Raw genomic sequence first — 56,386 nt, 5'->3', positions numbered from 1 at the left:
CGCCCGGCGCGTGGATGTTGCGATCGGGGCGACCGAGGCCGCCGAGCAGCACTTCTGGCCTGCCGGTCGCGCGCTGGACCCAGCCGAAATCAGAGCAGCTCGCCGCGCCCCAGCGGCGGAAATCCTCCGGCGCATAGCCGAAGCCTGCGCCGACCGCGGCCTGCCAGCGCGGCCAGTGCGGGCCGGCCGGATCGCTGGTCGGAGCAAGATGGCCGGTCAGCACCGTCTCGACCGTCAGGCCGGGCACGGAGGCGACGGCCCGGCGGATCGCGTCCTCGATCTCCGCGAGCGCGTCCTCGAAGGCTTCTTCCGGCATGTAGCGGCGGTTCAGCGTGAGTTCGAGCAGGGCCGGCACCTGCCCGCCAGCCGTGCCGCCGCTGAGAGCTGCGATATTGAGCTGCGCCGCCAATGCCGGTTTTCCCGGCGGTGGCGGCAGGGCGGACAGGCGGGTCGCCACCTGCGCCTTGAGCACCGCCAGCGCGTTGAGCAGCGGCAGCGAGCCCTCGATCGCGTTGAGGCCGAGCCCCTGGCGGTTGCCTTCGCCGGCATGGACGGCCTGTCCGCGTACCCGCACCAGCAGGTTGAAGAGGCCGAAGCAGCCGGCCCAGATGCGCGCCTCGGCGCTGCCGTTGAAGTTGACGATATGGCCGTCGGGCCGGCCCTGCTCGGCGCCGACAGGGCCGTAAAGCCGGCCCTGCTCGCCGAGATAGCGGATGCCGGGATAGAGGCCGCCCTCCTCGTCGGTGCAGAACAGCAGCATGGGATCATAGGCGAGTTCGATGCCGCAGGCTTTGGCCGCCCGCAGCGCCAGCAGCACGGCGGCGATGCAGCCCTTCATGTCGGCGGCGCCGAGGCCGATGAGGCGTTCGCCATCGCGGGCGATGGACAGCGGATCGGTCGTCCAGCCCGGAGCGGCCGGGACCGTGTCGACATGGAAATAGAGCCCGCAAACCGGTTTGCCGCTCTTGGCGGTCGCAATCAGATTCGTCCTCGCGCCTGCGGCCGGGCCGTTCGGGACAAGCCAGAGTTCGTCCGGCACGTCGATGCGCTCGACCTCGAAGCCGAGCGGACGCGTCATCGCCTCCATCAGCCTCGCGAAGTCGCCATAGCCCTGCCCCGGCGGGAACGAGGTATCGACCGCAATCATCGCGCCGAGATCCGCGACGGCCGCCTCGACCGCCTCTGTGATCCAGGCGCCTGCGCGCTCCAGGCCCGCCGTCTCGCGCGCCATTTGCCCGGCGCCGCTCATCGGACCGCCCTGCCCTGGCGCAGCGGCTGGGCGGCGCGGACGCGATCTGCCATGGAGATGGCGGCGGTGGCGGAGTGCATGGCCATTGGCGCTCAAGCATCTTTCATATAAACTATATAGAAATAGGACTCAGCCTCATGCCTCCTGTCAATGCCAAAAAAGCGACCGCCCCTGCCGCGGGATTGATCAGCGGCGGCAGCCTGGCGTCCACGCTGCCGAACCTCGTCTCCCTCGATTCCGCGCCGCTCTATGAACGGGTGAAGCGACATATGTCGGAGGCGATCCTCGTCGGGGAATGGCAACCCGGCATGGTGTTGCCCAACGAAACGGCATTGGCCCAGGGGTTCGGGATCGCTGTCGGCACGGTGCGCCGGGCGATGAGCGACCTGGTCGCCGAGGGTTTGCTGTCACGCCGACGCAAGACCGGCACGGTCGTCACCGGACGCGCGCCGCATCACTCGCTGCGCTTCTTCTTCCAGTATTTCCGTCTCCACCGGGCCGACGGCAGCCTGGTGCGGTCGACCAGCCAATTCCTGACGGTCGAGACGCGGCCGGCCACACCCGAGCAGGACCAGCGCCTGCAGATCAAAGCTGGCGGTGTCGTCGCGATCCATCGCATCCGGCACGCGGACGGCCGCCCGGTGATGCATGACAAGTTGCTGCTGGCGGAAGAACGGGTCCCCGATCTTCCGCGCGAGCCGGCAGAGCTGCCGCCGCTGCTCTATCTCCATCTGCTCGAGCGCTACGGCATCCGCATCTCGGCGGTTCGCGAGCAGATCACGGCCGAGCTCGCCAATGACGAGGACATCGCCCTCCTCGATCTCGCCGGGCCCGAAGCGGTGCTGGCCATCGACGAGGTCGCCTATGACCAGGCCGGAGTGCCGACCATTCTGGGCTCGCACCGCGCCAGCACGCGCGCGCATGCTTACATCAACGAGGTGCGGTAGGGACCATTCCCCGCTCGCGGCCGTTAAGCGGACGGCCCTCGCGCCCGCCCCGCATGAAGCGAGAGCGAGGCGCCGCGTTGGTCAGCGCGAGCGCGGGTCGAGCGCGTCGCGCAGGCCGTCGCCGAGCAGGTTGAACGAGAGCACCGTCGCGAAGATGGCGATGCCGGGCCAGAGCGCCATCCAGGGCGCATTGCTCAGGAAGCGCTGAGCCGAATTCAGCATCGAGCCCCAGGATGGCGCCGGCGGCTGAAGGCCGAGGCCGAGAAAGGACATGCTCGCTTCCGCGATGATCGCCGCGGCGATCGTCAGCGTCGCCTGGACCATAAGCTGCGGCAGGATGTTCGGCAGGATGTGACGCACCGCGATGCGCCATTGCGGATTGCCCACCGCGCTTGCCGCCTCGACATATTCTTCCGCCTTGATCGACAGCACCTGGCCGCGCGTCAGGCGGATGAAGAGCGGCATGGCGGTGATGCCGATCGCCAGCATCGCATTCGTCAGGCTGGGCCCGAGGAAGGCCGCGAGCGCGATCGCGAGGATGAGGAACGGGCAGGCCAGCATCGCATCGGTGAAGCGGCTGATGAAGCCGTCGACGAGGCCGCCGAGAAAGCCCGCGGCGAGCCCGAGCGGCACGCCGATTGCCATGGCGATGCCGACCGAGGTCAGCCCGGCCAGCAGCGAGGCCCTTGCCCCCCAGATGATGCGCGAAAGCATGTCGCGGCCGGCTTCGTCAGTCCCGAACCAATGCGCGGCGGAGGGTGCCTTGCGCACCGCAGTCCAGCTCTGCGCCGTCGGGTCGTAGGGCGCCAGCAGCGGCGCGAAGACGGCGACGAACACCATGAGCAGCACGACGGCGAGACCGACCAGCGCGCTCTTGCGCTTCGACAGGCGCCGCCACAGCCGGCCGCGAAAAAAGTTCGCGACGGGATTGGTCGAGGGCTTGGATTCCGAGATCGTCGGCACAGGTCAGCTTCTCAGTCTTGGGTTGACGAGGATGTATCCGATGTCGGCCAGCAGGTTGAGGACGATGTAGAAGAGCGAGGTCACGAGCACGACGCCCTGCACCACGGGATAATCGCGGGTGAAGACGGCATCGACGATCAGCTTTCCGAAGCCCGGGATCGTGAAGATCTGCTCCGTCAGGACCGCGCCGGACAAAAGCGCGCCGAATTCGAGCGCGCCAAGCGTGATGATCGGCGTCAGCGCATTGCGCATCGCATGCTTGAACACGACGACCCATTCGCTGAGGCCCTTGGCGCGCGCGGTGCGAACGTAATCGCTTTCGAGCGCCTGGAGCATCGCGCCGCGGGTGTGGCGCATGATGACGCCGGCGATCGCGGTGCCGAGCACGCAGGCGGGCATGGTCGTCGTCGCGAGGTTCATCCTCAGGTCCTCCCAGGGGCTGACGAAGCCCGACGCCGGCAACCAGCCGAGATAGACGGAGAAGAACAGGATGAGCATGATGCCGAGCCAGAAATTCGGCACCGAGATGCCGGCGAGCGACGCGACATTGGTGGCATAGTCGACGGCGCTGTTCGGGCGCAGGGCCGAGATGACGCCCGCCGTGATGCCGGCCACGAGCGCGATCACGATGCCCATGACCGCCAGTTGCAGCGTCACCGGCAGCTTGAGCAGGATCAGCTCGAGGACGGGGCGGTTATGGCGCATGGATTCGCCGAGATCGCCGGTCACCACGCCCTTCAGCCAGTAGAGATACTGGACGACCAGGGGCTGATCGAGGTGATACTGGGCGCGGATGGCGGCGAGCGTCGCTTCGTCCGGATTCTCGCCGGCGAGCACCAGCGCCGGATCGCCCGGCAGGAGATGCTGCAGCGAAAAGATGATCATCGACAGGAGGATGACCGTCGGGAGGAGTTGCAGCAGGCGGCGCGCGAGAAGTGAAGACATGGGTATCAGCCTCCCGTCACGGTCTGGGCCGGCCGCGCGGCCATGGCCTCGAAGGCCGCGAACAGCTTTTCGAGCTTCGGATTGCGCGGTTCACGCGCAATCTCGGCTGCATCCTGGGCCGGCAGTTCGCGCCAGAAGGCACAGGCATTGGCATGGCCGCTCGCCTCGACCTCGAGCGTCATGCTCACGCTCTTGCAGTCCGGCCGCGCATGGGGACAGCGGGTATGCAGCCGGCATCCCTCAGGCGGCGAAAGCGGGCTCGGAAGGTCGCCGTGCAGCCTGGCCGCGCGCGAGCGCTGGCGGCTCGGCGGCGCCGCGACCGGAATGGCCGAGAGCAGCGCCCGCGTATAGGGGTGGCGCGGCGCGGCGAAGATCTCTTCGGACGTGCCCATCTCGACGACCTTGCCGAGATACATCACGGCGACGCGATCGGCGATGTGCTTCACGACGCCGAGATCGTGCGAGATGAAGACGAAGGCAATGCCGAGCCGCTTCTGCAGGTTCTTCAACAGGTTGAGGATCTGCGCCTGGATCGAGACATCGAGGGCCGACACCGCCTCGTCGCAGATGATCGCCTTCGGTTCGGACGCGAGCGCTCTGGCGATGACCACGCGCTGGCGCTGGCCGCCGGAGAATTCATGGGGATAGCGGCTCGCCTGTTCCGGGCGCAGGCCGACCATCTCCAGCAGCTCCGCCACGCGCCTGGCGCGCTGACCGGCCGGCACGATGTCGTGCAGCATCAGCGGCTCGGCAATCGTCTGGGCGATCGTCATGCGCGGATTGAGCGAGGCATACGGGTCCTGGAAGATCAGCTGCACATGCCGGCGCTGCGCGAGCATCGCCCCATGGCTGGCATGGGTGACGTTCTGCCCGTCGATGAAGACCTCGCCGGTGCTGGGCTCGATCAGACGCATCAGGAGGCGGCCGAGCGTCGACTTGCCACAACCGGATTCGCCGACGATGGCCAGCGTCTCGCCCGGCATCAGCGACAGGGTCACGTCATCGACGGCACCGACAGACGCGAGCGGGCGGCCGAGCAGCGAGCGCTTGACGACGAAGGTCCGGCCGAGGCCGCGGGCTTCGAGGATCGGCTTGCCGACCGAGGAGCGGGAGGGGCTCTGGATCATGGGACGAGGTCCTCCATGGGCGCACGCCAGCAGCGGCTGAAGTGACCGGCCTGGACTTCCATGAGGTCCGGCATGTCGGCGCAGCGCTCGATGCGGAAGGGACAACGCGCCTGGAAGCGGCAGCCCGAGGGCGGATTGGCCATGTCCGGCACGGTGCCGGAGATGGCGACCAGCTGCTCGCGCTTTTCGTCGAGACGCGGCAGGGAGCCGAGCAGGCCGACCGTGTAGGGGTGCTGCGGGAAGGTGAAGAGGTCCTCGACCGAGCACTGCTCGACCACCTGGCCGGCATACATGACGATCACGTCGTCGCAGGATTCCGCGACCACGCCGAGATCATGGGTGATGAGGATGATGGCGGTCCCGGTCTTCTGCTGCAGCTCACGCATCAGCTCGAGCACCTGCGCCTGGATCGTGACATCGAGCGCGGTCGTCGGCTCGTCGGCGATCAGCAGTTCCGGATCGCAGGCGAGCGCCATGGCGATCATCACGCGCTGGCGCATGCCGCCCGACAGATTGTGCGGATATTGATGGTAGCGGGTCTCGGGCGAGGGAATGCGCACCAGCTTCAGCATGGCGATGGCGCGTTCGGTCGCCTCCTTCTTCGAGATCGGCCGGTGGCGCAGGATGACTTCGTTGATCTGGTCGCCCACCGTGTAGGACGGGTTGAGCGAGGTCATCGGCTCCTGGAAGATCATCGCCAGCCGGTTGCCGCGCAGGCTGCGCATGCCTGATTTGCTCTCGTCGAGCAGCTCGCGGCCATCGAAATTGACGCTGCCTGAAATGCGCGCGCTGTGCTCGGGTAGAAGCCGCATCACGGCGAGCGAGGTGACGCTCTTGCCGCTGCCGGATTCGCCGACGATCGCCAACGTGCGCCCCTTCCGAACCGAGAAGCTGACGCCGTCGACCGCGGTCACGGTGCGCGTGTCGCCCTCGAAGGCGACACGCAGGTTGTTGACGTCGAGGACGGGCGCGGATGCGTCATCAGCCCGAACTGTTCGCAGAGGGATGTTCATCGCGTCCTTGCTACCGGCTCAGTTCTTGGGTTCCGGCTCAGTTCTTGGGTGCCAGCTCAGTTTTTGCGGCTGACGTCAGCCAGGCGGATGATGCCATCCGGAGCAGGCTTGAAGCCGGTGATCTTGGAGCTGTGCGCGAAGATCCACTGCGAGTGGTAGAGATAAACGATCGGCAGGTCCTTGAGCAGGATCGCGATCGCCTTGGCGTATTCGGCCTGGCGCGCAGCGGGGTCCCCGAGCGACCGGGCTTTGGCGAGGATCGCGTCGAGCGTCTCGTTGCAATATTTGGCGTCGTTCGTCGCGGCGCCGCAGGAGAGCATCGGCGTGACGTTCAGGTCGGGATCGACGCGGCCGCTCCAGCCGACGAGATGGGACTGGAACTTGCCTTGGCGGGCGATGTCGAGCAGCGTCATCAGTTCGGTCGGCTTGATCGAAACCTTGATGCCGATGTCCTGAACCATCGCCTGGATGAGCTGCGCGACCTGCTGGCGTTCGGCATCGGTCGGAACGAGCAATTCCAGGTTGACCGACTTCACGCCGGCCTCCGCCATCTTCTTCTTGGCCGCGTCAAGGTCACGGGCCGGAACCGGGAATTTCTTGTCGTAGAACGGGCTCGACGGCGGGAACGGCTGATTGCCGATGCTGGCCTGGCCGTCGAAGACGACATTGCTGATGGCCTGGCGATCGATCGCGAGGCTGAAGGCTTCGCGGATCGCGGCCTTCTTGCCGGCGTCGAGGCTGGCGCCATCGCCACCGATGCTGAAGGTGATGCCGTAATAGCCGAGGCCGACGACAGGGTCGACGGCCAGGGCCTTGTCGGCCTTGACGGCATCCACGTCGGTCGCAGCCAGGCGCTCGATCAGGTCAAGCTGGCCGGAGCGCAGGTTCAGCAGGCGGACGTTCGAATCCGGCATGCCGCGATAGATCAATCGATCGAACTTATACTTCGCCGCATCGTAATAGTGCGGGAACTTTTCGAGGACGATGCGGTCCTGGACCACGCGCTCCATGAATTTGTAGGGGCCGGAGCAGACCGGCGCATCGGTGAACTTGTCGCCGAGCTTCGCGCCGGCCGCCGGGCTGACGATCATGCCGGCACGGTCGCTGAGCGCGGCGAGCAGCGGGACCGAAGGCTCCTTGAGGCTGATCTTGACGGTGGTCGGATCGACGGCTTCGACGGTCTTGATCGCGCTGATCTCAGCCTTGCGCCGCGAGATGCCCGAGGTCAGCGCGCGCTCCAGGTTGTACTTGATCGCCGCGGCGTCGACCTTGGTCCCATCGTGGAAGACGGCGTCGCTGCGCAGCGTCAGGGTCAGCGCGGTGCTGTCGGGGCTCCACTCCCAGCGTGTCGCCAGCATCGGAATGATTTTGCCGTTCTGGTCGATATCGACGATCTTGTCGCAGAGCGATTGCAGGACGTGGCGGCCGACGAAGCTCCAGTTGGAAACCGGGTCCAGCGTATCGGGATCGTCCTGCAGGCCGATCTTGAGAACGGACTGGGCGGCGGCGGGGGCCACTGTCACGGCCATGCCGCCGAGCGCCAGGCTGGCTGCGAGTGCCAGGTAAGTCGGTCTCATCATTAGTCCCCTCTCCTGTTCAGGAATGCTTGCCTGTTCTGGAATGCTTGTCTCGTTGGAGTCAGCGGGCGACCGCATAACCCTGGACGCCGCGCGGATTGGCGCCGGCCTTCACCAACTGCATGTCGCCATCCATCTCGCGGGCAACCGCCGACAGGCGCCCTTCGGACCAGGCGTCGCCGACGGTGATCTTGTGGCCCCTCGCCGCCAGGTCGTCACGGACCGCTTCGGGGAAGCGGGATTCGAGCGTGATCGCGCCAAAGCTGATCTCGCGCGGCCAGAAGGAGCTCGCCAGGTGGTCGGTATGGAAGGACGGCGCGTCGATCGCCTCCTGCAGGTTCATGCCCTTGTGGAGATGACGCAGCAGCATGATCAGCTGCCATTGATCCTGCTGATCGCCGCCCGGCGTGCCGAAGGCCATATAGGGCTGGCCATCCCGGTAGACGGTCGACGGGGTCAGGGTCGTGCGCGGCCGCTTCGACGGCACCAGGCTGGAGTTCAGGCCCTCTTCAAGCCAGAACATCTGCGCGCGGGTCGTCAGGCTGAAGCCTAGGCCGGGAATGACGGGGCTTGACTGGAACCAGCCGCCGGACGGCGTTGCCGACACCATATTGCCCCAGCGGTCGACGGCGCTGACCTGCACCGTGTCGCCGCGCTGCGCGCCTTCGCGGGTCAATGCGGGTTCGCCCTGCCGGTCATTCGGCAGCTTGGTCTCGCGGGCGACCGTCGGTTCGCCGCCGCCAAGGCCGGGCTGCGCAATGGTGCCGACTGTGCGCAGCGGCGGCAGGTTGGGATTGCGGCCTTCCGGAGAGCCGGGGAGGACGTCCATGGAGGCTGTACCGGTAATCAGCGCCCGCCGGATATCGGCATAGCCGGAGGAGAGCAGCGCCTTCATCGGCACATCGGAACTGTCGCCATACCAGGAATCGCGGTCGGCCATCGCGAGCTTGGCTGTCTCGACGACGAGATGCACGAAATCGGCGCTCGTCGGATCGAGATCGGCGATATCCGTGCCCTTGAGGATCTGCAGCATCTGCAGCAGGACGGGCCCTTGCGACCACGGCCCGCACTTGAAGACCTCGCAATCGCCATAGGTTACGGAGACCGGCTTTTCGATCTGCGGCTGATAGTCGGCCATGTCCTGGGCGGTGATCAGGCCCTTGTGACGACGGCCCGAGACGTCCCAGACCTCTTGCGTGGCGCAGAATTCCTCGATCCGCTCGGCGACCGGGCCGCGATACCAGAAGTCGAGCGCCGCATTGATGCGCGCCTCGCGACTCCCACCCGATTTCGCGTGGTCGAGGATCTGCTGGTAAAGCGCAGCGATCTGCGGATTGCGGAACAGCTTGCCGGACTCAGGCGCGACGCCGCCCGGCAGGTAGAGTTCGGCGGAGCTCGGCCAGTGGGTCTCGAAGAGCTCGCGCATCGACGCGATCGTCCGGGCGATGCGAGGCACCAGGGGGTGGCCGGTCCGGGCGTAATAGATCGCCGGCGCCAGCACGTCTTCGAGCTCGGCCGTGCCGTAGTCACGCAGCAGCGTCAGCCAGGCGCCGAACGCGCCGGGAATGCAGGCGGCGAGCAGGCCGGTGCCTGGAATGATATCGAGGCCGAGCTCCTTGAAATGCTTGATGGTCGCCCTCGCAGGGGACGGCCCCTGCCCGCAGATGACGGTCGGCGCAGCGGCGCCGGCCGGAGTCACGATGATCGGCACCTCGCCGGCGGGGCCGTTGAGATGCGGCTCGACGATCTGCAGGACAAAACCGGTAGCGACCGCGGCATCAAAGGCCGTGAACCCCTTTTCCAGGATGGACATGCCGACGGTCGAAGCAAGCCAATGCGTCGAGGAAACGGCTCCGAATGTGCCCCTGAGTTCCGGTCGCGTCGTAAATGTCATGTCAAATTCCTCATTTCCAGCTGATTGCGACCGCTGACGGAGCGTGTCGAAAAGGCCGGAGATCCACGCGGGGGATGATAGACAAGCCTCAGGATTTTGTGCCGCAGCTCATGCGGGAGCGGCTCGTTTTGTATATTTTTTGTCCACAATGCAACAGGATTGTGTAATCCTTGGGATCAGTCGAGGGGGTGGATTTGGGAATGGCGGACTTGGAAATCGGGGAACGCGTGATGCCGGACGTGCCGGCCGCCACCAAGAAAAACCGCAGTGATTTCATCGCCGAACAGCTGGAAGAGGCCGTCATCAACGGCGAAATTCCGGCCGGCTCGCGGCTCGATGAAGCGTCGATCGCCCTGCAGTTCGGCGTGTCGCGCACGCCGGTCCGGGAAGCCTTGCATATCCTGTGCGGGCGAGGACTGGCCGAGCGCGAGCCCTATAAGGGCGTGGTCGTGATGCAGATCTCCACAGAGCGCATCGACGAAATGTTCGAGGCCATGGCCGAGCTCGAGGCAACCTGCGGCCGGCTCTCCTCCCATCGGATGACGATGCGGGAGCGGGCCGAACTCGAAGGCCTGCACCGCCAGATGAACGCGCTGGCCGACGAGGGCGACCTCGATGGCTACAACGAGCTCAATACGCGGTTTCACAGCCTTCTCTTCCAGGGCAGCCATAACAGCGACCTGATCACGGTTGCCCAGACGCTACGGCTGAAACTCGCGCCGTTCCGCAAATTCCAGCTCAAGGACAAGGGACGCGTCAAGCGATCCTGCCGCGAGCATCAGCAGATCGTCGACGCGATCCTGGATCAGGATGCCAAGACTGCGGAAAACGCGCTGCGTCGCCACCTCGTTTCGGCGGCACAGGAAGTCCTGATCAGACGGCAGCGGCAGGAAGACGAGGCCGTCGCCAAGAATGCGCTCTGAAAGGCAAAATCGACATGTCAGATACGATCGAAAGCGATGCCATCCGCGCGGTGATCGCCACGATGCAGGTGGCCTGGAACTGCGGCGATTTCCACGGCTACATGGCGGGGTTCGCCAATCCCGATGTGGTCTTCGTCTCCCGCGGCCGCATCCAGAAGGACTGGCAGGCCACACTCGACCACTACATCGACGAATATGGCGGCGCCCCCGGTTCGCAGGGCGAACTCGCCTTTTCGAACATCCGGATCGAGATGCTGGCACCCGATGCCGCGCAGCTGATCAGCGACTACAAGCTGGTGCGTGCGGCCGGCAACCAGACGGGGGTCAACACCCGCCTGATGCGCAAGCGCGACAGCAGATGGGTCATCGCCCTCAATCACGTTTCGCAGATCGAGAACAGCAAAGCCGGCGAGAAGACCCCGACGCGAGACTGAACCGATGAGCCGGAGTTTTTCTCACAGGACTGCCCCGCCCTGTCGCAATTGATCCGCCGCGCAGCTCGAAACCGGACGTCGCAAAGCTCGGCCAAGGGCCAACTCCGGTCACCAGTCCCGATCTTCAAACGTCCGAGATCGGTCGGGAGCGTACGCTTGGCCAGCCCAATGGCAACGCCTGCTCCCCTGCAATGCGCCAATGCGAGCGTATGCCGCGCTCCGGTAGCAGGAGCATCTCCGCGCTAACGGGTTCCGAGCATCATCTGCCCGAGGGCCTGCCCGACCTGCTGCTGATCGGCGGCAGAGAGCATCGCGACCAGGCGGCGTTCGGTCTCGGCGTGATCGCGCATCGCCGGTTCGACGATGGCGCGGCCCCGTTCGGTCAGTTCGACGATGACGCCGCGCCCGTCGGTTTCGTCAGCCATGCGTCGAATATGCCCGGCCTTCTCCAGTTTGCGCAGCAGGTTGGACAAGCCGCCCGAGGTCAGGATCAGCGAGTCGAGCAGAGCCTTGGGGGACATGCGGTAGGGCGCGCCCTCGACGCGCAAGGTCGCCAGCACGGCGAAGGCCGGGTATTTCAGCCGATGCTTGGCCAGGGTCCGGTTGATCGCGGTGAGGAAGACCTCATGCAGATGCAACAGGCGGCCCACCACCGCCTTGCCGGAGCAATCGACATCCGGGAACTCGCGTCGCCAGCGCTGCATGCCAGCCCCGACGCGGTCATTGTCCCAGAGCGCCGCCGGCTCATCCGGCTCGATGCGTCGCTGGGCGTCGTTGCGCATGCCATTCCTCCTGAACCGGCCTTTCCGACCATGATGTGCGCCGCCGTGCAAGCGCGGCGCTCCGCAGATGGCACGAGAATATCTTTCATTTATCTTTCTTGAAAGACAAATCGGAGCGTGTCATGCTCCTCTTCGGAAGGACAGGAAGACCTGCCCTCCGCGCCGAGAAGCCGCGGGACAGCGGTGGGCGCTGCGCAACAGACGGGGAAACACGACCATGCGCCACACGCTCCGCTTCGCGACGGCCACCGCCATCCTCAGCGCCGGCCTCGCCATGACCGCCCATGCCGAGGAATTGGTCGTCGGCGCCTTCGGAGGCTCCTTCGCCGAGAACGTCAAAGCCTGCCATATCGCCGCTTTCGAGAAGGCGACGGGGGCAACCGTCGCGCTCAAGCTCGGCAATTCCTCGCAATTCGCTGCGTCCATCCGCGCAACCGCCGGCAAGCCCGATATGGATATCGTCTATATCGACAACTCGCTGGCCGCGCAGACGCACGGCGAGAAGCTCAACGAGACGATCGACCGGAAGAGGCTGACCAATGCGGGCGACGTGATCGCCTCCGCCTGGGGCAAGGATGACAGCTATGTCGTCGCCATGGTGAGCGCGACGGCGCTCGTCTACAATCCGAAGCTCGTGAAGGCTCCGCCGACCTCCTGGCTCGACCTTGCCGACCCGGCCTATGCCGGCAAATACGCGATCGGCGATATCAGCGGCACGTCCGGCCTGCATTTCCTGCTCGCACTCAACAAGATCAAGGGCGGCACGCTGGAGAATGTCGACCCCGGGATCGAGGCGATGAAGCCGATCGCGAAGGGCTCAGCCGTGCTTTACACCCAGGCCGACCAGCTCCTCTCCCTGTTCGAGCGGCAGGAGATTGCGCTCGCTCCCTGGTATCCTGACCGGGCCGGGGTCGCCATCGACAAGGGGCTTTCGCTCGCCGTCGCCTATCCCAAGGAGGGTGCGGTCGGCATCCTGCCGGCGGTGATCATCCCGAAAGGCACGGCCAAGTCGGCACTGGCGCATAAATTCCTCGACCAGATCCTCTCGGCCGATGGCCAGGGCTGCTTTTCCGAGCGCGCCTATATCGGCGCGGTCAACACCAAGGTGAAGCTCTCGGACAAGGTCCAGAAGATCGTTCCCAACGGCGAGACGCTCGAGAAGGCCTGGTTCATCGATCCCGAGGTCATCGCCAAGAATACGGCCAACTGGACGCGTCGCTGGCAGCGCGAAGTGGCGCGCTGAAGTCAGGACGGCGTCTAGGGCCCGCCGCTCAAGGCTGCGGAACAGCAGTCGCTTTGCCAACAGGGAAGGAACGGCCATGTGCCACGCGCTTCGCTTCGCGACCACCAGCGTCATCCTGTGCATCGGCTTTGTCGCCGCGGCCCAAGCTGAAGAGCTTGTCGTCGCCTCTTACGGTGGTTCCTTCGGGGAGGCGGTGAAAGCCTGTCACGTCGCCCCGTTCGAGAAGGCCACAGGGGCGACTGTCTCAATCAAGCTGAACAACTCGTCGCAGACCGCTGCCGCGCTCCGCGCGACCGCGGGCAATTCTGACCTCGATGTGGTCTTCATGGATGATGCGTTCTCCGCCCAGACCAACAATGAAGGATTGAACGAGAAGCTCGACCGCTCAAAGCTCACGCATGGGGCCGACATCATCCCGGCAGCATGGGGCAAGGACGACAGCTATGTCGTCACGATGGTGAGCGCGACCGCGCTCGTCTACGACCCGAAGGTGGTGAAGACGCCACCGACCTCGTGGCTCGACCTGTTCGATCCGCAATATGCCGGAAAATACGTGATCGGGGATATCAGCGGCACGTCCGGCTGGCAGTTCCTGCTTGCGCTCAACAAGATCAAAGGCGGCTCGCTAGACAACGTCGATCCCGGAATTGCGGCGATCAAACCGCTCGCGAAGGGCGCGATCGTGCTCTACACCCAGGCGGATCAGGTCATTTCGCTGTTCGAGCGCGGCGAAGTCGTCATTGCGGCCTGGTATCCCAACAATGCCGCCGCTGCGGCCGCCAGAGGACTTTCACTGGCCGTCGCCTATCCGAAGGAGGGCGCGGTCGGCATCCTGCCGACCATGGTCATTCCCAAGGGCGGCAAGAAGCTCACGCTCGCCCACAAGTTCGTCGACCAAGTGCTCTCTGCCGACGGCCAGAAATGTTTCTCGGAGCGCGCAATGATTGGTGCAGTCAACACCAAGGTGACGCTGTCTGAGAAGGTCGCGCAGATCGTGCCCTATGGTGAGACCCTGAAGAATGTCTGGTTCATCGATCCGGGCGTTGTCGCCAAGAACATTCCGACCTGGACCCGACGCTGGCAGCGCGAAGTTGCGCGCTGAGCCACAGTCGCCAATGGGCAGGACGCTATCATGAGCGCATTGATCTTCGAGGGGCTGGGCAAATCCTATGGCGATGTTCCTGTCGTCCAGGACGTCTCGCTGGCGATCAAGGAGGGCGAGTTCGTATCGCTACTCGGCCCCTCCGGCTGCGGCAAGACGACGATCCTGCGCATGGTCGCAGGGCTGGTGACGCCGAGCCGCGGCCGCATCCTGATCGGCAGCGACGACGTGACGGCGCTGCCGCCGAACAAGCGCGGGCTCGGGCTTGTCTTCCAGTCCTATGCGCTGTTTCCGCATCTCACCGTCTACGAGAACGTCGCCTTCGGCCTGCGCCGGCGCAAGGTCGCAGGCGCCGAACTCGAAAAGCGGGTCAAGGAAGCGCTCGCCATGGTGCGGCTCGCCGCCTTCGGCGAGCGCTATCCCCGCCAGCTTTCGGGCGGCCAGCAGCAGCGCGTCGCGATTGCCCGGGCGCTTGCTCCCCATCCGCGCGTGCTCCTCTTCGACGAGCCGCTGTCCAATCTCGATGCGCAGCTTCGCGACGAGATGCAGATCGAGCTGAAGCGCCTGCAGCGCGGGCTCGGCATCACCACGCTCTTCGTCACGCATGACCAGGGCGAAGCGCTGTCGATGTCGGATCGGGTCGGCGTCATGGCCAGGGGCGTGATGCAGCAATTCGCGACGCCCGAGGACATCTATCACCGCCCGGCGACGGGGTTCGTCGCAAGCTTCATCGGCAAGCCGAACCGGCTCGCCGGTTCTGTCGCATCGCGCAACGGGGCGGGAGGAACGCTGAGCCTCGGCGGCGGACTGGAACTGCCCGCCAGCCGGATCACCCAGCCTGAGGGCACGAAGGTCGATGTCGTGATCCGCCAGGAGTCGATCCGGCTGCATCGCGAACCAAAGGGAACAGGCGCGCTTGCCGGCACGATCGCGCTGCGCTCCTTCAGCGGCGCGCGGGTGCAATATGTCGTGAAGCTCGCGGAGCAGGTCGAACTCGTCGCGGAAGCACCGTCGAGCGGACCCGATTCCGAACTGGCGATCGGAAGTCCGGTTGCGCTCGCGATCGATCCCGCTTCGGTCTTTGCCATGGCCACTGACGAGGCCGCGGCGTGATCACGCCCCGGCACGGCCTGATGCTGATCGCGCCCCTGGCGCTGGTGCTGGCGGGATTCTTCCTGGTGCCGGTGCTGATGATGCTGCCGACCAGTTTTGGCGAGTATGTACCGGGCGCGGGACTGGCGAAGGGCGTCTGGACGCTGGAGAACTACACCCGCATCGTCACGGACGACTATTATCGCGAGGTCATCTGGCGGACACTGGGGCTCGGTCTCTTCGTCACGCTGGCCTGCCTGGTCATGGGCTATCCTCTGGCCTATCTGATCGCGCGCGGGCCGGAGCGCTGGCGCGTGCCGCTGATCCTGCTCGTCATCTTCCCGATGATGCTGAACCTCGTGGTGCGCTCCTTCGGCTGGATCGCGCTGCTCGCCAATCGCGGGCTGGTCAACAATCTGCTGATCGATCTCGGCGTGATCCAGACGCCGCTGAAGCTGATGTTCAACCTGACCGGGCTGATGATCGGCCTCACGCATATCTATCTGCCCTTCATGGTGCTGATGCTGGTCGCCGCGATCCGCAACGTCCCGCGCGACGTTGAATCGGCGGCGGCGACGCTGGGTTCGAGCCGGCTCCACGTCTTCACCTCGGTGACGCTGCCCCTGTCGGCGCCGGGCATCCTCGCCGGTTCGATCCTGGTCTTTGTCCTGACGATCAGTGCGCTGGTGACGCCGCGCATGCTGGGTGGGCCGACCTACAAGGTCATGGCGACGCTGATCTACGACGAATACATGCAGCTTCTCGACTGGCCGAGCGGTTCGGCGCTGTCCTTCGCGCTGACCTTCATGGCGATCGGCGTGATCTGGCTGTCGAGCCGGCTGACCAAACGTTGGGCGGGGATGGCATGACGAGCGCAAACGACAGCGACGACCGGCCGGGCCTGGCCGTCACCACGACGGCGCTTGCGGTCATCGTCTTCCTGCAGGTGCCGGTGATCGTCGTCATGCTGGCGGCGTTCTCGACGACGTCCTATCTCACCATCCCGCCGCAGGGCTGGACACTGGCCTGGTTCGGCAAGGTGCTGAGCGACCCGACCTATCTCTCCGCCATCAGGATGAGCCTGATCCTGGCTTGCGGCTCGACCGTGCTCTCGCTCGTGCTCGGCGTCGCCGCGGCCTATGCGCTGTTCCGCAAGAGCGTGCCGGGTTCGGAGGCGATCACCTCGTTCCTGATGGCACCGCTGATCCTGCCCGCGGTCGTGATCGGCGTTGCGCTGCTGCAGTATTTCAGCCTGACGGGCCTGCGCGGCAGCCTGTTCGGCTTGCTGATGGCCCATGTCGTGATCACCGTGCCCTATATCGTGCGCTCGGCGCTGGCCAGCCTGAGCGGCCTCGACCTCGCGGTCGAGGAGGCGGCCCGCGTGCTCGGGGCCACGGGCTTCGATGCCTTCCGGCTCGTCACCTTGCCGTTGATCCGGCCGGGCCTGGTTGCCGGCGCTCTCTTCGCCTTCATCACCTCGCTCGACAACGTCCCGGTGACGATCTTCCTGATCGGCGCCAACCAGACGACGCTACCCGTCCTGATCTTCTCCTCGGTCGAGATGGGGATCGACCCGAGCGTCGCCGCCGTCTCGACCCTGCTCATCATCGCGACCGGCATCGTCCTGCTCATCGCCGAGCGCCGTGCCGGCTTCCACCGCTTCGTCTGACGCGAGTTCAAAATCATGCCGCTGACCAGCAAGGGCTTCCCGCTATTCCTGACCTTCGATCTCGATGCCGAGACGATGTGGACGGGGCGCGACCCGGATTATGCCAACCGCCCCATCCTGATGTCCCAGGGCGCCTATGGCTGGAAGGTGGGCACCGGCCGCGTGCTCGACCTGCTCGACCGCTACGGCATCAAGGCGACCTTCTTCGTGCCGGGCCTGATCATCGACCAGCGGGAATGGCTGATGGAGGAGATCCTGAAGCGCGGCCACGAGCTCGCCCATCACAGCTACAGCCATACCTGGATCCTGAACCTCTCGCCGGAGCAGGAGCGCGAGGAGATGGAGCGCGGCTTTCAGTCGATCAAGCGCGTCAGCGGGCGTGCCCCGCGCGGCTGGCGCTCGCCGGCAGCCGAGATCAGCCCGATCACCATGCCGATGCTGGTCGAATATGGCTTCGACTACTCCTCCAACTTCTTCGACGACGACTCGCCCTATCTGCATGAGGTCGACGGCCAGGAAACCAGGATCGTCGAGCTGCCCTTCCGCTGGGTGCTCGATGATGCACCCTTCTTCCAGTACTCGATCGTGCTTCCCGGCCGCACCATGCAGGCCCCCTCCGCGCTGCTCGAAGCCTGGAAGGGCGAATTCGACGTGCTCTATGCGGAGGACCGGATGATGATGGTCGGCATGCATCCCGAGATGATCGGCCAGCCCTCACGGATCAAGGCGCTGCAGGGGTTGATCGAGCATGCGCTGAAGCATCCCAATGTCTGGATCGGCCGCTGCGACGAGATGGTCGAGGACATGCGCCCCGGGCTGGAGCGGGCGCGCGCCGGAGCGCGGCGGTGAGCGGCGCGCTTGCCGCCCGGCGCATCCTGATCACGGGGGCAGCCAAGGGCATCGGCCTCGCCAGCGTCGCCCGTTTCATCGCGGAGGGCGCCCGCGTCGTGGCGCTCGACCGCGACAAGGCGGCTCTGAGTGAGCTGGCCGGCCGCTTCGACAGGGCTTCTCTGCACGTGGTCACCGCCGACGTCGTCGATCCGACCGCGGTTGCCGCTGCGGTTGCCGCCGGCGTCGATGCGCTGGGGGGGCTCGACGGCGTCGTCAACGCGGCGGGCATCGACCTGATGGCCGAGATCGAAGCGATGACGCTGGCCGACTGGAACCGGATCATCGCCGTGAACCTGACCGGGCCGATGCTGGTGATGCAGGCCGCATTCCCGCATCTCAGGGCTGCCGATGGCGGCACCATCGTCAATGTCTCATCGGGCGCAGGGCTCTCACCCCTGAAGCATCGGACCGCCTATTGCGCCTCCAAGGCGGGCCTGCAGATGGCGTCCAAGGCGCTGGCGATCGAAGCCGCGGAATTCGGCATCCGCGTCAACACGATTTGCCCTGGGGCCGTCGAAACCGAGCTGTTTCGCAGCAGCATCGACGGCGCGGCCGATCCGCAGGCCGGCTATGAAGCGGTGCGCGCCCGCTACGCGCTGCGGCGCATCGCCTCGCCGGACGAGATCGCGGCGGCGATCCTGTGGCTGACCAGCTCGGAATCCTCCTATGTCACCGGCACGGCGATCGCCGTCGACGGTGGCCGGACCTTTCATTGAGGAGCCAGCCATGACGTCGGATGCAGGGCGTTTCAGCGGAAAGGTCGTGGCGATTACCGGTGCGGCGCATGGCATCGGAGCAGCCTCCGCCCTGCGCTTCCTCAGCGAAGGCGCCAAGGTCGCGGTGATTGATCGCGAGGGCGAGGGTTTTGCGGAAAACCTCGGTGGCACAACCGACGACCGCCTGCTGACGATGGCGGGCGACTGCACGGACGCAGCGGTTCTGGCTGAGTTTCACCAGCATGTCGTCGCCCGCTTCGGGGCGGTGGACATCCTCTTCAACAATGTCGGCCAGAGCGGGCGCGAGCGCGCGGCGCAGTTCCATGAATCCGAGGAGGAAGTCTGGCGTTTCGTCCTCGAGGTGTCGCTCTTCACCGCGATGCGGATGTCGCGGCTCGTTGTCCCCAGCATGCGCGAACGGGGCGGTCGCATCATCAACATGTCGAGCGATGCGGCCTTGGTCGGCGATGCCGGCCTTGCCGATTACGCGGCGGCCAAGATGGGGATCATCGGCTTCACGCGCTCGCTTGCCCGCGAGCTGGCGCCGCACCGGGTCACCGTCAACGCGGTTGCGCCCGGCGCGATCCGCACGCGCGCCCATGACCGCCTGACACCGGCGGTCATCGAGCGGATCAAGGCGACCACGCCTGCCGGCTTCATCGCCGAGCCGGAGGATGTCGCCGGCTGCGTCGCGTTTCTTGCCAGCGAAGATGCCCGCTACGTCACCGGCCAGACGCTGCTGATCGATGGCGGCCGCTGGATGATCTGACGGGGGGGAATGATCATGACCGCTATCGCCGATCTCTCCGCCGGCGCTCTCGCCGCAGCGATCAGAAGCAAGGCCGTCTCGCCGGTCGAGGCGGTGCAGGCCGCACTCTCCCGGCTGGAGGAACGCGCCGAGCTCAACGCCTTCATGGCGGTCTGTTCCGATCGCGCGCGGGCCGAGGCAAGGCTCGCGGAAGAGAAGATCATGCGTGGCGAGCCACTCGGCGCGCTCCACGGCATCCCCTTCTCGGTCAAGGACCTGACCAATACCGAAGGCGTGATCACGACGCAGGGCTCGGCTCTGTTCGTCGATGCCGTTCCGGCGGCCGATGCCGTCGCCGTGGCCCGGACGCGCGCCGCCGGCGCAATCCTGATCGGCAAGACGACGACCCCGGAATTCGGCCACAAGCCCTTCACTGAAGGACCGCTCTTCGGCCGCACGCTCAATCCGCATAGTCACGCCCATACCTGCGGCGGCTCCTCCGGGGGCGCGGCGGTCGCGGTGGCAGCCGGAATCGGGCCGCTCGCACTGGGTTCCGATGGCGGTGGCTCGATCCGCATCCCGGCAGCGTGCTGCGGCGTAGTCGGTCTCAAGGCGACGCTCGGCGCCATTCCGAACCTGCAGGCGCCCGATCTCTTCGGGGCCAACTCCTATGTCGGGCCGATGGCACGTGATGTCGCCGACACGCGAGCGATGTTCGATATCCTAGCCGGGCCCGATCGGCGCGATCCTTACGGCCAGATCGCGGAACTGCCGCGCCGGACGCTTCCTGCGGGCGAGCGACCGCGCATCGCCTTCCTGCTGCGCTGCGGCAACCTGCTCGATCCCGAGGTCGAGGCGGCGGTCGTGGCCGCGATGACGCGGGCCGAGGCGCTGGGCATGATCGTCGAGCCGATCGAGCTCGATCTCGTGGCGATGGAGCCGCATTTCCTGGTGCTCTTGCGCTCGCTGCTTCTGGCGCGGCTCGGGGCCCGCGCGGAGCATTCGCCGGAGCTGTTCGATCCGACCCTGCTGGCCACGATCGAGGCCGGTCGCAGCTACAGCGCCACCGATCTCTGCGAGGCGCAGTTCGCGCGGACCAACTGCTTCGCCAAGGTGCAGGAGATCCTGTCGAGCCACGACGTCATCGCGTCGCCCACGCTGTCGGCGCCCGCGCTGCCCGTCGGCCTCGACCCGCTCGGCTCGGTCACGATCGCAGGCCAGGATGCCGGCACCATTCGCGGCGCCTGGTACCCCTATACATTCCCGTTCAACCTGACCGGCCATCCGGCGCTGTCGCTTCCCTGTGGTCGTTCGACAGACGGCTTGCCGATCGGATTGCAGCTTGTCGGTCGCTGGCACGAGGACACCTATCTCCTCGACACAGCCGCCCGGTTGGAGCAGGCCATCACAAATGGCGCCTGAAGGGTCAGTCGGCCGCGCTGACTCCATGCGTTGATCGGGGTTGGGCAGGGACCGCGGACACCATGACGTTGCTCATCGTGAAGGGCATGTTCGGATTCCGGCACGGCAGCAGCGTTGGAGCCGCCTTGGAGGCGGCCGCGGTCAGTCGGGCTGTCATATGTACCGGTTGATGGCGGCGCCTATGCCAGGAGGCAGCACCGGGGTCGATCGATGGCTCGTGCGAAGGTTAACGGCGGGCCGGGACGCACGAACCCATGGTCGGCGCGATACCTATTGCAGCCTGCGCCGCGCCGATATCGAGGCCTTCTGAACGTCCTCGTACTCGGCGGCGAGCTTTCCCGTGTCATGGGCGTCCACAAGGGCGACGTGCGGGGCACCTTGGACCCTACGATCTATAGCCTGGCTTCGGGATGGCCTCGACGATCTCGCGAATGCGGTCGAACGCCGTCGCCGGAATGCCCTCCCATCCGGGCATGACCTCAATCTCTTCCAGTTCCTCCGCGTAGTAGGACGGCGTGATCTCATCCAACCTGGCTTGGAGATCTCCTTTCTTTCCCGAGAGGTGGACCAGGTTCTCCGAAAGAATCTCCGACATCGACTGGTCAACGACGGCAATGTCGAAGATGTCGCGGATCTTCAGGGTCCGCGACCGGTGGAACATCTTGCTGACGCAGACCTCGACCGGATGTTCGAGCGCGACGGGGTGCCCTTCGATCTCACGGCGCGACGGAATTAAATCCGTGATCGTCGGGGCGACGATGAAATCGATCTCGCCATGATCGTAGATAAGCTTCAGGTAGTTGCTCTGGAGATCCCACTCTTCGCAGCCCCAGACGTCCTCCGCTCCCATTCCGGGGTCAAGATACTGCAGGTACTGGGGGTCGTAGATGAAGGCGTCGATATCCTTGCTCAGCCGGTGCTGGAACTCGATCATCAGCGAGGTGCCGCCACCCAGCACCCAATGTGGTACGGGCGAACCCCGCTCATCCAGCTTTCGCAAGCCCTCGAAAGTCTTGTGAAGCAGCCACTTCCAATCTGACAAGCTCGGCCTCCAGGCGTGGGTTCCGCTCGCCCGTCTCGTCACGGACGGACCGGTAGGTCCGCGCTATCGTCTCAAGGTCGATAGCGTGTCTCTCGGCGAAGCGAACGACAAGCTCCGGCCGGACGTCGACGAAGAAGGTCGCGACGTGAACCTTCCACGTCCCGACATCGCCGGACCGCAGACACAGGGCAAGCGTCTCCGCGTCGATGCGACGCCGGTACGGCGTGTTGACCGTCGATAGAACCAAGCGGTCGCCATTGGTTGCCGTCATGGATGCCAACCTCGATAATGGGCGGGTATCATAACGCGTTTCGGCCGATCGGCATACGCAGGCACGCTGCGGCAGGACACTTGTGTATCGCAATCCTCGGGGCGGACGTTCGTTCGCAATCACTTTGTTCGGCCTCCGCTTTCGAGCGAAGCGGCCGGGCGGCGGGGAGATTGAGCGACACCGGTGGATCTGGTCCCGGATCGACGGCCTGGTGCGCAAGGGCTCGGAGCCTCGCCGGCCTGCCGGGCGCTGCCTTCACCGCGACCGGGGCAGAGGCCGACCGCAACAGCGCCCTGATCGCCGCCGGGATCAGCGCCAAGCTCAGCGAGCGCCATCAGGCTTTCGCTCTAAGCCGGCTCCAGAGCTTCATCCGCTTGCCGCACCGCCACTGCAAAACCCGCCAGCTTGCCCGGATCGAGCTGGCCTGCGGTCCGGACGCCTGACGACAGGTCCACGCCGAACGGCCTGACCTGTCGGATCGCAGCGCCGACATTCGCAGGGGAAAGGCCGCCCGCGAGAAACACCGGGAGAGGGCTCGCCTCGACGAATTCGGCGCTGATCGCCCAGTCATGCGGCCGTCCGGTGCCGCCGAGTTCCGGCGTCGCCGCGGTGGGCCGGCCCGAGTCGAGCAGGAAGGCGTGAACATAGGGGCTGTAGACCGGGATCATCTCCAGCGCAGCGCGGCTCTCGACATGGACGACCTGGACGCGACGCAATTGCGGTTCGATCTCAGCCAGACGGGCGGACTCGGCCGGGTCGATCGTCCAGAGGATCTGGACCGTGTTCGGCTGCGTCCGGCGCACATGGGCCGCGATCGCCTCGGCCGTTCGCTCGACGGTCAGCAGGAATGTCGCGACCGGAGGCGGCGTGAGTTTCGTGATCTCGGCGACTCTGCAATCTGCGATATGACGAGGGCTGGACGGTCCCACGCAATTGAAGCCGAGAGCGTCGGCGCCGGCATCGATGGCCAGGCGGGCTTCACCGGCCGACGCAATCCCGCAAATCTTGATCCGGGTTCTCATGCCGCAGCAATCAGGCAAATCGCTCCATGACGCAATCTGGGCTCGCCATCCGTTGCGGCCTCCGCGCGCGTCGCCCGGTACTGTGCGCGACGGGCCGCCTCTCCTCGTTTAGAGCATCGGACCGAAAAGTGGAATCCGGTTTTCGGAAAAATCCGATGCCCAAACAAAGAGATAGATCGCCCCTCCTGCGTCCGAACGGACGCACGGCGATCTAGCCGCGCGATCATTTCCATTGATGATGGCATTCGAATTATGGATTTCTTCCGTGATCATTTTTCTGCGCGTAGTCCTCTGGCTCAAACGGGGGACGACAGCATGGATCATCGACAAATAACCGGCGTCGTCCTGCTCGTTCTCGCGCTTCAGATACTTCCGATCTCCGATACGATCGCGAAATACGTGTCTCTGACGTTGCCGATCATCCAGGTAATCTGGGCGCGCTTCTTCTTCCATTGCCTGGCGACGGGCGCGTATATCTCCGTTCGGCACGGATTTGGCTCCCTTCGGCCGGTGATGTCCTGGCAGCACGCCGCCAGAAGTGCCGCGCTCTTTCTTGCAGTCGCGCTGTTCTACGTGGCGATCCATTTCATGCCGCTGACGACGGCGCTCACCTTGTGGTTCGTCGCCCCCTTCCTGCTGACCATTCTGGCCATGGTCTTCTTCAAGGAACGGGTGAGCCACGTGCAGTGGGCTGCGATCGCCGGCGGCTTCCTCGGCATCGTCCTTGCGATACGCCCGAGCGCGACATCGTGGGAATGGACCTATCTTGTCGGATTGCTGGCGGGCGTTGGCTATGCCGTCTTTCTTCTCCTCACCAGGATGGTAGAGAGCCGCACTCCCCCTCTCGTATCGGTCTATCAGACCGGCCTTGTCGGATGTGTCGCATCCAGCGTCATTGTCGCGGCCGTCTGGGAGCAGCCCGTCTGGTGGCAATGGTTCCTGCTCGCGGCGATCGGGATCGTTGCGGCAATCGCCCACCTCCTCATCATCAAGGCCTTCGATCGGGCCGATGCGAGCACGCTGGCGCCCTTCACCTATGCGGAAGTCGTCGGCGCCGCGATCCTCGGCTTTATCGTGTTTGGAGACGCTCCGGATCTCCCGGCCTGTGCCGGCCTCGCCATCATCATCCTGAGTGCGGTCGCGGTCGTCGCCTACAATCGACCTGCAGCACCTGCCGCAGCGGCGAGCGATGCCTGACGGCGCGACCTTGCAGGCAAGGGTCCTGCAACGGCCAGCCCGCGCCGAATTTCATCGCCAAGGGCTGCGACGGCCGGCGACGTGCTTTTTGGGTTTGTCCTGAGCATCAGGCTGATCTGGCCGAGCGCGGGAAGCCCATCCCCGCGTTGCGAGACCCGCACCCCGGCCGGCACCAGATTGCGCTCCACCGCCGTAACGGCGATGCCTGATCGAACGGCTGCGTGAATGGCAGCGATGTTGTCGCTTGAGAACGCGACCCGCCATGCGAGAGCGGAGCGATTGAGCGCATCCGCCATGGCGCCGCGGCAGACGCATCCCTGCGGAAAGACCGCCAGTGGAATGGGGCGCGCCCTGATCAGATCTTGCTTGCTGCTGATCCAGACAAGCTCCTCTGTTCTGATCGTGTCGCGGTCGGAAGCAGGGCCAGGACGAGCGACGAGAACGAGGTCGAGCACGCCTTCACCGAGCTTGCGCTCCATCGCATCGCCGTTGCCGCAGAGGAGCTCGATCTGGATGCCCGGGTGCAGGTTCGCAAAGCGCCGGAGAATATCGGGCAGCAAGAGGGTGGCGTAATCGTCGGATGTCCCGAGGCGCACGATGCCTTGGACGCCGGCTTGCGCGATCCGGGTCTGGGCTTCGTTATCGAGTGCCAGAATGCGTCGCGCGTAGTGAAGCAGGATATCGCCCTCGCGCGTCAGCCGAATTCCCCGGCTGGTTCGATCGAAGAGCGTTTTTCCAAGCGCCTCTTCGAGCCTCTTCATCTGCATGCTGATGGCGGGCTGTGTGCGCCGAAGATGTTCACCGCTGCGGGTGAAGCTCTGCGTCTCCACAATCGTCACGAAAGTCTTGAGGAGCTCGGAATCAATCGGCGATGCCACGGGCCATCTCGTCTCGGTTTCGAAGAGGCTACATCATCGACGCTCCAGCCGCCACGCGAAGCCACGGCTCTGCTCGCCTCCCATCGCGGTTGAATGAACCGGGCGCCTGGCGCGCTGCTCTCTTGGTTTGGCGAGGTTCGCAACGTCGCGGGTGGAGCGATCGCTGAGCCCGACGGATGGGGACAGTCAGCTTGCGATCCCAGGCCGAGTTCGGGGCTTCATCCGCTTTGACGTTATCCGCGCAACCTGACAGGAACCTGACAGGTCTTGTCAGCTTCGCGAGCGAAGGCGTCGGCTAAACAGCACTGGGCCAAACTCCCAGGGAGGATCATCGTGCTTCCTCAACGCTCATTGCCGCGCCTTTCCCGATGAGGGGCCCTTCCAATCGGCCGGTATCGCTCGGAGACAGGCTCAGTCCGGGAGGAGCAGACCGTCAAATTGCTGCTGCGCGGGAAACGGAACAGCGAGATCGCGCACGGAGGGAAGCCATGCGAAAATCACTGATGATCTGCGCTGGACTATTCCTCGCAAGCACGCCGTCAAATGCTGAAAACATCGACATTTTCACACTGAGTTATGCATGCGAATTTTCGGCGACTGCTCCCTCCGATGAACTCATGACGACCCATTGCAGCGGCGCTGCGGTGATTATGCAAAAATATTCCAAAACGGCCTATACGTGCCGACTGGATCTAGCGGTTGAATTTCGAAGAAAAGAAAACAAATCTCTTTGGGGAATAGAGAAAACCGCGCCCTATGGTGGTCGCTGCTATCGACAAAAATCAATCCAAATCGACGATATGCAGCTCACGAGGCAATTTCCAGCCTCTGCTCCATCCCAAAATTCATTGATAGTCTTTGTTTCATTCGACATTGCCAAAGAATCGGGATTCGCCTGTGTCAATGGAACCCATCTGAAAACGGGTTGGACGGAGACGGCGTGCATGCCCCTTCAAATCCTCGGCGATTTCTAGAGAAATCCAGCCCCCTCGTTCGCGGCCGCCCATCGCGTCCATGTCTTGGCGCGCGATCGACAAGCAGCACCGCGGTGGTGGCGCTCAGACAGAAAAACCGGCTCCTGCCAGGCTATCGCCTGTTTGCCGCGTGGCCATGGCCATCGTCGAGCGGACCGGCTCCGGCAGCGGGCGCCCCTGGGTGGTGAGCGGGTTTTGCCGCTCAACCAGGCGGACTTTTCGCGGCCAGGCCTTGTCGCGATATCCGGTATTTCTTCCTTGCCGATTCCCCGTGGCGGGCCTTCTTTCGGCTCATTCGTGCGACGTTTTCCGGCTTCTGGAAGCTTGATTCAGTGTCTGTTCCGGTTGCCGAATACCAGTTCTCGAGGCGCTCTCGTGCCCCCCACGCACAAGCCGGCCCATAGCCTGTGCGTCGATCGCGTCCGCTTCAGCGCCACGCCTGACGCCGCGGACGGCCCATTCCAAACATTGCCACCGCCCGCGCTCCGGTTTGCTGGCTCGCGGACGGGTCAACAGCCCATGGCCCTCCCCTGCCCGGAGATCGCCAATTCAGGTGCATTCCTGGTCGTTGTCGCCCGTGCTCATGCACAGCTGCCCATGCGGTTCAGCTCAGGTGGCGCTTGAACCAGGCGACTGTCCGGTCCCAGGCCAGCTTGGCCGCAGCCTCGTCATAGCGGGGTGTCGAGTCGTTATGGAAGCCGTGATTGGCGTCTGGATAGACATGAGCCTCATACGTCTTCCCGGCCGCCTTCAAAGCCGCCTCATAGGCCGGCCAGCCCGCATTGATGCCGGTGTCGAGCGCGCCATAATGGATCAGGAGCGGCGCCTTGATGCGCGGCACGTCCTCAGCGCGGGGCTGCCGGCCATAGAACGGCACGGCCGCGCCCAGTTCGGGATAGGCGACGGCGGCGGCATTGGCGACACCACCGCCATAGCAGAAGCCGACGATGCCGACCTTGCCGGTGGTTTGATCGCTCTTCATCAGGAATTCGATGGCCGCGAAGAAATCGTTCATCAGCTTCTCGGGATTGACCTTCTGCTGCAGCTCGCGGCCCTTGTCGTCATTGCCGGGATAGCCGCCGACAGAGCTCAGGCCATCCGGTGCGAGGGCGATGAAGCCGGCCTTCGCGACCCGGCGCGCGACATCCTCGATATAAGGGTTCAAGCCGCGGTTCTCATGCACGACGACCACGGCGGGGACGCGCCCGGATGCTTTCGCCGGACGAACCAAATATCCCCGCACTTCGCCATGGCCCTTCGGCGACGGGTAGGTGATGTAACTGGCGACGATATCGGGATCCGTGAACGAGATCTGTTGCGCGAGCGCGTAGTCGGGGCTCATCGAGGCCAGGATCGACGCCGCCGTCATGCCGCCCACGGCGAATTTGCCGGCGCGGTCGAGGAATTCGCGCTTGGTGATCTTTCCATGCGCATAATAGTCGTACAGTTCGAGCAGTTCCTGCGGAAAGTCCTTGGCGGTCAGGCGCGGCACGGTCGTTCTCCCCTGTGGTGTTGCTGGCATCGCGCGGCCGATCCTACGCCCCGGGGCAATGCTGTCTTCGAAATTCCGTTTGCCGCATTTTCAAGATCGCGTGTTTGACGTCCAGCAGGACCGGCCGCTGCGCGCCATGGCTTTGTCCTGGAGGCCCGCCATCGCTTCGGCGAACTGCCCTACCCGCATGATCACCCGCCGGATCTTTCGATGCACAGATCGTCCATGGCGTGGAGCGCCTTCCGGTCAAAGCCGCAGCAGCATCTCCTGCCAATGCTTCTCAATACTAAACAATTGAAATCACTACCGAATTGACAGCGCGAGCAGGAGTCACTAGGTGCATGCGCATCGGGGAGTAGCGGCGCGCTTCGGCGCGCGATCGCATCAACACGCTCGCGGCGAGGACTGCGTGGTGCGATCAGCCGGATGATTTCGGCCAAGCGAGACCGTGACGGAGAGGCCTTGTGGACAGGGCCCGAGATCCGTCCGGCCCTCCGTCCGCACCTTGAGACGATCATGTCACCTGCTTCTATCGCCGTGCTCGCCGTGGGCATGTCCGTCGACGCCCTGCTGGCCTCCGTTGGCCGGGGCGCCGCTTCAAGCCGCCCACGTTTCGTGGAGGCGCTTCGTACGGGGGCGATCTTCGGCATCATCGAGGCCATCACGCCGCTCATCGGCTGGTCCGCGGGGTTCGCCGCAAGCCAGTACGTCGCCGCCGTCGACCACTGGATCGCGTTCGTTCTTCTCGGCATCGTCGGCGGGCGCATGGTCCTGCATTCCATGAAGCCTGCGGCCGAGCGCGCAGAGGCTTCGCAGGGCAACTCGCTCTGGGCACTCATGGCGACCGCGATCGGCACCAGCATCGACGCCATGGCGGTTGGCGTGTCGCTCGCCTTCCTGGACGTGAACATCGTCGTGGTCGCGCTGGCCATCGGCTTCGCGACATTCGTGATGTCGACGGGTGGCATGATGGCCGGCAACCTCGTCGGTGCCACATTCGGGCGCTGGGCCGAGCGGATCGGCGGCCTGGCGCTCATCGGTCTCGGCAGTTCAATCCTGTTCAGCCATCTGATGGCGGGCTGAGGTGCCGGGGCGGGCTCGCTTTATCTCGCCGAGATTCAAGGGCCGCTCGCCGATCGGATCATCGTCACCGACACGGCCGCCCGGGCACAAGCGGCGACTGCCCTGCCCGCTTTCAGGCGCTCTGACGCCTCGGGGATCATCTCAGGAGGGCGACAAGCTGAACGCCCGAAGCGGAAACGAGGAGCAGCACGGGAGGACGAAAAAACCCGCCCCCCCTTTCGGAGCGGCGGGCCAAACTTGGATGACCCAGCTTCGCTGGTTCGAAGGCGTCAGCCCTTGGTCACGATTGGTGAAGCCACCGGTGGCGGGGCTTTACCCTTGCCCTTGCCATACATATCGGCGGCACAGCCACCTACGCCCATCAGCCCCACAGAAACGGCCAGAACCAGCATGGTTTTCATATCGGTTATCCCTCGTTGCCAGGACGACGACGCCGCCCATTCAATGCAGCGTGACGGAAGGGAAACTCCCATTTCCCCGATTCGGTTCCATCGATCGAGGACGTTATCGCGTGAAGGTTAACGAAAAATCCCACCACCATTTATCGGACGGCAGGCCAGTTCGTGGGAACCTTGCGGATCATTGTGCAACAAGCGGGCGTGCCTCCGGTGCCCAATCGGCTGCCCGATTCCGGAGGCACGACAAAGGGCAGCGCCCGTGCGGCTCCGCTCGATTGCGCTCATGCCGCCAGGGCGCGCCGGTCCGGTCACGGAGCTTGCCTCTGTGCCCACCGTATCGGGCCGCCGGGGGGCGCACCTGCCCTTGAGCCCGACGGACCGGGACAGCGGGGTTACGACCCACGAGCTGATCCGCGCTGTCATCGTCACCCGGCCCGGCCGGCGCGCGCCAAGCCATGCGAAACAAGGCGATCGATGATTTCGGCATAGCTCACGCCGCTCGCTGCCATCGCCTTGGAATACATGCTGATATTGGTGAAGCCCGGAATCGTGTTGACCTCGTTGACGACGAACTGCATATCCGCGGTCAGAAAGAAATCGACGCGCGCCATGCCATCGCAGCCGAGCGCCCTGAACGCCCTGGCGGCCATCTCGCGCATATCCGCCTCGACCTCCGGCGGCAACTCTGCCGGCACCTTCAACGCCGCGCCATTCTCGTCGATATATTTGGCGTCGTAGCTGTAAAAGCCGTGGCTCTCGGCCGGAACGATCTCGCCGGGCCGGGATACGAACAGCCCGCCTGTTTCATCTTCCAGCACGCTGAATTCGATCTCACGACCCTGAATGAATTCTTCGGCAAGCAGTGTGCGGTCATGCCGGAACCCTTCGCTCAGAGCCGGCATGAATTCCTGGCTTCCGGAGACTTTTCTGACGCCGATCGAGGACCCCTGTCGGGCCGGCTTGATGAAAAGCGGCAGCCCAAGCTCGCTTTCGAGAGCCGCAAGATCAGGTGCCGAATCTTCGCTGATGGTCACCGACCGGGCGACGGGAAGGCCAGCAGCCCGCAACAGCCGCTTGGCGATATCCTTGTCGAGCGCTGCCGCAGAGCCGAGGATGCCGCAGCCTGCGAGCGGCACGCGCGCCACCTCCGCAAGCCCCTGTATGGAACCGTCCTCGCCGTAGAGCCCGTGCAGGACCGGAAACAGAATGTCGATCGTCCCGGCGTCGACCATTCGGCCACCGGCCTCGATCGCGATCATTCGCCCGCGCCCGCCCGGGACAAGGCATAGCTCCGTACCAGTCTCGGGTTTGGCGAGCGTGCCGCCCTCGAAGCGGCTCAGCAACCATTGCCCTGCGCGCGTCACGAAAACCGGAACCGCATCATATTTCGCGGGCTCCAGGGCACTCATGACATTGGTGGCTGAGAGCACGGAAACGTCATGCTCGGCGGAGCGTCCGCCGAAGAGCACGGCAATCCGCAATCTGGTCGAAGACATCGGCATCAGGAACTCCAGCACATTCGCTTTGAAGGACGCTCAAAAACCGACCCGCGGCGGCGATTTGAAAGTGGCCTAATCAAAATGCATTGTTGATTGAATTTACAGAGCCACTATACGATTCCGCCCTGAGCCACTTGCTTGCGTGAGCCCCTTGGATGAGAGGGCTTGATGAATCTGAAGAGGCGAAGGGAAAGCCCGTCGGCTGGCTTTCTGCCGAATATCGACCCGTCCTCGCCGGCGTCCCTGGCGCGGCAGCTCTACCTTGCCCTGCGCGGTGCGATTGCCGATGGCCGGTTGCACGCGGGACAGCGACTGCCCTCGAGTCGTCTGGCATCGCAGGAATGGAAGCTCTCTCGCGGCACGATTGCCGAGGCCTATGAGATCCTGATCGCAGAAGGCTATGCCGTCGCCCGTCACGGGTCCGGCACCTACATATCCCCAGGTGTTCCCGATCGGCTTTTGCGGGCTGGCGAACGCAAGGAGCCCGCGGCGCAGGCGACCAGCCGCACGGTCTCGCAAGCGGTCACGAGAGTTCTGACCTCCGGACCCAGTCTCGAACCGCAAAAAGCCCTGCCGTTCGTGACGGGACGGATCGCTCATGATGACCGGACGGCGGGCCTTCTCAACCGCATAGCCGGCCGGCACATGAACTACGCTTTTGAAGGCTATGGCGACATTCAGGGGGAGCCCGGACTTCGGGCCGCGATCGCCGCTCATCTGGCCGTTTCGAGGGGGGTGCGCTGTATGCCTGATCAGTTGTTCATCACGGCCGGAACCCAGCAGGCGCTCGATCTGGCTTTCCGCGTTCTGGCCTCTCCCGGCGACAGCGTTATTGTCGAAGACCCGTGCTATCCGCCTGCCCGCCAATGCCTGACGCTGAATGGCGCGACGATTGTCGGCCTGCCCGTGGATCACGAGGGGGTCATGACGGAGCAACTGGCGTCCGGCAGGCTGCAACCACCGGCGCTGTTCTATGTGACACCATCAAACCAATATCCGGTCGGCTCCGTTCTTTCCCTGCCCCGGCGACTGGAGCTTCTCTCCTATGCAAGCGAACATGGCTGCTGGATTGTCGAGGACGATTACGACAGCGAATTTCGCTATGACGGGCATCCGATCGCATCGCTGCAAGGCCTCGATCAGGCCCATCGCGTCCTCTATACCGGCACCTTCAGCAAAGCCCTGTTGCCGAGCCTGCGCCTTGGCTATCTCGTGGTCCCGGCCGATCTCGTGCCGGTGTTCAGGGCAGTGCGCCCCGCGCTTGACCGTTGTCCGCCGACGTTCCAGCAACGTGTCGTTGCTGATTTCCTCAATGAGGGATATTTTCCGGCGCATCTGCGCCGCCTCAGGGAGCGTCTGCGCGCGTCGCGGGATCTGCTGGCGAGCCTCCTGATGGACCGTACCGGCGACCATCTTGCCGTCGTGGTTCCGGATCAGGGCATCAATCTCACAGCACGCAGTACGGGAACCTGGAGCAATGATAGAGCGGTCTCCGCAGCCGCTTTGGCGAAAGGCGTCGTCGTCATGCCGCTGTCCCGGATGAATGTCGCATCCTGCGACACATCGAGACTGCTGCTCGGATTTTCCGGGCTGTCCGAGAAGGAAGCCGATCTGGGAACGCGGCTTTTGGCAGAGGTTTTCAACGGCAGGGATTTTCGCAGAATTCGCGATTAAGGCGGCAATTTGTGGATGGGGCGCGAGGCCGGCATCCGAGCGCTCAATCGGGGTCTTTCGGAAACGCCTTGATGCGGGACGGCAGCGCGGCCCATCCATGCCGCCGGATCTCGTAGACGGACATCTCGGGCGGCGGGAAATCCGGGTCGCCGAAGGCGCCGACGGCAACCGATACGGATCCGGTCGTACCCACTTCGGTGTGATACAGATTTGTCCCGCAGGTCGGGCAGAAGCGGAACCTGAACGTCGCTCCCTGGTCGCCGCTGCGACTATACTCAGAGGCCCGGCCCGACACCGTGTAGGGCGCGGCGAAGCCGGCCAGATAGGCGAAAGCGCTCTCCGTCCTGCTCTGACAAGCAAGGCAATGGCACAGGCTGACCCCACGCGGTTCGCCTTCGACAGTGATGCTCAGTTGGCCGCATGTGCAGGTGGCGACCCGCTTCATGGCATCTCCCGACCGTCAGGGCCGCCCATGTCGGCGGCCGCTTCGCACCGGCAACGGCCAGGAGCGCCGGCCCGGCAGCGGATGCCCGTTCCGCAGGAAATCCCGGAGCAGCAGCGCGTTACGCGACTGCAGGGCTCAGTGCTTCGATGACCGGTGACCGCCCGCCTGGCGCCGCATCTCGCTCGCCAGATTTGTCTCGGAAGGGTGTCGCATATCCGTCAGGGGCCTGCCGTCCCGCACGCAATAACCCTGGGCCCGGCCGGCCAGGATCCATTGCTCGATCTGCCTGCCGACGGCGTCGCCCTCGTCGTCATGGCCCGCGAGATAATGCTCGCGCTGGGTTCGCTCCATGCGCTCCAGCACTGCCATCCAGTCTGCGTAGGTGGTTTTCGTCATCCCGGCCTCCCCTGCTGCAATCCCCGCGAAGCATGAATAGTGCCTGTCCGATAGTCCTCCCGCCCGCGCGAATCCGATCGCCGCAGTCAATCCCGTCTACGCCCATTCCGGGACCATAGGGTCTGCTATTTCCGACCCCGCATCCTCACCTCGTCAAGCGAAAATCCGTGTTGGTTCATGGCCCGCTGATCGTGCTCGCTGATCGCCGGACAGTCCCCGAGTGATCAGGGGGCGCCCGGATCTGGCCCTGCCGGCCTGCTCGGTCAGCCGTTGCCCGCTCGGATCGTTCGGCGCGAGAGCCCCGGTAGCTTTGAGGACACCCCAAGGACAATGCGCGTGAGCATTGGCAGAGGCGTCGTTTTGGCACAAAGTAGCCCTCGCAGGGAGGGCTGTCATGGCGGCGTCAACCCAGCGAGATCGCCGGTCGGCCCGTCGACAGGGCTCAGGTGCCCTGTCACGTGGTGAGACGCGTGCCCGCGATCCGGCTCTGCGCCAGATGCCCGTCCGGATGACGAGGTGATCCCATGGCAACCCGGCATGCTGTGTTCTTCGCTCATGTCGCCGCCATCACCGCCTTCGCGAAGGACTGTGCCGCGGCTCGGCTTCGGGCTGCGTCGGTTCTCCCGCAGCGACGACGGGTCGCTCGCGCCGATGCCGCAATCGAATGAACGCGGGGGTGAACAGCGTCGTTATGCCTGGTGCGGATAGAACCGCACCCGTCCCTCGTGGCCGCCTTATCCGAAAATATGTCGGCCTCTTCGCCGCCGTTGTCAGCGTTGCACTTCTGATCAGTGGTGCATTCGAAATCTGGTTCTCGTACCAGGACCATAAGGCCCTGCTGCTTCGTCTCCAGCGTGAGCAGGCAGAAACGGCAGCAACGCGGATCAGCCAGTTCGTCAGGGAAATCGAAGGCCAGCTCGGCTGGACAACACAGTTGCCGTGGTCTGAGGCGCCGCTCGATCAGCGCCGCCTCGATGCCCTCCGCTTGCTGCGCCAGGCACCAGCGATAACCGAGCTTGCCCAACTGGATCCTGCGGGAAAGGAACAATTGCGGGTCTCGCGCCTCGCGACGGACGTCGTCGGAAGCGGTGCTGACTTCTCGAAGGACGAGACGTTCACGGAAGCGCTGGCCCGCAAGGTCCATCACAGCCCCGTCTATTTCCGTCGCGAATCGGAACCTTACATGACGATCGCGCTTGCTGGTGCGCAGCGCGATGCCGGCGTCAGCATCGCAGAGGTCAATCTCAAGCAGATCTGGGACATCGTTGCCGGCATCCGGGTTGGCGAACGCGGGGTCGCCTATGTCGTCGATGCGGCCGGCCGGCTGATCGCCCATCCCGATATCAGCCTCGTGCTGCGCAACACCAGCCTGGCGCAGTTGCCGCACGTCGCAGCGGCACGCGCCGGCTCGGACGAGGTGAAGGAGGCGCGCGACGGCCAGGGGCAGCCGGTACTGACCGCCCATGCGCCGATTCCGACTACGGGCTGGCTCGTCTTCGCCGAGTCGCCGCTCGACGAGGCCTATGCCTCCCTCTCCCGTTCGTTGCGGCGCTTGGGCTTGCTGCTGCTGGCCGCCGTCGGATTGGCTGGGCTCGCCGGCACTCTTCTGGCGCGCCGGATGGTCGTGCCGATCCAGGCGTTGCGCACCGCCGCAGCACGGATCGGGGCCGGCGAACTCGACCAGCGGATCGACATTCGAACGGGCGATGAGCTCGAGGCTCTTGCCGGCGCGTTCAACACCATGGCCGGCCGGTTACGCGAATCCTATTCCAACCTCGAACAAACGGTCGAGCAGCGAACAGGTGAGCTCTCGGAGGCCCTGGAGCAGCAGACCGCCACGGCCGACGTCCTGAAGGCCGTCAGCCGGTCGGCCTTCGATCTCCAGGCCGTGCTCGATACGCTCGCTGAATCGGCTGCCCACCTGTGCGCGGCTGATCAGGTCGTCCTGACGCGGCTGCGCGACGGCAGGCACCACATGGACGCGACATTCGGCCTGAGCGATGAGTTCCGGGACTATCTCGAACACAATCCCTACGGGGAGGGTCGCGGGACGGTCACGGGCCGGGCGATCGACGAAGGCCGGCCCGTGCAAATCCTCGATGTGCTCTCCGACCCTGAATACACCCTGCTCACAGGCCAGAAGCTCGGAGGCTGGCGCTCTGCGCTTGGCGTGCCATTGCTGCGCGACGGCAAGCCGATCGGCGCCTTGGCGCTGCTTCGCCGCGATGTCCAGGCGTTCACCAGCAAGCAGGTCGAACTGGTCGAGACCTTCGCAGATCAGGCGGTCATAGCGATCGAGAATGTCCGGCTCTTCGACGAGCTCCAGGCACGGACCAAGGAGCTGACGGAAGCCTTGCAGCAACAGGTCGCCACAGGCGATATCCTGCGCGCCATCGCATCCTCGCCCACGGATATCGCGCCGGTCCTGAAGGCGGTTGCGCAAAGCGCCTGCCAGCTCTGCGAGGCCTATGATGCTGTCGTCCTGTTGCGGGACGGCGACGATCTCGTCTTCGACGCGCATCACGGACCAATCCCGATCAATCTCGAGCGATGGCCCCTCAACCGGCACTGGACCGCCGGACGTGCGGTCCTCGATCGCGTGCCGGTGCATGTGGAGGATCTCAGCAAGGAGGCGGGCGAATTTCCAGACGGCTATCAGATGGCCCGCCAGATGGGGCACAGGACGACGCTGTCGGTGCCACTGCTACGGGAGGGCGAGGGTATCGGGGCACTGGTGGTGCGCCGCACCGAGGTGCAACCGTTTAGCCCGAAGCAGATCGCATTGCTGCAGACCTTCGCCGACCAAGCCGTCATCGCCATCGAGAATGTGCGGCTGTTCGACGAGGTGCAGGCTCGGACGCGCGAGCTGACGGAAGCCCTGCAGCAGCAGACGGCGACAGCCGAGGTCCTGAAGGTGATCAGCCGCACGGCCTTCGAGCTTCAGCCCGTGCTCGACGTGCTCGTCCAGTCAGCCATGCAGCTTTGTGGCGCGGACAGCTCGTTCCTGTTCCGCCGCGAGGGCGAAGTCTATCGAATGTCAGCAGGGAGCGGTTTCTCGCCCGAATACACGGCCTTCATGCGCGAGCAAGCGATCGCGCTCGGCCGCAACACCTTGGTCGGCCGCACCGCGATCACGGCGGCAACCGTCCATATCCCCGATGTGCTCGTCGACGCCGAATACACCTGGAGCGAGGCGCAGCGGCGCGGAGGATTTCGCGCCATGCTCGGGGTGCCGCTCCTGAGAGAGGGGACGCCGATCGGGATATTGTCACTGATGCGCAAGACGCCGCGCTCCTTCGCGGTGAAGGAGATCGAGCTGGTCACGACCTTTGCTGACCAGGCCGTCATCGCCATCGAGAATGTGCGACTGTTCGACGAGGTGCAGGCACGGACGCGCGCGCTTGCCGAGGCGCTGGAGCAGCAGACGGCGACGTCAGATGTTCTCAAGGTGATCAGCGGGTCGCCCAATGATCTGCAGCCGATCTTCGCCAGCATCGCCCAGACCGCCAGGCGGCTGTGCAAAGCCGACATCGCCTCGATCGTTGCCCTGAGGGCCGGCGAGTACCGCCTCGTAGCAACGGATGGCGTCCGGAACGAGCAACTCCAGCAGCTTTTGTCCGAAGGCCCGATCCCGCTCGACCGCGGGTCGATCACCGGCCGCGTCGTGCTCGAGCGTCGCACCATTCAGGTCGAGGACGTTCAGGCGGATGCCGAGTTCAAGCTCTTCATCGGCGTTGCGAATGATGACAGGCGCTCCATGCTCGGAGTCCCGCTCATGCTCGACGACGAAGTCGTCGGCATCATCGTGATGAGCCGCTATGTCGTCCAGCGCTTCTCGGACAAGCAGATCGAGCTGATCGAGACCTTTGCCGATCAGGCGGTGATCGCGATCCAGAACGTCCGGCTGTTCGACGAGGTCCAGGCGCGAACCGGGGAGCTGACCGAGGCGCTGAGATACCAGACGGCGACCGCCGACGTCCTCCAGGTGATCAGCCGCTCCGCCTTCGACCTCCAATCGGTTCTGGATGTGCTGATCGAGTCCGCCTGCCGGCTGTGCGGGGCCGAACACGCCTTTCTGTTCCAGCGCAGCGGCGAGGTCTACCGGGTCGCCGCGAGCCATGGCTTCACCGCCGAATTCGTCGAGTGGATGAAGCTCCAGCGGGTTTCCCCGGGGCGAGGTACGCTGGTCGGGCGGGTCGCGCTCGAAGGAGAGATCGTGCACATCCCCGATGCGACGGTGGATCCCGAATATACCTGGCACGAAGCGCTCGCGATCGGGAAGATGCGCACGATGCTCGGCGTACCGCTCCTGCGGGACGGTCAGCCCATCGGTTCGCTGTCCCTCGTTCGGCTTGTCGTGAAGCCGTTCACGGACAGGCAGATCGAACTGGTCAAGACCTTTGCCGATCAGGCCGTTATCGCCATCGAGAATGCGCGCCTCTTCGGCGAGGTCCAGGCGCGCACGCGGGAGCTCGCACGATCTGTGGAAGAGTTGCAGGCCCTGAGCGATGTCGGGCGTGCCGTCACCTCGACGCTGGACGTGAAGGAGGTGCTGTCGACGATCGTCTCGCGCGCTGTCGAGCTGTCGGGAGCGGATGCGGGCGCGATCTACAAGTACCGCAAGTCGAGCCGCACCTTCCGCCTCGCCGAAGCATGCAATATGGGCGACGAACTGGTCAGCGCGCTCAAATCCATTCGCATCGACGCGGAAGGGACCGCCATGGGCGATGCTGCGCGGACGCTGCAGCCCGTGATGGTTGCCGACCTCGCGCATCGCAAGAGCTACCCGGTGCGCGATATCTCGCTTGCGGCCGGCTTCCGATCGGCGCTGATCGTGCCGCTCGCCGTTCCGGAACGCACGCTGGGCGCGCTCGTGCTGCAGCGACGCGAAGTGGGAGAATTTCCAGCCTCGATCGTCAGGCTGACGCAGACCTTCGCCAACCAGTCCGTACTGGCGATTCAGAATGCGAGGTTCTTCCAGGAGCTCGCCGAAAAGAGCGAGGAACTGAGGCTGGCAAGCCAGCACAAGTCGCAGTTCCTCGCCAATATGAGCCACGAGCTCAGGACGCCACTGAACGCCATCCTGGGCTATGCCGAGCTGCTGATCGATGGGATCTATGGCGAGATGCCGGAGAAGCCACGCGCCGTGCTCGACCGCGTGCAGCAGAATGGGCAGCATCTGTTGAGCCTGATCAACGATGTTCTCGATCTCTCGAAGATCGAGGCAGGTGAATTGAAGCTCACGATCGACGACTACGCGCTGCCTTCGCTGGTGCAATCGGCCGTGGCGGCCACCGATTCCCTCGCTCGGACCAAGGGACTGGTGCTGATCACCGATGTCCCCGAGAATCTGCCGGTCGGCCGCGGCGATGCCAGGCGCCTGTCGCAGGTTCTGCTCAACCTGGTCGGCAACGCGATCAAGTTTACCGACACAGGCGAGGTCACGATCGCCGCCTCGGCTCCGAATGACCGCTTCCTGATTGCCGTCCGCGACACCGGGCCGGGTATCAGTGCCGCCGACCAGGAGAAGATCTTCGAAGAGTTTCAGCAGATCGACAGTTCGAGCACACGCGAGAAGGGCGGCAGTGGGCTCGGCCTGGCCATCGCCAAGCAGATCGTCGAGATGCATGGCGGCCAGATTTCGGTCAGTTCGGCCCTCGGGAAAGGCTCGACCTTTTGCATAGAGATTCCGGTACGTGCGGTTGCGCAGGAGAGCGCCTCATGAGCAAGCGAATCCTGATTGTCGAAGACACGGCCGATAATCGGCAGATCATGCGGGATCTTCTGTCGACCGCGGGTTACGAGCTGGTCGAAGCCGTCGATGGCGCAGCCGGCGTCCAGCTTGCCGCGGCAGAGCGGCCGGACCTGATCCTGATGGATATTCAGCTGCCCGTCATCGATGGCTACGAGGCGACGAGGCGCATCAAGTCGGACGCCGCGCTGGCCCATATCCCGATCATCGCCGTCACATCATACGCGTTGAGCGGAGATGAGGCGAAGGCCCGTTCCGCCGGCTGCGACGGCTATGTCGCAAAGCCGTTCAGCCCGCGGCTGTTGCTGGCGAAAGTGCGCGAATTTCTTCCGTAGCGCGGGAGGCATGACGTGAACGGAAGAGCCAAGATCCTCGTCGCGGACGATATGGCGGACAATGTCGATATCGTGCGTGCGCGCCTCGAAAGCCGGGGCTATGACGTCATCATCGCCGAGAACGGCCAAGAGGCTCTGGACAAGGTCCGCAGCGAGCTGCCCGATCTCGTACTGCTCGATGTGATGATGCCGAAGCTGGACGGCATCGAGGTCGTCAAGCAACTCAAGGCCGATCCGACCCTGCCGTTCATTCCGATCCTGCTTCTGACGGCACGAAGCGACCCGAAGGAAATCGCCGCCGGCCTGGATAGCGGCGCCGACGATTATCTGACCAAGCCCGTCGACCATATGGGGCTGTTGGCGCGCGTGCGGGCGATGCTCAGGATCAAGGAGCTTCACCACCAGGTCCGGGATCAGGCCGAGCATCTGGCGAGGCAGGCCTCCGAGCTTGCCGCGTGGAACAGCACGCTCGAACAGCGCGTCGCGGTCCAGGTTGGCGAGCTCGAACGCATCGGCAGGCTCAAGCGGTTCCTGGCACCCCAGATCGCGGATATCGTGCTCTCGGGCGGTGATGACGGCCTGCTTCACAGCCATCGACGCGAGGTGGTCGTCCTATTCTGCGACCTGCGGGGCTTCACAGCCTTTGCGGAATCAGCGGAGCCGGAAGAAGTCATGGCCGCGCTTGGGGAGTATCACGGTGTGCTGGGGCCACTGGTACGGCAATATGAGGGGACGCTGGACCATTTTTCCGGCGACGGCATCATGGTGCTTTTCAATGATCCTGTCCCATCTCCCGACGCTCCCGCCCAGGCTGTCCGGTTGGCCGACGCGATCCGCTGCAAGATCGGCGACCTGGCAGAAACCTGGCGCGGACGCGGTCACGCACTTGGCTTCGGGATCGGGATATCACAGGGTTATGCGACGCTGGGGCAGATCGGGTTCGAGGATCGAACGGACTACACCGCGATCGGGACCGTGACCAATGTCGCAGCGCGTCTATGCGCAGATGCCAGGAGTGGCGAGATCCTGATGACGCGGAAGGTCGCGGCGGCCGTCGGCGGCGTCGTCGATGTGGAAGAGATCGGTCCGGTCGTACTCAAAGGATTGGCGCGCCCGGTCGACATTTGTCGGATGGGCGCGCTGAAGTCGCGATAGTTTCGCTCCGTCGCGGCGCAAACGGAACTCTGGCGCAGAAGAGACTTGAACGGCGGGCCGCCATGTCGAGCGGCGGCTCGATAGCGTCCGTGATCGGTGTGTTTCCGCGAGCCGACATTCGCCTGAGGCCCACATGGCGCCCGTCCCCCGGCGCAGGCCCCTGACCGCTGGCGGCCTCAGCCAGCGGCAGCGCGTGCCAGATAGTGGGCGAGGCTCGCTCGCGTGCCGATGCGCCAGAGCCGTTGCAGGGCCTGCCCGAAAGCCTCCCGGAAGCGCGGGTCGTCCGCCAGATCGCCATAGACATCCCGCATTTCGAGCCAGGCTTCAGGCCGGGACCTGGCCTTGCGGGCCTGCTCCGTCAGCCGTTGCCAGCTCGGATCGTTCGGCGCGATCAGCTTTCCGCTTTCGGTTTCGCCATAGCAGTAGCGGCACCAGAGCGCTGAGACGAGCGCGAGCCCGTCGATGGGGCGGCCGGCGCAAGCTGCGTCGCGCAGCGTCGGCAGGATGAACTTTGGTTGGCGGTTCGAGCCGTCCAGGCAGAGCCGACGGATGGTGTCGCCGATCTTCGGATTGGCGAAGCGCCGTTCGATCGTCCGCCGATAGGTCGTAAGATCCGTGTTGGGCACCGGCGGCACGAGCGGAATGATCTCGTCGTCGAGCAGCGCCCGGAGGAAGCGCGCGATCTGCGGGTCCGCCATCGCCTCATGGACGAAATGGATATCGAGCAGGCCGGCGGGATAGGCGATGGCGGCGTGCCCGCCATTCAGGATACGGATCTTCATCAGCTCGAAGGGCGCGACATCGGCAACGAACTGCACGCCGACCTGTTCGAGCCGTGGCCGCCCGGCGGAAAAACGATCCTCCAGCACCCATTGCCGGAAATCCTCGCAGAAGACCGGGCGCCGGTCGTCGATGCCGAAATCGCCGCGCAAGGTCGCACGCTCGCGCTCCGAGGTCGCGGGCGTGATGCGGTCGACCATTCCATTGGGAAAGGCGACGCTCTCGCGAATCCAGTGCGCATCCGAGCGGTCGACCAGCTCCACGAGCCCGGCGACGGCGTTTTCCGTGACATGGCCATTGCCCGGCAGGTTGTCGCAGGACATTACCGTAAAGGGCTGAAGGCCGGCGGCGCGGCGTTGCAGCAGGGCGGCCCCGATCAGCCCGAAGGCGGTCTTTGGAGAGGCGAGACGATCGGCGGCATCCGCAATGATATCGGGGTGGTTCGCGTCGAAGGACTGCGTTGCCGGATCGACATAGTAGCCGCCCTCGGTGACGGTGAGCGAGACGATCCGCGTGCGGGCGTCGACGAGGTGGGCCAGCAGCGCGGCCCTGTCACCGGGCGCGATGAAATCGATCATCGCGCCGGTGATCCGCGCCTGCGAGGACGTCGCTTCCTGCGCGACGACCGTGGTCAGGAAGTCCTGTGCCGCGAGATCGCGCCCCATCGCGGCATCGCCCTCCTGCACGCCGGTGCCGATGATCGCCCAGTCGCGATCGACACCGCTCTCGAAGAGTTCGTCGAGATAGCAGGCCTGATGGGCGCGGTGAAAATTACCGACGCCGAAATGGACGATGCCGGCGCTCAGATCCTGCAGCCCGTAGCGCGGCCGGGAGACCGAACTCCCGATCTCCTCCAGCCGGGCCCGCGACAGAGTGACGGCCATGGCCTCACCCTCCCTTCGCGGCCAGCAGCTGCAGGGCGAGATCGGGGCGATCGCTGGTGATCTGTGAGATCGGCTGTCCCAGCCAGTAATCGAGCTCGCGCAAGGTGTTCGGCACCCAGACGCCGAGTTTTTCGCGCCCGACAATGCCGACCGCGCGATCGAGTGCGAGACGCAGCAACGACTGCTCGACGGCAATGATGCAGCCGAGATCGACGAAGCGCCGCAACGTCGCCTCAAAGCCGCCAAAAGCTTCGCAGGAGCGGCGATCGACCGAAGCGAGCCGGCGCATATGCGGCGCCTTCGCCTTGATCTCCTCGATGACCTCCGGAACGAAGCAGGTCAGGACGACGCGCGAGGCCATGCGCCTCTCCTCGACCAGGGCGATGACCTTCTCCAGCAGGCCGGGATAGGGATTGCCGAGCGCATCCATCTTCATCTCGATCTCGAGCTCGATGCCGGTCGGCGCGAAGAGATCGAGCACGGCCGGCAAGGTCGGGATCGTCTCGCCCAGCGTGTCGTTGAGCCGAACCTTGCGCAGCGCTTCGCGGGAGAGCTGGGCCACCGGCCCCTTATGGTCCGTGGTGCGCTCGAGCAGCGGATCATGGATCACCATGATCTCGCCGTCGGCGGAGAGATGCACATCGAGCTCGACCGCATCGACCTTGAGGCCGCAGACGTTGCGGAAGCCGCTGAGGCTGTTCTCCGCCCAGATATTGCGCGCGCCGCGATGTCCGATGATCCGCATGAGGGTAGCCTTGGCTGGAGGTGCTGGTCGCTACTTGCCGCTGTCGACAAGCCCCTTCACGAACCAGCGTTGAAGGAGAAGGATGACGAGGGTCGGCGGCAGCATCGTCAGCAGGGCCGCGTTCATCAGCAGGTGCCAGGTCGGCAGCGAGTCGCTCTGCGGCATCAGCTTCTTCAGCCCGATTACGGCATTGGCCATGGCGGGCTCGGTGGTGAGCAGCAGCGGCCAGAGATACTGGTTCCAGCCCATCAGGAAGAGGATGATCGCGAGCGCGACGATGTTGGAGCGCGAGAGCGGCAGCAGGATCAGCCGGAAGAACTGCCAGGGGCTGGCGCCGTCGATGCGGGCGGCCTCGCAGAGTTCGTCCGGCACCGTCAGGAAGAACTGGCGGAACAGGAAGGTCGCGGTGGCCGAGGCGATCAGGGGCAGGATCAGGCCGGAATAGCGGTTGACCATGTTCCAGTCGAGATCGACCAGCAGCTGTATCCCGAGCCAGGAGCCGAGGATGTTGAGCGGCAGGGCGACATTCGCCGCCGATTCATAGGTCGGGACGATGCGGACCTCGATCGGCAGCATCAGCGACATGAAGATCAGCCAGAACGCGGTCAGCCGGAAGGGAAAGCGGAAATAGGTGACGGCGAAGGCCGCGATCACCGAGATCGAGAGCTTCCCGATGGTGATGCCGCTGGCGATGATGAAGGAGTTGAGCAGGAGCCGGCCGAAATTGGCGCTGCTCAGCACGGTCTGCAGGTTGGTGAAGTAGGCGTCGCCGGGCAGCCAGGACATCGGCACCCGCATGACCTCCTGCTGGGTCAGCGTGCCCGTGACGAAGACGAAGTAGATCGGCAGGCAGACGAGCGCTGCGCCGACCAGCAGGATGAGATGGCAGACGACGTCGAGGACGGGCGTGCGCTCGTTCATGCTCAGGCCCCTCCCCTAAACGCTGTAGTTCACGCGCCGCTCGATGAAGCGGAACTGCGCATAGGTGAGGAGCAGGGCCAGCCCCATCAGGATCACGGATTGGGCGGCGGACGAGCCGAGATCGAGCGTGACGAAGCCGTCCTGATAGACCTTGTAGACCAGGATCGAGGTCGCCCCGGCCGGGCCGCCACGCGTCGTCGCGTCGATGATGGCGAAGGTCTCGAACAGCCCGTAGACGAAATTGATGACGATCAGGAAGAACAGCGTCGGCGCGATCATCGGCAGCGAGATGCGCAGGAAACGCTGGATCGGCCCGGCCCCGTCGAGATAGGCGGATTCCAGGATCGAATGGGGCACCGAAAGCAGCGCCGCGACCAGGAAGATGTAGTTGTAGCAGATGTGCTTCCAGGACGCCGCCATGACGATCAGGGCGAGCGCATGCGAGGAATTGCGGTTCGGATCCCAGTCGAAGCCGAGCCCCTGCAGCATATGGGCGACCGGGCCGACGCGCGGGTTAAACAGGAAGGCGAGCATGATGCCGGCGATCGCGGGCGCGATCGCATAGGGCAGCAGCAGGATGGTGCGGTAGGCGCCGCGCCCGCGCAGGATGTGGTTCGAGGCGAAGGCGAGCAGCAGCGCCAGCGACAGCGTCAGCACGTTCTGCGCGACGGTGAACACCACCGTGACCTGGACCGAGGACCAGTAGACGCTGCTGCGGAACAGCCGCTCGAAATTCTGGAAGCCGACCCATTGCGTCGTCGCGCCAAACGGATCGGTGAGCTGGAACGCCTGGATCAGCGCCCTGACCGAGGGGATGAAGAAGAACAGCAGGAGGACGAAGAGCTGCGGCGCCAGCAGCCAGAAGGGCAAGCGCCATTCCGTGAAATGGGCCCGCTTCAAGCCGCTCTCGGCCTGACCGTCGGCGAAGGCCGGAGCAGCCCGGCGCCGCAGCGGCCAGCGCAAGCGCCAACCGCTGCCGCCGGCCGCCGCGGGAAGCTCCGCCGCGCTACTTCTTGCCAGCATTGAGCTGCTCGTAGCGGCGCAGCGACTCGTTGCCGCGCGAGACGGCATCGTCGAGCGCCTGCTGCACCGGCTTGCGGCCCAGGAAGGCGGCCGAGACCTCTTCCATGATCGCGACATTGATCTGGTTGCTGTTGCCGATGCGGAAGCCCAGCGAATTGTCGCTCGGCGTGCCGCGCATCAGCTGCACGACTGCGATCTCCCGCGTCGGGTTCTTCTGGTAGTAGCCCTGCGCCTTGGCGGCGTCATAGGCGGCGACGGTGACGGGCACATAGCCGGTGGCCTGGTGCCACCAGACCTGCGTGTCGGTCTGGGCCAGGAAATTGTAGAAGGCCGCGATCGCCTTGTACTTTTCCGGCGAGTGGCCCTTGAGGGTCCAGAGCGCCGCGCCGCCGATGACGCTGTTCTTCGGCGTCACGCCCTGCTCGAAGGGCATCTCGGCTGCGCTCCAGTCGAATTTGGCGGCGGCGACGACGGCGGCATGCGAGGCGGTCGAGGCGATGATCGCCGAGCATTCGCCCGAGGTGAAGAGCTGGATCGGGATGACGCCCTGCCCCGCGAGCTGCATCACGCCCGACGAGATCAGCCGCTTCATGCGCTCGACCTGGCCGACGAGCTTGCCCTTGTTGAAGACGAAGCTGGCGTCGAGCCCGTCCATGCCGTTGCGCTTGGTCGCATACGGGATGTCGTTCACGGCGCTGTAATTCTCGAGGAAACTCCACTCATAGTCGCCCGGCAGCACCATGGCGCATTTCGACACGCCCTTGGCCTTGATCGCGTCGAGCTGCGGCTCGAGCTCCTGCCAGGTCGCGCCCGGCTTCTCGAAGCCCGCGGCTTTGAAATGGTCGCGATTGTAGAACAGGATCGGCGTCGAGGAGTTGAACGGCATCGCCTGGAGCTTGCCGTCGATGGCGTAGTAGCTGACGACCGGCGCGATGTATGTCTTGACGTCGATCGGCTGGCCCTGCTGGGCCATCAACTCGCTGGTCGGGATGATCGCCCCCGAATTGACCATGGTCAGGAAGGAGCGCTCGTTCGACTGCACGATCTCCGGCTGGCGCTTGGCCCGATAGGCCGCGATCGTGCCGTTCAGGACCTCGTCATAGGTGCCCTTGCCCACCGCCTTGACGACATAGTCCTTCTGCGAGTCGTTGAACTTCTTGACCAACTCGTCGACGCGTTCGCCGAGCGCGCCGCTCATCGCATGCCAGAACTCGATTTCGGTTGCCGCCTGGGCGGAGGACAACCCCGCCAGAAGCAACGCGCCAGCACCAGCAAGCGCTCCAAAGACAGGTCGCATTCCAAGCCTCCCTCGTCAGTTTATATGAGCATCTGCTCTTGATTGAAGCATATGCTCGCACACTCCCTCTCTATGTCAACCATCGATGACAAAGCGATGACAGCCGCCGGCGACCCGGGACGCAGGTTGGACAGGAAGAGGGAGTGTGTCGACTTGGGAGGAGTTTGGCGGATTCAGAGCGCCAGCAGGGCGCGCGCGGTGTCCTCGTCCGTGACGAGGCCGTTGATGAGGCGGCCGCTGAGCGCGGCCCGCAAGGGGCCGACCTTGGCCGCGCCCTGGCCAATGCAGATCCGCAGCCGGTCGCTGCCGGGCTCCGGCGGCACGGAGGTGACGCGCAGATTGGTGCCGCGGTCGAGCAGCTTGCCCTCCCCGTCGAAGACCCAGCCGGTGACCTCGCCGACCGCGCCGTGACGGACCATTTCGAGCAGCTCACTGCGCGTCATGAAACCGTCCCGATAGAGCACGGCGTCCTCGCCGATCTGGCTGATGCCCATCAGCCAGAGATCGGCTTCGCCGGCGATGGCACGGATGCGCCGGATCGCCTCGATCTCGATCAGCTGCGCCCGCTCCTCCGGGCTCGAGACATAGAGCGGCAGCGGCATCGGAAAATGCTGGGCCTTGGTGATCTCGGCGAGCTTGACCAGCGTGTCGAACGGACTGGCCGAACCATCCGGCGAGATCGTGCCGACCAGCGAGACGAGCCGGTGCAGCGGGCAGGACATCGGCGACACGCGCTCGATGCTGGCGCGCATCGAGCGCCCGGTGCCGAGCGCCATGACCAGAGATTTGCGCGAGCGCAGCCACCGCTCGATCAGCACGCCGCCGAGCGAGGCGACCCCAGCCGCAGCCGTCTCGGCCGATCCGTCGGAGGGCGCGATCTCGCAATGCAGCAGCTCGAAACGGTCGCGCAGCCGCGCGGCGAGCTCCATGCAGGCGCCGATCGGATGGTTCATCTGGAAGCCGATCAGACCTTCGCTGCGACTGAGCGAGACCAGGCGCTGCGCCGCCGGGCGCGAGATGTTCAGGATCCCCGCGATATCGTCCTGCGTGCGGCCGGCAATGTAATAGAGCCAGCCGGCGCGGGCAGCATCGTCGAGGCGTGCGCTGTCATTCTCGGCCATGGCGCGTCAGCCCGCCGTCGCAGGCAGCGCGAGCTCGCGCCAGGCGCCGAGCAGCCTGTCGGCGCCGGCCTCGATCAGCGCGCGCCGCTGGTCGAGCACCGCGAAATGGCTGCCCGCGGTCAGGCCATAGGCGGTCATTCCGGCCGCCTTGGCGGCGAGCACGCCGCTGACGCTGTCCTCGATGACGAGGCAGCGCTCGGGCTCGACGCCCCGCTCGCGCGCCGCGAGCAGGAACAGATCGGGCGCGGGCTTGCCGCGCTGGACGCGCGTCGTACTGAAGATCCGCCCCGCGAACAGGTCCCAGAGCCCGACCTTGCGCAGGCAGTGCTCGATGCGCTCCTCGTCGCTGGAGGATGCGACGCAATAGTCGACATCGAAACCTTCCACCGCCTCGCGGACGCCCGCGATGGGCTGCAGCGCTGCGCTGAAGGCGGAGAAGAGCCGCGCCCGCCAGTCCCGCCTGAAACTCTCCGGAGCCGGCCGGCCGGTCATGCGCTCATAATCCTCGACGACTGCGCTGGCGGGGCGCCCGAGATAGCGCCGCATCACCGCTTCCAGATCATAATCCGGGTCCAGTGGCGAGAGAATATCGACCAGGGTGCGGCAACTGATCGTCTCGCTGTCGACGAGCACGCCGTCGCAGTCGAGGATGATGAGGTCGAAGCGCGGATGCGAAGCCATGAGACAGCAACAATCGTGAACGGATGCTCAGATCAAGAGCATTCGCCCATCATTCTGTCAAATCCTGCAGCCGCGCCTAATGCAGCGCGCGGCTGAACTCGGCGGCGCTCCGCCAGTCGTCGTAGCGCTCCATATAGGCGGCAACCAGATCGCGCTGGGGAAGGAAGGTCTCTGGGCTGCCACCGGGTTGGGTACAGATTTCGATGGGGTCCTCGCCGGTGCAGGCCAGGCGGGCGAGCCGCGCTGCGCCAAAGGCCGCACCGGTCTCAGTCTGGGGATAGCGATGCAATGGCATGTCCAGCACGCTGGCGAGGGTGGAAAGCCACAGGTCCGAGCGCGCGCCGCCGCCAATCACCACGGCCTCCGTGATCGGCGCGCCCGCGCTTTCCAGCGCCGCCTTGCCATCGCGGAAGGCGAAGGCGACGCCTTCCAGAACCGCCTGCGTCATGGCGTTGCGGCCGGTCTCAAACCCAAGGCGGGCGAAGCCGCCGCGCATCTGCGGGTCGTTTTGGGGCGTGCGCTCGCCGGAGAGATAGGGCGTGAACAGCACCGGCGATGGCGCCTGGGCGGTCTCACCGAGCGCCGCCAGCAGCTCGGCTTCGCTGTTTCCGGTCACGGTCGCCCACCAGTTCAGGCTCGCGGCGGCGGAGAGATGCACCGACATCTGGTGCCAGCGGCCGGGCAAGGCATGGCAGAAGGCATGAACGGCCTTCTCCGCCCGCGGCTCGAAGCCGGCAGTGGTGCGCCAGAGCACGCCGGATGTGCCGAGCGACAGGAAACTCGCCCCAGCGGCGACGGCCCCCAGGCCAACCGCGCCGGCCGCGTTGTCGCCCGCCCCGCCGGCGAACAGGGGCGGTGTCTCGAAGCCGAGCTCTCGCGCGAGATCCGGACGCATCCGGCCGGCGGGCTCCGAACCCTCGACGAGGGCGGGCATCTGGCTGCGCTCGAGCCCGGTCGCCGCAATCATTCTGTCCGACCAGTCGCGGGAGCCGACATCGAGCCAGAGCGTGCCGGACGCATCCGACATCTCCTCGATCGCCTCCCCCGTCAGCACGAGGCGCAGATAGGCCTTCGGCAGCAGGATTTTTCGGGTTCGCCGGAAGAGATCGGGCTCATGCCGGCGGAGCCAGAGCAGCTTTGGCGCGGTGAAGCCGGGCATCGCGAGATTGCCGGTGATTGCGCACGCGGCCGGCTCGGCCACCTCGAGTTCGGCGCATTCCGCGCTGGCGCGGCCATCATTCCAGAGGATGCAGGGACGCAGTGGCCGGTCGGCCTCGTCCAGAAGCACGGCGCCATGCATCTGCCCGGAGAGGCCAATGCCCCGGCAGAGACGAAAGGCGGAGGGAGCAGAGTTCCTGAGGTCCCGAAGCGCCGCCAGCGCTGCGGCAATCCAATCGCCCGGCTCCTGCTCCGACCAGAGCGGCGCGTAACGAAACACAGTGAGATCGCGCGTCGTTGCGGCAACGACGTGCTGGCGATCATCGACCAGGATGGCCTTGAGCGACGAGGTGCCGAGGTCGATGCCGATGAAGCTCACGTCAGGCGCCGCCTCGCCAGTATCGGACGCCCATTATATTTCCACGAAGCTCAGCGCGCGTCATCAGCGGGCCCCTTGGGATAGATCAGGCTCTTCACCATGCCGGGCTCATTGGCGGCATGGCGACGAAAGGCGTTCGGCCCCTCAGTGAGCGAGAAGCGGTGGCTGACGACCGCATCGACATCGACCTTGCCCTGCGCGACGAGTTCGATCGCCCGGGGATAGACATGGCCCATGCGGCGCGAAAACTTGATGGTGAGGCCGCGCCGGCGGGCTTCGGCGGCGGGAACGACATAGCTGTCACCATCGGGGATGCCGACGAGCACGACCCGCCCGCCGATGCGCGCGGCGCGAATGGCATCGCGAAAGCCTTCCGGCGCATTGGTCGCCTCGATCACCAGCGGCATGCCCTCGCCCTTGGTCCAGTCCGCGATCTCGGCAACGCTGGCGCCGGCCTTGCTCGCACCGAGCTTGAGTGCCAGCGCGCGCCGATGCGGCTGCGGATCGCAGGCCAGGATCTCGCCGACGCCGACGGTCCGCAGCACCTGCAGGATCAGGAGCCCGATCGGGCCGCAGCCGATCAGCGCGACACGCTCGAGCAGGCGGGGCCTCGCGAGATCGACCGCGTGGATCGCGACCCCGAGCGGTTCGAGCATCACGGCATCGCTCGGCGTGAAGCGCTCGGGCACGGGAACGATCTGCGATTTCGGCACCCAGATCCGCTCGGTCATCGCGCCATCATGCGGGGGCGCGCCGATGAACACGACATCGGGGCAGAGATTGGGGTGGCCGTCGCGGCAATGCTGGCACTGGCCGCAGGCCTGGTTCGGATCGACCGCGACCAGCGCGCCCCGCGCCAGGCCGAGCTCCGGCAGGTCCTCGGTCAGCCAGCCGCTGAACTCGTGGCCCGGCACGAAAGGGGCTGCAATCACGGCCGAACCGATGCCGCCATCCTTGTAATAGTGCAGGTCGCTGCCACAGAGGCCGACGGCTGCGACATCCAGCAGGGTTTCGCCGGGAGCCCCCTCGCGCAGGTTGAACGGCGCAAAGCGCGCGTCACCCGCGGCGTGAAGAAAGATGGCGTGGGACATTCCGCAATGCACTCCGGCTTCGCTGGGGGGCTTTCAACAAATGTATTTTTGTATTTACATTAGTGATGGTCAAGGCAAATCCGCAGCGGCAGGCCGCGCGGCTGTGCGTTGTGGGCGTCAGCGAAAGCGATGTAAGCCCGGTGCAGGAACGCGACTTAAACCGATTCCGCCGCGAGGGGCTGGCGGTCTCGACGCCGCTCTCGCCCTTGGGATGACGCGATGCCGGAGGATCCGCAGATTCAGGTCAGGGCCGCCTGGCTCTATTACATGGAAGGCCTGACCCAGGCGGATATCGCCGACCGGCTGAAGATGACGCGACTGCGGGTCAACCGCCTGTTGAACGAGGCGCGCAGCAGCGGGCTCGTCAATATCACGATCAATTCGCGGCTGGAGAGCTGCGTCAGGCTGGAACAGGCGCTGGTCGAGGCGTTCGGCCTCAAGGACGCGATCGTCGTGCCGACGCCGAGCGATCCCGCGCAGATCTCCGCGCAGATCGGCAAGGCGGCCGGCGAGCTGGTCTCGCGCATCATCGACGAGCATCCCTCGGGTGTCTTCGGCGTCGGCTGGGGCGGGACACTGCGCGAGACGATCCGGCATGTGCGGGCCGGCCAGTATCGCGAACTGACCGTGACCTCGATGATGGGCGGGCTGACCTATGGCATCGAGATCAACACCTTCGAGATCGCCAGCCATTTCGCCAGGCTCTGGCAGGCGGAGTGCCATTACCTCGCCGCGCCGATCTATGCCGGCACGCCGCAATCGCGCGACACCATCCTGGCGCAGGACGTGTTCGAGGCCGCCTTCGCCCGCATCCGCGCCACCGATGTCGCGATCCTCAGCGCCGGTGATCTGAGCGAGCGTTCGCTCCTGGTGCGCTACGGGCTGCCCGGCGATGTCGGCACCAGGGAACTGGCGGCGCATGGCGCGGTCGGCGACATGCTCGGTCAGTTCATCGACGGTGAGGGCAACGCGATCGACCACCCGATCAACCGCCGCGCCATCGCCCTCCCCCTGGATGGCCTGCGCCGCATCCCGACCATGATTCTGGCGTCGGGCGGCACGAACAAGGCCGCGGTGATCGCAGCCGCGCTCCGCGCCAGGCTGGCGTGCGTGCTGATTACCGATGAAGACGCCGCTTCGGCCGTGCTGGCGCTGCATCGGGGCTGAAGCGTGAGCGCGCCGGGCGGCTCATCGCCGCCAGAAGGGCTTGGCGATTTCTGTCTCGACCTGCCGTTTTGTCAGGCCGATATCCCTGATCAGATGCGGGTTCTCCTGCAATGTCCGCTCGAGTTGCCAGCGGAAGCGCAGCCGCCAGCGCCAGGTCGAGAACAGGTTTCGCAGGCTCGCCAGGCTGGACTGCAAACGCGACATGCCCGGCCGCGCGGCCTGCTGCGGGACTGAGGCAAGGGTACAAGGACCGTTCATGGCAACCTCGATCCGGTTTGAGGGTTCGGGAGCCCTCGGCCTGAATGAGGTTGAAATCTGCGGGATACGGCCAGCGTCGTACTTAAACCCTCCCAAATAGTTCCAAAAACTTCCAAACGGGCTCAAGATGCGCCGCATGCAGGGATCGCGCTTTGCCTTTGGTCCGTTCGTGCTTGATTCAGGTGCGGGAACGCTGCTTCGCAACGATGTCCCCGTTGCCCTGGGCCAGCGCGGGCTGAAGCTGCTTGCGGCGCTCGTCGGACGGCCCGGCGAAATCCTGGAAAAGGCCGAGCTGATGGACGCGGCCTGGCCGGGCACCGCCGTCGAGGAAGCCAATCTCACCGTCCAGATCGCGCAGTTGCGGAAGCTGCTGGGCCCGACCGCCGACAGCGGCGAATGGATCGCCACGATTCCACGCGTCGGCTACCGCTTCACGGGGGCGATCGAACAGCTGGGAAGCGCAAAGCGGCCTCCTTTGCCTTTGCCCGGCAAGCCATCGATCGCCGTGCTGCCCTTCGTCAATCTCAGCAATGATCCCGAGCAGGAATCCTTCGCCGATGGCTTGACCGAAGACCTGATCACCGATCTGTCCCGAAACGCCGGCCTGTTCGTCATCGCGCGCAACTCGGCCTTTGCCTACAAGGGCAAGGCGATGGACGTGCGCGGGATCGCAAGCGATCTCGGCGTGCGCTACCTGCTGGAGGGCAGCGCAAGACGCGCCGCGGGGCGCGTGCGCATCAACGCGCAGCTGGTCGACGCGGTGAGCAGCGAACATCTCTGGGCGGAGCGCTTCGACCGCAGCCTGGAGGATATCTTTGCCGTTCAGGACGAGGTCACCGGCAAGATCGTCGAGGCGCTGCTCGGCCGGCTCCGCGCCCCGCCGCCGCGCAACCGGCCCAAAAACCTCGAGGCCTATGATCTCTGCGTGCGGGCCCGCAAGCTGATCGATGAATCCCCGCAGACGGCGCGGGAAGCGCATCTGATGCTGACGCGCGCGGTTTCGCTCGATCCGGACTACGCCGAGGCCTATCGCTGGCTTGCCATGAACCACTGGATGGGCTGGGTGCATTGGGGCGAGCCGATGGAACCTGCCCGCAGCACTGGCCTGGCCCTGGCGCGCAAGGCGGTGGCGATCGACCCCAACGATGCCGGCTGCCGCTGGGTCCTGGCCTATCTGCTGGCCTATGACCGCAGCTTCGCCGAGGCGGATGCGGAATTCGCCCGGGCGATCGCGCTCGATCCGAACGAGGCCGATATCTGGGCGACATTATCCGACATCGCGGTCCTGGCCGGGCGGATCGAGGACGGCCTCGCGCATATCGGCAAGGCGTTCCGGCTGAACCCGTTTCCGGCCGGTTGGTACTATCTGACGCTCGGCCAGGCGCAATATGCGGCCGGCGACTACGAGGCCGCCGTCGAGACGCTGCGCAAGGACGAGACCTATCGGACGAGCTCGCGCCGCTTCCTGGCGGCAAGCCTTGCCCAGCTCGGCCGGCTCGACGAGGCGCGCTCCGAGGTCGCGCTCTTCCTCGTCGGCAATCCGCATTTCACGACCCGCCACTGGGCGACGACCGAGCCCTTCCGCGACGCCGCGACACTCGAACATTTCGTCGATGGCTACCGCAAGGCCGGTCTTCCCTGACTTGGCCCGCGTACACCGTTCCTACGACCTATTCCTCACGCCCCGGAGCCTCACGGTCGCGCTCGTAGCGCCTCGTGAGCGGAAACGGCGGCAACCAGGACTCGCGACGGATGATCCAGCTCTCATAGGTCGGCATGAACTGGTCAGGGGCATCGAGCGAGCCCAGATTGACTTCGATCTCGTCGCCGCTGCGTCCGAACAGGGGCGAGCCGCAACGCGGACAGAAAAACCGCCCGCGATAGTCGCGGGTTTCGCCCTCGATCGTCACCGCCTCCTCAGGGAAGACCGCGGACGCATGGAACAGGGCGCCATGATATTTGCGGCAGTCGAGACAGTGGCAGAGACCGACGCGGTAGGGACGGCCCGACGCCACGATCCGGACATTGCCGCATCGGCAGCTGCCCGTGAAACGGTCCATGCTGCGTCTCCTCGCAGGTCAAGCGGCCGGAATGGTACCAGCGATCCCCGCCGAGCGTCCATGCAAGCGGCGCTCAGGCGCTGCGGATCGCCTCCAGGAGTTCGTCATGGATCAGGCCGTTCGAGACCACCTTCTCCAAATCCTCGTCGCGGGAATCCTGGCCCGCAACCGTCGTGACCCTGCCGCCGGCGGCGCGCACCAGCGGCGTCGCCGCCGCATGCGAGACGATGTCGGCTTTCAGCCCGATGAAGGCATCGAGCCGGCCCGCCGCGACCAGCGACATTTCGAGCCCGCCGGAGACGATGACCCGCACGCCACGGCAGAGGCCCGACAGCCGCCGGATGACGGCGCAGGTCCGCTCCGTATCTTCCAGCGAATAATGCGAGGTCAGGCAGATCGAGACGACCGCGTCGGCAAGGCTCGTCGTCCGCGAGACAGCGGCTGGCTCTCTATTGACGCTCGCGACTGATCCCTCGGCATAGCGCGCGACGAGGCCGGCGAGCGGCGCATGGGTCAGGCCGAGCACGGTGCGGCCCTGCTCTTGATAGGCAAGCGTCACCGAGAACCAGGGCAGGCCGCCGGCATAGTTCACCGTGCCGTCGAGCGGGTCGATGATCCAGCAGGGCGTGTCGGACGGGCCGGAGAAGCCGGCCTCCTCGGAGAGGATCGCCGCCTCCGGCGTCAGCCGGCGCAGGCCGTCGATGACGAGGCGTTCCGAGGCGAGGTCGGCGGCGGTGACGACATCGCGCAGTTCCTTGCGCGTTACGGAAAGCTGCTCACCCTGCATGCGGACCAAGAGATCGGCGGCCTCGCGCGCAACCGCGCCGGCCTGTTCGAGAAGCGAGAGCAGGCGCCGGTCAGACATGGGCGGCCACCGCCTGCTGCTTGCCGGGATACGCGGGGTCGAGCACGAAGGGCCGGCGCGGGCCAAAGTCGCCGATCGGCTGGAGATGGCTGACCAGGCCGGTCTCCGGCTTCCAGACATGGATCGCGATCGCGGGCGGCTCCATGACGAACCAGTTCTGCGTGCCCGGGCGCAGGTCGAGCGCGACCTGATGCGCGGTGCCCGGCGCGACAAAGCCGATCGTGCCGGCGAAACGAAGCTGGATCGGGCGATGGTAATGGCCGCAGAGCACGCGCTCGATCTCGGGATGGCGGGCGATCAGCGCGACAAAATCCGGCGAGACGCGGCAAGGCATGATGTCCATGCCGTCGACGCCGACCGCGAAGGGCGGATGATGCATGAAGATCAGCGTCGGGCGGCCGCGCCCTTCGCCCAGGCGCTCCGCGAGCCAGGCCTCGCGCTCGCCACAGATCTCGCCGCCATCCTCGCCCGGAATGACCGTGTCGAGCCCGATCAGCCGGACCGGATAATCCTCGATCGTGTAATGCAGGAAGCCGCTCTTCGGGAGATAAGAGCTGCCCTCCCCGAGCATGGCCGCGAAGACCTCGCGCCGGTCATGGTTGCCGGGCACGGCATAGACCGGCATCGGCAGCCTTGCGAGCTCGGCGCGCACGATCTCGTATTCCTCGGGCAGCCCGCAATCGCAGAGATCGCCGGTGACGAGCACGCAATCCGGCCGGGGCTCCAGCGCCAGCACGGCATCGACGGCACGCCTGGTCGCTGCATTGGTGTCGACGATGCCATAGGCCGGCTGGCCATGCGGACGCACGTGGAAGTCGCTGAGCTGGGCGATGATCATGAAGGCTCCGCAGGGCCAGGCAAATGAGGGCAGAGGGAAAGGATTTGCCGCCCGACTGGCGCCGGGCGGCCGGAAGCGAGGCGTCAGGCGCGCCTGTTCACTTCATCAGCGCTTCGGTCTCGGAGACGATGCGCTCGATGCCGACCTTCGGCTGGATGTCGCCGCGCATCACGCCGGAGATCACCTCGCGCTGCTGGCGCCAGATCCGCACCGAGTTGCCGCCGGGATAGCCTTCCCAGGGAGCGGCGCGCTGGACCTGGCCGTTGATCGTCCGGAAATTGGCGTTCTGCTTGTAGAACGGGCCAAGATACGCATCGCCGCCGGCGCGCAGGTTGGTCGGCATGTAGCCGGCGGTCTCGACGACGATCTTCTGGGCCTCGGGGCCGGTCACGAACTTGATGAACTCCCAGGCCGCCTTCTGCTTGGCGGCGTCCTTAGCCGTGATCAGCGCAGCGTTGCCGCCGGTCGGCAGCTTGCCCTTGGCCTTGTCATCGACCGGGAAGAGCGCGGTCTTCAAGGTGAAGCGGTCGCCGATCAGGTCGGTGACCTGGCGGAGCCGCGCCGGCGTGTCGAAGAAGATGCCGATCTTGCCGGCGATGAACTGCTGGCGCGACTGGTCCCAGTCGATCACCGGCATGCCGCCTTCCGTGACCAGGCTGCGCAGCAGGCCAAGCGTCTTCTCGCCCACCTCGCCGCCGAAGGCGACTTTCTTGCCGTCGGCCGAGAGCATGGAATGGCCACCCTGCAGGATCACGCCGCGCCAGAGCC

General features: G+C 65.3%; 52 protein-coding genes (2 of these 52 only partly in view). 21 read left to right on the top strand and 31 right to left on the bottom strand.

From position 1 onward, the window contains the following. Window positions 1-1,231 carry the 5' portion of a M20 family metallopeptidase gene (locus tag FG93_RS01025; protein ID WP_244448461.1) on the bottom strand. Its footprint begins 125 nt before the window's first position, so the window shows 1,231 of its 1,356 coding nt (coding positions 1-1,231); it begins with the start codon at window positions 1,229-1,231; the stop codon falls past the left edge of the window. Window positions 1,232-1,386: 155 nt separating this feature from the next. Here FG93_RS01025 and FG93_RS01020 point away from each other — a divergent pair, with 155 nt between their 5' ends. Next, the gene (locus FG93_RS01020) at window positions 1,387-2,196 is read left to right on the top strand and encodes a GntR family transcriptional regulator (protein WP_081881215.1); all 810 of its coding nucleotides are present in this window, start codon (window positions 1,387-1,389) and stop codon (window positions 2,194-2,196) included. Between the two features lie 81 nt (window positions 2,197-2,277). Here the strand turns inward: FG93_RS01020 and FG93_RS01015 are convergent, their stop codons facing one another. The 6 genes from FG93_RS01015 to FG93_RS00990 are packed head-to-tail and all read right to left on the bottom strand — an operon-like array spanning window position 2,278 to window position 9,715. After that, on the bottom strand, window positions 2,278-3,150 hold the full coding sequence (locus tag FG93_RS01015) for an ABC transporter permease (RefSeq protein ID WP_052513162.1): 873 nt from the start codon (window positions 3,148-3,150) through the stop codon (window positions 2,278-2,280). Window positions 3,151-3,162: 12 nt separating this feature from the next. Continuing rightward, entirely contained in the window at window positions 3,163-4,104 is a 942-nt protein-coding gene (locus FG93_RS01010) for an ABC transporter permease (RefSeq protein WP_043230723.1), read from the bottom strand. 5 nt (window positions 4,105-4,109) lie between these two features. After that, window positions 4,110-5,231, bottom strand: a complete 1,122-nt coding sequence (locus tag FG93_RS01005; protein ID WP_052513151.1) for an ABC transporter ATP-binding protein — start codon at window positions 5,229-5,231, stop codon at window positions 4,110-4,112. Then, window positions 5,228-6,244 (bottom strand): ABC transporter ATP-binding protein, encoded by a 1,017-nt coding sequence (locus FG93_RS01000; RefSeq protein ID WP_052513150.1) that lies wholly within the window; start codon window positions 6,242-6,244, stop codon window positions 5,228-5,230. Before FG93_RS01000 ends, FG93_RS01005 begins: the two co-directional genes overlap by 4 nt. 56 nt (window positions 6,245-6,300) lie before the next feature. Continuing rightward, window positions 6,301-7,824: an ABC transporter substrate-binding protein gene (locus FG93_RS00995; RefSeq protein ID WP_043230721.1), complete on the bottom strand. Its 1,524-nt coding sequence runs from the start codon at window positions 7,822-7,824 to the stop codon at window positions 6,301-6,303. Window positions 7,825-7,882: 58 nt separating this feature from the next. Continuing rightward, a complete protein-coding gene (locus FG93_RS00990) occupies window positions 7,883-9,715 on the bottom strand; it encodes a gamma-glutamyltransferase family protein (RefSeq protein WP_043230718.1) in 1,833 nt (610 codons plus the stop codon). A gap of 200 nt (window positions 9,716-9,915) precedes the next feature. Between FG93_RS00990 and FG93_RS00985 the strand changes: the two genes are divergently transcribed. Both FG93_RS00985 and FG93_RS00980 read left to right on the top strand, forming a co-directional pair. Continuing rightward, window positions 9,916-10,638 (top strand): GntR family transcriptional regulator, encoded by a 723-nt coding sequence (locus tag FG93_RS00985; protein WP_244448455.1) that lies wholly within the window; start codon window positions 9,916-9,918, stop codon window positions 10,636-10,638. Window positions 10,639-10,652: 14 nt separating this feature from the next. Next, window positions 10,653-11,072 (top strand): SgcJ/EcaC family oxidoreductase, encoded by a 420-nt coding sequence (locus FG93_RS00980; protein ID WP_052513148.1) that lies wholly within the window; start codon window positions 10,653-10,655, stop codon window positions 11,070-11,072. A gap of 242 nt (window positions 11,073-11,314) precedes the next feature. Here FG93_RS00980 and FG93_RS00975 read toward each other — a convergent pair whose 3' ends face one another. Beyond that, a complete protein-coding gene (locus FG93_RS00975) occupies window positions 11,315-11,854 on the bottom strand; it encodes a MarR family winged helix-turn-helix transcriptional regulator (protein ID WP_244448454.1) in 540 nt (179 codons plus the stop codon). Between the two features lie 217 nt (window positions 11,855-12,071). Between FG93_RS00975 and FG93_RS00970 the strand changes: the two genes are divergently transcribed. The 9 genes from FG93_RS00970 to FG93_RS00930 all read left to right on the top strand — a co-directional run bounded on the left by FG93_RS00970 (window position 12,072) and on the right by FG93_RS00930 (window position 20,737). After that, a complete protein-coding gene (locus FG93_RS00970) occupies window positions 12,072-13,097 on the top strand; it encodes an ABC transporter substrate-binding protein (protein WP_043230716.1) in 1,026 nt (341 codons plus the stop codon). Between the two features lie 76 nt (window positions 13,098-13,173). Further along, window positions 13,174-14,199, top strand: coding sequence for an ABC transporter substrate-binding protein (locus FG93_RS00965; protein WP_043230714.1), 1,026 nt, complete (start codon window positions 13,174-13,176; stop codon window positions 14,197-14,199). Between the two features lie 30 nt (window positions 14,200-14,229). After that, window positions 14,230-15,312 (top strand): ABC transporter ATP-binding protein, encoded by a 1,083-nt coding sequence (locus FG93_RS00960; protein ID WP_043230711.1) that lies wholly within the window; start codon window positions 14,230-14,232, stop codon window positions 15,310-15,312. Beyond that, a complete protein-coding gene (locus FG93_RS00955) occupies window positions 15,309-16,160 on the top strand; it encodes an ABC transporter permease (protein WP_200878050.1) in 852 nt (283 codons plus the stop codon). The genes FG93_RS00960 and FG93_RS00955 overlap by 4 nt, the downstream gene beginning before the upstream one ends. After that, window positions 16,157-16,960: an ABC transporter permease gene (locus FG93_RS00950; RefSeq protein ID WP_081881223.1), complete on the top strand. Its 804-nt coding sequence runs from the start codon at window positions 16,157-16,159 to the stop codon at window positions 16,958-16,960. Before FG93_RS00955 ends, FG93_RS00950 begins: the two co-directional genes overlap by 4 nt. Window positions 16,961-16,975: 15 nt before the next feature. Next, a complete protein-coding gene (locus tag FG93_RS00945; protein WP_043230709.1) occupies window positions 16,976-17,809 on the top strand; it encodes a polysaccharide deacetylase in 834 nt (277 codons plus the stop codon). Next, entirely contained in the window at window positions 17,806-18,567 is a 762-nt protein-coding gene (locus FG93_RS00940; protein WP_043230707.1) for an SDR family NAD(P)-dependent oxidoreductase, read from the top strand. The genes FG93_RS00945 and FG93_RS00940 overlap by 4 nt, the downstream gene beginning before the upstream one ends. A gap of 10 nt (window positions 18,568-18,577) precedes the next feature. Then, entirely contained in the window at window positions 18,578-19,336 is a 759-nt protein-coding gene (locus FG93_RS00935) for an SDR family NAD(P)-dependent oxidoreductase (RefSeq protein WP_043230704.1), read from the top strand. A gap of 15 nt (window positions 19,337-19,351) precedes the next feature. Beyond that, window positions 19,352-20,737: an amidase gene (locus FG93_RS00930; protein WP_043230912.1), complete on the top strand. Its 1,386-nt coding sequence runs from the start codon at window positions 19,352-19,354 to the stop codon at window positions 20,735-20,737. Between the two features lie 385 nt (window positions 20,738-21,122). Here the strand turns inward: FG93_RS00930 and FG93_RS00925 are convergent, their stop codons facing one another. The 3 genes from FG93_RS00925 to FG93_RS00915 all read right to left on the bottom strand — a co-directional run bounded on the left by FG93_RS00925 (window position 21,123) and on the right by FG93_RS00915 (window position 23,072). Further along, on the bottom strand, window positions 21,123-21,779 hold the full coding sequence (locus FG93_RS00925) for a nucleotidyl transferase AbiEii/AbiGii toxin family protein (protein WP_161783750.1): 657 nt from the start codon (window positions 21,777-21,779) through the stop codon (window positions 21,123-21,125). Continuing rightward, window positions 21,721-22,050 carry a hypothetical protein gene (locus FG93_RS32760; protein ID WP_043230702.1) on the bottom strand — a complete coding sequence of 110 codons (330 nt, stop codon included), beginning with the start codon at window positions 22,048-22,050 and terminating at the stop codon, window positions 21,721-21,723. Before FG93_RS32760 ends, FG93_RS00925 begins: the two co-directional genes overlap by 59 nt. A gap of 347 nt (window positions 22,051-22,397) precedes the next feature. Next, entirely contained in the window at window positions 22,398-23,072 is a 675-nt protein-coding gene (locus FG93_RS00915) for a phosphoribosylanthranilate isomerase (RefSeq protein WP_081881214.1), read from the bottom strand. 315 nt (window positions 23,073-23,387) lie between these two features. Between FG93_RS00915 and FG93_RS00910 the strand changes: the two genes are divergently transcribed. Beyond that, on the top strand, window positions 23,388-24,269 hold the full coding sequence (locus tag FG93_RS00910) for a DMT family transporter (protein WP_152579234.1): 882 nt from the start codon (window positions 23,388-23,390) through the stop codon (window positions 24,267-24,269). Here FG93_RS00910 and FG93_RS00905 read toward each other — a convergent pair. Next, on the bottom strand, window positions 24,224-25,147 hold the full coding sequence (locus tag FG93_RS00905; protein ID WP_052513142.1) for a LysR substrate-binding domain-containing protein: 924 nt from the start codon (window positions 25,145-25,147) through the stop codon (window positions 24,224-24,226). The two genes, FG93_RS00910 and FG93_RS00905, sit on opposite strands and share 46 nt — an antisense overlap. A gap of 488 nt (window positions 25,148-25,635) precedes the next feature. Between FG93_RS00905 and FG93_RS32220 the strand changes: the two genes are divergently transcribed. Then, the gene (locus FG93_RS32220; RefSeq protein ID WP_152579233.1) at window positions 25,636-26,121 is read left to right on the top strand and encodes a hypothetical protein; all 486 of its coding nucleotides are present in this window, start codon (window positions 25,636-25,638) and stop codon (window positions 26,119-26,121) included. 604 nt (window positions 26,122-26,725) lie between these two features. Here the strand turns inward: FG93_RS32220 and yghX are convergent. Beyond that, window positions 26,726-27,613 (bottom strand): YghX family hydrolase, encoded by an 888-nt coding sequence (gene yghX / locus FG93_RS00900; protein ID WP_043230699.1) that lies wholly within the window; start codon window positions 27,611-27,613, stop codon window positions 26,726-26,728. Window positions 27,614-28,129: 516 nt separating this feature from the next. Between yghX and FG93_RS00895 the strand changes: the two genes are divergently transcribed. Then, window positions 28,130-28,696, top strand: coding sequence for a manganese efflux pump MntP family protein (locus tag FG93_RS00895; RefSeq protein ID WP_043230897.1), 567 nt, complete (start codon window positions 28,130-28,132; stop codon window positions 28,694-28,696). Between the two features lie 269 nt (window positions 28,697-28,965). On the opposite strand, the gene FG93_RS32215 is transcribed toward FG93_RS00895, so the two are convergent. Next, window positions 28,966-29,097, bottom strand: a complete 132-nt coding sequence (locus FG93_RS32215; protein WP_200878049.1) for an ABC transporter — start codon at window positions 29,095-29,097, stop codon at window positions 28,966-28,968. A gap of 422 nt (window positions 29,098-29,519) precedes the next feature. Then, window positions 29,520-30,596 (bottom strand): D-alanine--D-alanine ligase family protein, encoded by a 1,077-nt coding sequence (locus FG93_RS00890; RefSeq protein WP_043230895.1) that lies wholly within the window; start codon window positions 30,594-30,596, stop codon window positions 29,520-29,522. A gap of 165 nt (window positions 30,597-30,761) precedes the next feature. Between FG93_RS00890 and FG93_RS00885 the strand changes: the two genes are divergently transcribed. Then, window positions 30,762-32,267 (top strand): PLP-dependent aminotransferase family protein, encoded by a 1,506-nt coding sequence (locus FG93_RS00885; protein ID WP_052513140.1) that lies wholly within the window; start codon window positions 30,762-30,764, stop codon window positions 32,265-32,267. 43 nt (window positions 32,268-32,310) lie between these two features. Here FG93_RS00885 and FG93_RS00880 read toward each other — a convergent pair whose 3' ends face one another. Next, window positions 32,311-32,712, bottom strand: coding sequence for a GFA family protein (locus FG93_RS00880; RefSeq protein WP_043230697.1), 402 nt, complete (start codon window positions 32,710-32,712; stop codon window positions 32,311-32,313). A gap of 135 nt (window positions 32,713-32,847) precedes the next feature. Then, window positions 32,848-33,108 carry a hypothetical protein gene (locus FG93_RS00875; protein ID WP_043230694.1) on the bottom strand — a complete coding sequence of 87 codons (261 nt, stop codon included), beginning with the start codon at window positions 33,106-33,108 and terminating at the stop codon, window positions 32,848-32,850. A 664-nt stretch (window positions 33,109-33,772) separates the two neighbouring features. Here FG93_RS00875 and FG93_RS33445 point away from each other — a divergent pair. Genes FG93_RS33445 through FG93_RS00860 form a run of 3 tightly spaced genes read left to right on the top strand, consistent with a single transcriptional unit; the run spans window position 33,773 to window position 40,350 of the window. After that, a complete protein-coding gene (locus tag FG93_RS33445; RefSeq protein ID WP_052513138.1) occupies window positions 33,773-38,833 on the top strand; it encodes a GAF domain-containing protein in 5,061 nt (1,686 codons plus the stop codon). Next, window positions 38,830-39,195: a response regulator gene (locus tag FG93_RS00865; RefSeq protein WP_043230692.1), complete on the top strand. Its 366-nt coding sequence runs from the start codon at window positions 38,830-38,832 to the stop codon at window positions 39,193-39,195. Before FG93_RS33445 ends, FG93_RS00865 begins: the two co-directional genes overlap by 4 nt. A gap of 15 nt (window positions 39,196-39,210) precedes the next feature. Continuing rightward, window positions 39,211-40,350: a response regulator gene (locus FG93_RS00860; protein WP_043230689.1), complete on the top strand. Its 1,140-nt coding sequence runs from the start codon at window positions 39,211-39,213 to the stop codon at window positions 40,348-40,350. Between the two features lie 176 nt (window positions 40,351-40,526). Here FG93_RS00860 and FG93_RS00855 read toward each other — a convergent pair whose 3' ends face one another. The 9 genes from FG93_RS00855 to FG93_RS00815 all read right to left on the bottom strand — a co-directional run bounded on the left by FG93_RS00855 (window position 40,527) and on the right by FG93_RS00815 (window position 50,430). Further along, a complete protein-coding gene (locus FG93_RS00855) occupies window positions 40,527-42,014 on the bottom strand; it encodes a mannitol dehydrogenase family protein (RefSeq protein WP_043230686.1) in 1,488 nt (495 codons plus the stop codon). 4 nt (window positions 42,015-42,018) lie between these two features. Continuing rightward, entirely contained in the window at window positions 42,019-42,759 is a 741-nt protein-coding gene (locus FG93_RS00850; protein ID WP_043230684.1) for a glycerophosphodiester phosphodiesterase family protein, read from the bottom strand. Between the two features lie 30 nt (window positions 42,760-42,789). Continuing rightward, on the bottom strand, window positions 42,790-43,680 hold the full coding sequence (locus FG93_RS00845; RefSeq protein WP_043230682.1) for an ABC transporter permease subunit: 891 nt from the start codon (window positions 43,678-43,680) through the stop codon (window positions 42,790-42,792). A gap of 15 nt (window positions 43,681-43,695) precedes the next feature. After that, window positions 43,696-44,703, bottom strand: a complete 1,008-nt coding sequence (locus FG93_RS00840; RefSeq protein ID WP_081881213.1) for an ABC transporter permease subunit — start codon at window positions 44,701-44,703, stop codon at window positions 43,696-43,698. After that, complete coding sequence (locus FG93_RS00835) at window positions 44,687-46,000, bottom strand: extracellular solute-binding protein (RefSeq protein ID WP_043230680.1); 1,314 nt, start codon at window positions 45,998-46,000, stop codon at window positions 44,687-44,689. Before FG93_RS00835 ends, FG93_RS00840 begins: the two co-directional genes overlap by 17 nt. Before the next feature lie 173 nt (window positions 46,001-46,173). Continuing rightward, window positions 46,174-47,121, bottom strand: coding sequence for a sugar-binding transcriptional regulator (locus FG93_RS00830; RefSeq protein WP_043230678.1), 948 nt, complete (start codon window positions 47,119-47,121; stop codon window positions 46,174-46,176). Between the two features lie 6 nt (window positions 47,122-47,127). Next, window positions 47,128-47,802, bottom strand: a complete 675-nt coding sequence (locus tag FG93_RS00825; protein ID WP_052513136.1) for an HAD family hydrolase — start codon at window positions 47,800-47,802, stop codon at window positions 47,128-47,130. A gap of 76 nt (window positions 47,803-47,878) precedes the next feature. Continuing rightward, window positions 47,879-49,339, bottom strand: coding sequence for a xylulokinase (gene xylB / locus FG93_RS00820; RefSeq protein WP_043230675.1), 1,461 nt, complete (start codon window positions 49,337-49,339; stop codon window positions 47,879-47,881). Window positions 49,340-49,389: 50 nt separating this feature from the next. Next, complete coding sequence (locus tag FG93_RS00815) at window positions 49,390-50,430, bottom strand: zinc-binding dehydrogenase (RefSeq protein ID WP_043230672.1); 1,041 nt, start codon at window positions 50,428-50,430, stop codon at window positions 49,390-49,392. Between the two features lie 219 nt (window positions 50,431-50,649). Here FG93_RS00815 and FG93_RS00810 point away from each other — a divergent pair, with 219 nt between their 5' ends. Beyond that, window positions 50,650-51,597, top strand: coding sequence for a sugar-binding transcriptional regulator (locus FG93_RS00810; protein ID WP_043230669.1), 948 nt, complete (start codon window positions 50,650-50,652; stop codon window positions 51,595-51,597). Between the two features lie 21 nt (window positions 51,598-51,618). On the opposite strand, the gene FG93_RS00805 is transcribed toward FG93_RS00810, so the two are convergent. Further along, on the bottom strand, window positions 51,619-51,801 hold the full coding sequence (locus FG93_RS00805) for a DUF1127 domain-containing protein (RefSeq protein ID WP_043230666.1): 183 nt from the start codon (window positions 51,799-51,801) through the stop codon (window positions 51,619-51,621). 181 nt (window positions 51,802-51,982) lie between these two features. On the opposite strand from FG93_RS00805, the gene FG93_RS00800 reads away from it, so the two are divergent. Further along, entirely contained in the window at window positions 51,983-53,497 is a 1,515-nt protein-coding gene (locus tag FG93_RS00800) for a winged helix-turn-helix domain-containing tetratricopeptide repeat protein (protein WP_200878048.1), read from the top strand. 28 nt (window positions 53,498-53,525) lie between these two features. Here the strand turns inward: FG93_RS00800 and FG93_RS00795 are convergent, their stop codons facing one another. The 4 genes from FG93_RS00795 to FG93_RS00780 all read right to left on the bottom strand — a co-directional run. Continuing rightward, on the bottom strand, window positions 53,526-53,915 hold the full coding sequence (locus FG93_RS00795; protein WP_043230664.1) for a GFA family protein: 390 nt from the start codon (window positions 53,913-53,915) through the stop codon (window positions 53,526-53,528). 73 nt (window positions 53,916-53,988) lie between these two features. Further along, window positions 53,989-54,780 carry an inositol monophosphatase gene (locus FG93_RS00790; protein WP_043230661.1) on the bottom strand — a complete coding sequence of 264 codons (792 nt, stop codon included), beginning with the start codon at window positions 54,778-54,780 and terminating at the stop codon, window positions 53,989-53,991. Continuing rightward, window positions 54,773-55,618 (bottom strand): phosphodiesterase, encoded by an 846-nt coding sequence (locus FG93_RS00785; RefSeq protein WP_043230660.1) that lies wholly within the window; start codon window positions 55,616-55,618, stop codon window positions 54,773-54,775. The genes FG93_RS00790 and FG93_RS00785 overlap by 8 nt, the downstream gene beginning before the upstream one ends. Before the next feature lie 97 nt (window positions 55,619-55,715). Continuing rightward, window positions 55,716-56,386, bottom strand: partial view of an extracellular solute-binding protein gene (locus FG93_RS00780; RefSeq protein WP_152579231.1) — the 3' portion only. Its footprint extends 601 nt past the window's final position; only the last 671 of its 1,272 coding nucleotides appear in the window; its start codon lies beyond the right edge, outside the window; the stop codon is at window positions 55,716-55,718.

Source organism: Allobosea sp. LC85, assembly GCF_000735605.1.
Lineage (GTDB): Bacteria > Pseudomonadota > Alphaproteobacteria > Rhizobiales > Beijerinckiaceae > Allobosea.
Note: the sequence above shows the minus strand (reverse complement) of the source record. Positions and strands in the feature narration are given on the sequence as shown.

Coding starts and splice junctions, on each gene's coding strand:
- FG93_RS01020 (WP_081881215.1), top strand. CDS start 1,387: ATGCCTCCTGTCAATGCCAAAAAAGCGACCGCCCCTGCCGCGGGATTG.
- FG93_RS01010 (WP_043230723.1), bottom strand. CDS start 4,104: ATGTCTTCACTTCTCGCGCGCCGCCTGCTGCAACTCCTCCCGACGGTC.
- FG93_RS01005 (WP_052513151.1), bottom strand. CDS start 5,231: ATGATCCAGAGCCCCTCCCGCTCCTCGGTCGGCAAGCCGATCCTCGAA.
- FG93_RS01000 (WP_052513150.1), bottom strand. CDS start 6,244: ATGAACATCCCTCTGCGAACAGTTCGGGCTGATGACGCATCCGCGCCC.
- FG93_RS00995 (WP_043230721.1), bottom strand. CDS start 7,824: ATGATGAGACCGACTTACCTGGCACTCGCAGCCAGCCTGGCGCTCGGC.
- FG93_RS00990 (WP_043230718.1), bottom strand. CDS start 9,715: ATGACATTTACGACGCGACCGGAACTCAGGGGCACATTCGGAGCCGTT.
- FG93_RS00985 (WP_244448455.1), top strand. CDS start 9,916: ATGGCGGACTTGGAAATCGGGGAACGCGTGATGCCGGACGTGCCGGCC.
- FG93_RS00980 (WP_052513148.1), top strand. CDS start 10,653: ATGTCAGATACGATCGAAAGCGATGCCATCCGCGCGGTGATCGCCACG.
- FG93_RS00975 (WP_244448454.1), bottom strand. CDS start 11,854: ATGCGCAACGACGCCCAGCGACGCATCGAGCCGGATGAGCCGGCGGCG.
- FG93_RS00970 (WP_043230716.1), top strand. CDS start 12,072: ATGCGCCACACGCTCCGCTTCGCGACGGCCACCGCCATCCTCAGCGCC.
- FG93_RS00965 (WP_043230714.1), top strand. CDS start 13,174: ATGTGCCACGCGCTTCGCTTCGCGACCACCAGCGTCATCCTGTGCATC.
- FG93_RS00960 (WP_043230711.1), top strand. CDS start 14,230: ATGAGCGCATTGATCTTCGAGGGGCTGGGCAAATCCTATGGCGATGTT.
- FG93_RS00950 (WP_081881223.1), top strand. CDS start 16,157: ATGACGAGCGCAAACGACAGCGACGACCGGCCGGGCCTGGCCGTCACC.
- FG93_RS00945 (WP_043230709.1), top strand. CDS start 16,976: ATGCCGCTGACCAGCAAGGGCTTCCCGCTATTCCTGACCTTCGATCTC.
- FG93_RS00935 (WP_043230704.1), top strand. CDS start 18,578: ATGACGTCGGATGCAGGGCGTTTCAGCGGAAAGGTCGTGGCGATTACC.
- FG93_RS00930 (WP_043230912.1), top strand. CDS start 19,352: ATGACCGCTATCGCCGATCTCTCCGCCGGCGCTCTCGCCGCAGCGATC.
- FG93_RS32760 (WP_043230702.1), bottom strand. CDS start 22,050: ATGACGGCAACCAATGGCGACCGCTTGGTTCTATCGACGGTCAACACG.
- FG93_RS00915 (WP_081881214.1), bottom strand. CDS start 23,072: ATGAGAACCCGGATCAAGATTTGCGGGATTGCGTCGGCCGGTGAAGCC.
- FG93_RS00910 (WP_152579234.1), top strand. CDS start 23,388: ATGGATCATCGACAAATAACCGGCGTCGTCCTGCTCGTTCTCGCGCTT.
- FG93_RS32220 (WP_152579233.1), top strand. CDS start 25,636: ATGCGAAAATCACTGATGATCTGCGCTGGACTATTCCTCGCAAGCACG.
- FG93_RS00895 (WP_043230897.1), top strand. CDS start 28,130: ATGTCACCTGCTTCTATCGCCGTGCTCGCCGTGGGCATGTCCGTCGAC.
- FG93_RS32215 (WP_200878049.1), bottom strand. CDS start 29,097: ATGAAAACCATGCTGGTTCTGGCCGTTTCTGTGGGGCTGATGGGCGTA.
- FG93_RS00890 (WP_043230895.1), bottom strand. CDS start 30,596: ATGCCGATGTCTTCGACCAGATTGCGGATTGCCGTGCTCTTCGGCGGA.
- FG93_RS00885 (WP_052513140.1), top strand. CDS start 30,762: ATGAATCTGAAGAGGCGAAGGGAAAGCCCGTCGGCTGGCTTTCTGCCG.
- FG93_RS00880 (WP_043230697.1), bottom strand. CDS start 32,712: ATGAAGCGGGTCGCCACCTGCACATGCGGCCAACTGAGCATCACTGTC.
- FG93_RS00875 (WP_043230694.1), bottom strand. CDS start 33,108: ATGACGAAAACCACCTACGCAGACTGGATGGCAGTGCTGGAGCGCATG.
- FG93_RS33445 (WP_052513138.1), top strand. CDS start 33,773: ATGAACGCGGGGGTGAACAGCGTCGTTATGCCTGGTGCGGATAGAACC.
- FG93_RS00865 (WP_043230692.1), top strand. CDS start 38,830: ATGAGCAAGCGAATCCTGATTGTCGAAGACACGGCCGATAATCGGCAG.
- FG93_RS00855 (WP_043230686.1), bottom strand. CDS start 42,014: ATGGCCGTCACTCTGTCGCGGGCCCGGCTGGAGGAGATCGGGAGTTCG.
- FG93_RS00850 (WP_043230684.1), bottom strand. CDS start 42,759: ATGCGGATCATCGGACATCGCGGCGCGCGCAATATCTGGGCGGAGAAC.
- FG93_RS00845 (WP_043230682.1), bottom strand. CDS start 43,680: ATGAACGAGCGCACGCCCGTCCTCGACGTCGTCTGCCATCTCATCCTG.
- FG93_RS00840 (WP_081881213.1), bottom strand. CDS start 44,703: ATGCTGGCAAGAAGTAGCGCGGCGGAGCTTCCCGCGGCGGCCGGCGGC.
- FG93_RS00835 (WP_043230680.1), bottom strand. CDS start 46,000: ATGCGACCTGTCTTTGGAGCGCTTGCTGGTGCTGGCGCGTTGCTTCTG.
- FG93_RS00830 (WP_043230678.1), bottom strand. CDS start 47,121: ATGGCCGAGAATGACAGCGCACGCCTCGACGATGCTGCCCGCGCCGGC.
- FG93_RS00825 (WP_052513136.1), bottom strand. CDS start 47,802: ATGGCTTCGCATCCGCGCTTCGACCTCATCATCCTCGACTGCGACGGC.
- FG93_RS00815 (WP_043230672.1), bottom strand. CDS start 50,430: ATGTCCCACGCCATCTTTCTTCACGCCGCGGGTGACGCGCGCTTTGCG.
- FG93_RS00810 (WP_043230669.1), top strand. CDS start 50,650: ATGCCGGAGGATCCGCAGATTCAGGTCAGGGCCGCCTGGCTCTATTAC.
- FG93_RS00805 (WP_043230666.1), bottom strand. CDS start 51,801: ATGTCGCGTTTGCAGTCCAGCCTGGCGAGCCTGCGAAACCTGTTCTCG.
- FG93_RS00800 (WP_200878048.1), top strand. CDS start 51,983: ATGCGCCGCATGCAGGGATCGCGCTTTGCCTTTGGTCCGTTCGTGCTT.
- FG93_RS00795 (WP_043230664.1), bottom strand. CDS start 53,915: ATGGACCGTTTCACGGGCAGCTGCCGATGCGGCAATGTCCGGATCGTG.
- FG93_RS00790 (WP_043230661.1), bottom strand. CDS start 54,780: ATGTCTGACCGGCGCCTGCTCTCGCTTCTCGAACAGGCCGGCGCGGTT.
- FG93_RS00785 (WP_043230660.1), bottom strand. CDS start 55,618: ATGATCATCGCCCAGCTCAGCGACTTCCACGTGCGTCCGCATGGCCAG.